General features: G+C 35.9%; 54 protein-coding genes, 1 tRNA gene and 1 pseudogene (1 of these 56 running past the window's edge). 11 read left to right on the top strand and 45 right to left on the bottom strand.

Annotated elements, in window-relative coordinates; translation table 11 throughout:
• The 8 genes and pseudogenes from HMPREF9013_RS07715 to HMPREF9013_RS07290 all read left to right on the top strand — a co-directional run.
• Positions 1-117 (top strand): annotated as a pseudogene (locus tag HMPREF9013_RS07715) (hypothetical protein); the annotation flags it as partial.
• 109 nt (positions 118-226) lie between these two features.
• Positions 227-904 (top strand): B3/B4 domain-containing protein, encoded by a 678-nt coding sequence (locus HMPREF9013_RS06075; RefSeq protein WP_040333725.1) that lies wholly within the window; start codon positions 227-229, stop codon positions 902-904.
• A gap of 56 nt (positions 905-960) precedes the next feature.
• Complete coding sequence (locus tag HMPREF9013_RS06080; RefSeq protein WP_006627506.1) at positions 961-1,797, top strand: DegV family protein; 837 nt, start codon at positions 961-963, stop codon at positions 1,795-1,797.
• 37 nt (positions 1,798-1,834) lie between these two features.
• Positions 1,835-2,560 (top strand): B3/B4 domain-containing protein, encoded by a 726-nt coding sequence (locus HMPREF9013_RS06085; protein ID WP_006627507.1) that lies wholly within the window; start codon positions 1,835-1,837, stop codon positions 2,558-2,560.
• A 31-nt stretch (positions 2,561-2,591) separates the two neighbouring features.
• Positions 2,592-4,304 carry a phosphoenolpyruvate carboxykinase (ATP) gene (locus tag HMPREF9013_RS06090; protein WP_006627508.1) on the top strand — a complete coding sequence of 571 codons (1,713 nt, stop codon included), beginning with the start codon at positions 2,592-2,594 and terminating at the stop codon, positions 4,302-4,304.
• A 51-nt stretch (positions 4,305-4,355) separates the two neighbouring features.
• On the top strand, positions 4,356-5,291 hold the full coding sequence (locus HMPREF9013_RS06095) for a D-alanyl-D-alanine carboxypeptidase family protein (RefSeq protein ID WP_006627509.1): 936 nt from the start codon (positions 4,356-4,358) through the stop codon (positions 5,289-5,291).
• A gap of 673 nt (positions 5,292-5,964) precedes the next feature.
• Positions 5,965-6,186, top strand: coding sequence for a hypothetical protein (locus HMPREF9013_RS06100; RefSeq protein WP_006627510.1), 222 nt, complete (start codon positions 5,965-5,967; stop codon positions 6,184-6,186).
• Complete coding sequence (locus HMPREF9013_RS07290) at positions 6,183-6,836, top strand: hypothetical protein (protein ID WP_006627511.1); 654 nt, start codon at positions 6,183-6,185, stop codon at positions 6,834-6,836. The genes HMPREF9013_RS06100 and HMPREF9013_RS07290 overlap by 4 nt, the downstream gene beginning before the upstream one ends.
• Positions 6,837-6,989: 153 nt before the next feature.
• Here the strand turns inward: HMPREF9013_RS07290 and HMPREF9013_RS06110 are convergent, their stop codons facing one another.
• The 12 genes from HMPREF9013_RS06110 to HMPREF9013_RS06165 all read right to left on the bottom strand — a co-directional run bounded on the left by HMPREF9013_RS06110 (position 6,990) and on the right by HMPREF9013_RS06165 (position 18,293).
• A complete protein-coding gene (locus HMPREF9013_RS06110; RefSeq protein WP_006627512.1) occupies positions 6,990-7,766 on the bottom strand; it encodes a DUF4261 domain-containing protein in 777 nt (258 codons plus the stop codon).
• A 57-nt stretch (positions 7,767-7,823) separates the two neighbouring features.
• Positions 7,824-8,717 (bottom strand): tyrosine-type recombinase/integrase, encoded by an 894-nt coding sequence (locus HMPREF9013_RS06115; RefSeq protein WP_006627513.1) that lies wholly within the window; start codon positions 8,715-8,717, stop codon positions 7,824-7,826.
• Positions 8,707-9,894, bottom strand: coding sequence for a DNA polymerase IV (gene dinB / locus HMPREF9013_RS06120; RefSeq protein ID WP_006627514.1), 1,188 nt, complete (start codon positions 9,892-9,894; stop codon positions 8,707-8,709). Before dinB ends, HMPREF9013_RS06115 begins: the two co-directional genes overlap by 11 nt.
• Positions 9,887-10,777, bottom strand: a complete 891-nt coding sequence (locus HMPREF9013_RS06125; protein ID WP_006627515.1) for a DNA repair protein RecN — start codon at positions 10,775-10,777, stop codon at positions 9,887-9,889. Before HMPREF9013_RS06125 ends, dinB begins: the two co-directional genes overlap by 8 nt.
• 37 nt (positions 10,778-10,814) lie before the next feature.
• A complete protein-coding gene (locus tag HMPREF9013_RS06130) occupies positions 10,815-11,510 on the bottom strand; it encodes an AAA family ATPase (RefSeq protein WP_006627516.1) in 696 nt (231 codons plus the stop codon).
• Between the two features lie 2 nt (positions 11,511-11,512).
• Entirely contained in the window at positions 11,513-13,372 is a 1,860-nt protein-coding gene (gene dxs / locus HMPREF9013_RS06135) for a 1-deoxy-D-xylulose-5-phosphate synthase (RefSeq protein ID WP_006627517.1), read from the bottom strand.
• 10 nt (positions 13,373-13,382) lie between these two features.
• Positions 13,383-14,216, bottom strand: a complete 834-nt coding sequence (locus HMPREF9013_RS06140; protein WP_050772094.1) for a polyprenyl synthetase family protein — start codon at positions 14,214-14,216, stop codon at positions 13,383-13,385.
• The gene (gene xseB, locus HMPREF9013_RS06145) at positions 14,206-14,415 is read right to left on the bottom strand and encodes an exodeoxyribonuclease VII small subunit (RefSeq protein ID WP_006627519.1); all 210 of its coding nucleotides are present in this window, start codon (positions 14,413-14,415) and stop codon (positions 14,206-14,208) included. The genes HMPREF9013_RS06140 and xseB overlap by 11 nt, the downstream gene beginning before the upstream one ends.
• Entirely contained in the window at positions 14,412-15,797 is a 1,386-nt protein-coding gene (gene xseA, locus HMPREF9013_RS06150) for an exodeoxyribonuclease VII large subunit (RefSeq protein WP_006627520.1), read from the bottom strand. Before xseA ends, xseB begins: the two co-directional genes overlap by 4 nt.
• Entirely contained in the window at positions 15,797-16,171 is a 375-nt protein-coding gene (gene nusB, locus HMPREF9013_RS06155) for a transcription antitermination factor NusB (protein ID WP_006627521.1), read from the bottom strand. Before nusB ends, xseA begins: the two co-directional genes overlap by 1 nt.
• A gap of 75 nt (positions 16,172-16,246) precedes the next feature.
• Positions 16,247-16,711 carry a hypothetical protein gene (locus HMPREF9013_RS06160; RefSeq protein ID WP_006627522.1) on the bottom strand — a complete coding sequence of 155 codons (465 nt, stop codon included), beginning with the start codon at positions 16,709-16,711 and terminating at the stop codon, positions 16,247-16,249.
• Between the two features lie 76 nt (positions 16,712-16,787).
• Positions 16,788-18,293 carry an IMP dehydrogenase gene (locus tag HMPREF9013_RS06165; protein ID WP_006627523.1) on the bottom strand — a complete coding sequence of 502 codons (1,506 nt, stop codon included), beginning with the start codon at positions 18,291-18,293 and terminating at the stop codon, positions 16,788-16,790.
• A gap of 94 nt (positions 18,294-18,387) precedes the next feature.
• On the opposite strand from HMPREF9013_RS06165, the gene HMPREF9013_RS06170 reads away from it, so the two are divergent.
• Positions 18,388-20,073 carry a proline--tRNA ligase gene (locus HMPREF9013_RS06170; RefSeq protein WP_006627524.1) on the top strand — a complete coding sequence of 562 codons (1,686 nt, stop codon included), beginning with the start codon at positions 18,388-18,390 and terminating at the stop codon, positions 20,071-20,073.
• A 27-nt stretch (positions 20,074-20,100) separates the two neighbouring features.
• Here HMPREF9013_RS06170 and HMPREF9013_RS06175 read toward each other — a convergent pair whose 3' ends face one another.
• From HMPREF9013_RS06175 to HMPREF9013_RS06260, 18 genes are all read right to left on the bottom strand, one after another.
• Positions 20,101-20,580, bottom strand: a complete 480-nt coding sequence (locus HMPREF9013_RS06175; RefSeq protein WP_006627525.1) for a hypothetical protein — start codon at positions 20,578-20,580, stop codon at positions 20,101-20,103.
• Between the two features lie 67 nt (positions 20,581-20,647).
• On the bottom strand, positions 20,648-22,402 hold the full coding sequence (gene thrS, locus HMPREF9013_RS06180; RefSeq protein ID WP_006627526.1) for a threonine--tRNA ligase: 1,755 nt from the start codon (positions 22,400-22,402) through the stop codon (positions 20,648-20,650).
• A 254-nt stretch (positions 22,403-22,656) separates the two neighbouring features.
• Complete coding sequence (locus HMPREF9013_RS06185) at positions 22,657-26,985, bottom strand: PolC-type DNA polymerase III (protein ID WP_006627527.1); 4,329 nt, start codon at positions 26,983-26,985, stop codon at positions 22,657-22,659.
• A gap of 109 nt (positions 26,986-27,094) precedes the next feature.
• Entirely contained in the window at positions 27,095-27,775 is a 681-nt protein-coding gene (gene rnc, locus HMPREF9013_RS06190) for a ribonuclease III (RefSeq protein WP_006627528.1), read from the bottom strand.
• A complete protein-coding gene (locus tag HMPREF9013_RS06195) occupies positions 27,762-29,765 on the bottom strand; it encodes an ATP-dependent DNA helicase RecG (protein ID WP_006627529.1) in 2,004 nt (667 codons plus the stop codon). Before HMPREF9013_RS06195 ends, rnc begins: the two co-directional genes overlap by 14 nt.
• Positions 29,766-29,807: 42 nt before the next feature.
• Positions 29,808-31,418, bottom strand: a complete 1,611-nt coding sequence (locus HMPREF9013_RS06200; RefSeq protein WP_006627530.1) for a DAK2 domain-containing protein — start codon at positions 31,416-31,418, stop codon at positions 29,808-29,810.
• A gap of 9 nt (positions 31,419-31,427) precedes the next feature.
• Positions 31,428-31,787, bottom strand: a complete 360-nt coding sequence (locus HMPREF9013_RS06205) for an Asp23/Gls24 family envelope stress response protein (RefSeq protein ID WP_006627531.1) — start codon at positions 31,785-31,787, stop codon at positions 31,428-31,430.
• Between the two features lie 49 nt (positions 31,788-31,836).
• Positions 31,837-32,436, bottom strand: a complete 600-nt coding sequence (locus HMPREF9013_RS06210) for a hypothetical protein (protein WP_040333729.1) — start codon at positions 32,434-32,436, stop codon at positions 31,837-31,839.
• Positions 32,385-32,852, bottom strand: coding sequence for a cell division protein FtsQ/DivIB (locus HMPREF9013_RS06215; protein WP_006627533.1), 468 nt, complete (start codon positions 32,850-32,852; stop codon positions 32,385-32,387). Before HMPREF9013_RS06215 ends, HMPREF9013_RS06210 begins: the two co-directional genes overlap by 52 nt.
• Positions 32,831-33,739 (bottom strand): UDP-N-acetylmuramate dehydrogenase, encoded by a 909-nt coding sequence (gene murB, locus HMPREF9013_RS06220; RefSeq protein ID WP_006627534.1) that lies wholly within the window; start codon positions 33,737-33,739, stop codon positions 32,831-32,833. The genes HMPREF9013_RS06215 and murB overlap by 22 nt, the downstream gene beginning before the upstream one ends.
• Positions 33,729-34,805 (bottom strand): UDP-N-acetylglucosamine--N-acetylmuramyl-(pentapeptide) pyrophosphoryl-undecaprenol N-acetylglucosamine transferase, encoded by a 1,077-nt coding sequence (locus tag HMPREF9013_RS06225; protein WP_006627535.1) that lies wholly within the window; start codon positions 34,803-34,805, stop codon positions 33,729-33,731. Before HMPREF9013_RS06225 ends, murB begins: the two co-directional genes overlap by 11 nt.
• Before the next feature lie 51 nt (positions 34,806-34,856).
• Positions 34,857-35,444 carry a ribosome biogenesis GTP-binding protein YihA/YsxC gene (gene yihA, locus HMPREF9013_RS06230; RefSeq protein WP_006627536.1) on the bottom strand — a complete coding sequence of 196 codons (588 nt, stop codon included), beginning with the start codon at positions 35,442-35,444 and terminating at the stop codon, positions 34,857-34,859.
• A 1-nt stretch (position 35,445) separates the two neighbouring features.
• Positions 35,446-37,755 carry an endopeptidase La gene (gene lon / locus HMPREF9013_RS06235; RefSeq protein WP_006627537.1) on the bottom strand — a complete coding sequence of 770 codons (2,310 nt, stop codon included), beginning with the start codon at positions 37,753-37,755 and terminating at the stop codon, positions 35,446-35,448.
• Between the two features lie 50 nt (positions 37,756-37,805).
• Positions 37,806-39,143 (bottom strand): trigger factor, encoded by a 1,338-nt coding sequence (gene tig / locus HMPREF9013_RS06240; protein WP_006627538.1) that lies wholly within the window; start codon positions 39,141-39,143, stop codon positions 37,806-37,808.
• A 115-nt stretch (positions 39,144-39,258) separates the two neighbouring features.
• The gene (locus HMPREF9013_RS06245) at positions 39,259-39,948 is read right to left on the bottom strand and encodes a DUF3196 family protein (protein ID WP_006627539.1); all 690 of its coding nucleotides are present in this window, start codon (positions 39,946-39,948) and stop codon (positions 39,259-39,261) included.
• 47 nt (positions 39,949-39,995) lie between these two features.
• Positions 39,996-40,070 (bottom strand) — tRNA-Arg (locus HMPREF9013_RS06250).
• Positions 40,071-40,305: 235 nt separating this feature from the next.
• Positions 40,306-40,722 (bottom strand): hypothetical protein, encoded by a 417-nt coding sequence (locus HMPREF9013_RS06255; RefSeq protein ID WP_006627540.1) that lies wholly within the window; start codon positions 40,720-40,722, stop codon positions 40,306-40,308.
• A gap of 55 nt (positions 40,723-40,777) precedes the next feature.
• Positions 40,778-41,245 (bottom strand): metallophosphoesterase family protein, encoded by a 468-nt coding sequence (locus HMPREF9013_RS06260; protein WP_006627541.1) that lies wholly within the window; start codon positions 41,243-41,245, stop codon positions 40,778-40,780.
• Positions 41,246-41,302: 57 nt separating this feature from the next.
• Here HMPREF9013_RS06260 and HMPREF9013_RS06265 point away from each other — a divergent pair, with 57 nt between their 5' ends.
• Positions 41,303-41,530 (top strand): hypothetical protein, encoded by a 228-nt coding sequence (locus HMPREF9013_RS06265; RefSeq protein WP_006627542.1) that lies wholly within the window; start codon positions 41,303-41,305, stop codon positions 41,528-41,530.
• Positions 41,531-41,715: 185 nt separating this feature from the next.
• Here HMPREF9013_RS06265 and uvrC read toward each other — a convergent pair whose 3' ends face one another.
• From uvrC to HMPREF9013_RS06280, 3 genes are read right to left on the bottom strand one after another with little or no spacing between them, the layout of a single operon-like run.
• Positions 41,716-43,491 (bottom strand): excinuclease ABC subunit UvrC, encoded by a 1,776-nt coding sequence (gene uvrC / locus HMPREF9013_RS06270; RefSeq protein WP_006627543.1) that lies wholly within the window; start codon positions 43,489-43,491, stop codon positions 41,716-41,718.
• Positions 43,488-45,794: an endonuclease MutS2 gene (locus HMPREF9013_RS06275; protein ID WP_006627544.1), complete on the bottom strand. Its 2,307-nt coding sequence runs from the start codon at positions 45,792-45,794 to the stop codon at positions 43,488-43,490. Before HMPREF9013_RS06275 ends, uvrC begins: the two co-directional genes overlap by 4 nt.
• Complete coding sequence (locus HMPREF9013_RS06280) at positions 45,791-46,390, bottom strand: CvpA family protein (protein ID WP_006627545.1); 600 nt, start codon at positions 46,388-46,390, stop codon at positions 45,791-45,793. Before HMPREF9013_RS06280 ends, HMPREF9013_RS06275 begins: the two co-directional genes overlap by 4 nt.
• A 42-nt stretch (positions 46,391-46,432) precedes the next feature.
• On the opposite strand from HMPREF9013_RS06280, the gene rnhC reads away from it, so the two are divergent.
• Positions 46,433-47,299, top strand: coding sequence for a ribonuclease HIII (gene rnhC, locus HMPREF9013_RS06285; RefSeq protein ID WP_040333730.1), 867 nt, complete (start codon positions 46,433-46,435; stop codon positions 47,297-47,299).
• Between the two features lie 3 nt (positions 47,300-47,302).
• On the opposite strand, the gene HMPREF9013_RS06290 is transcribed toward rnhC, so the two are convergent.
• The 12 genes from HMPREF9013_RS06290 to scpB all read right to left on the bottom strand — a co-directional run.
• Entirely contained in the window at positions 47,303-47,776 is a 474-nt protein-coding gene (locus HMPREF9013_RS06290) for a deoxycytidylate deaminase (protein ID WP_006627547.1), read from the bottom strand.
• Between the two features lie 2 nt (positions 47,777-47,778).
• Positions 47,779-48,690, bottom strand: coding sequence for an RluA family pseudouridine synthase (locus HMPREF9013_RS06295; RefSeq protein WP_006627548.1), 912 nt, complete (start codon positions 48,688-48,690; stop codon positions 47,779-47,781).
• Positions 48,665-49,114 carry a signal peptidase II gene (lspA, locus tag HMPREF9013_RS06300; RefSeq protein WP_006627549.1) on the bottom strand — a complete coding sequence of 150 codons (450 nt, stop codon included), beginning with the start codon at positions 49,112-49,114 and terminating at the stop codon, positions 48,665-48,667. Before lspA ends, HMPREF9013_RS06295 begins: the two co-directional genes overlap by 26 nt.
• Positions 49,096-49,596, bottom strand: a complete 501-nt coding sequence (locus tag HMPREF9013_RS06305; RefSeq protein ID WP_156780654.1) for a hypothetical protein — start codon at positions 49,594-49,596, stop codon at positions 49,096-49,098. The genes lspA and HMPREF9013_RS06305 overlap by 19 nt, the downstream gene beginning before the upstream one ends.
• A gap of 123 nt (positions 49,597-49,719) precedes the next feature.
• Positions 49,720-51,315, bottom strand: a complete 1,596-nt coding sequence (locus HMPREF9013_RS06310) for a hypothetical protein (protein WP_006627551.1) — start codon at positions 51,313-51,315, stop codon at positions 49,720-49,722.
• Entirely contained in the window at positions 51,308-52,024 is a 717-nt protein-coding gene (locus HMPREF9013_RS06315) for an ABC transporter ATP-binding protein (RefSeq protein ID WP_006627552.1), read from the bottom strand. The genes HMPREF9013_RS06310 and HMPREF9013_RS06315 overlap by 8 nt, the downstream gene beginning before the upstream one ends.
• A gap of 126 nt (positions 52,025-52,150) precedes the next feature.
• Positions 52,151-53,845 (bottom strand): phospho-sugar mutase, encoded by a 1,695-nt coding sequence (locus HMPREF9013_RS06320; RefSeq protein WP_006627553.1) that lies wholly within the window; start codon positions 53,843-53,845, stop codon positions 52,151-52,153.
• Between the two features lie 59 nt (positions 53,846-53,904).
• Positions 53,905-55,287 (bottom strand): sensor histidine kinase, encoded by a 1,383-nt coding sequence (locus HMPREF9013_RS06325; RefSeq protein WP_050772095.1) that lies wholly within the window; start codon positions 55,285-55,287, stop codon positions 53,905-53,907.
• A complete protein-coding gene (locus HMPREF9013_RS06330) occupies positions 55,274-55,942 on the bottom strand; it encodes a response regulator transcription factor (protein ID WP_006627555.1) in 669 nt (222 codons plus the stop codon). The genes HMPREF9013_RS06325 and HMPREF9013_RS06330 overlap by 14 nt, the downstream gene beginning before the upstream one ends.
• Positions 55,943-55,983: 41 nt before the next feature.
• The gene (locus HMPREF9013_RS06335) at positions 55,984-56,811 is read right to left on the bottom strand and encodes an Mrp/NBP35 family ATP-binding protein (protein WP_006627556.1); all 828 of its coding nucleotides are present in this window, start codon (positions 56,809-56,811) and stop codon (positions 55,984-55,986) included.
• On the bottom strand, positions 56,792-57,283 hold the full coding sequence (locus HMPREF9013_RS06340; protein ID WP_006627557.1) for a DUF4358 domain-containing protein: 492 nt from the start codon (positions 57,281-57,283) through the stop codon (positions 56,792-56,794). The genes HMPREF9013_RS06335 and HMPREF9013_RS06340 overlap by 20 nt, the downstream gene beginning before the upstream one ends.
• Positions 57,273-57,671 carry the 3' portion of an SMC-Scp complex subunit ScpB gene (scpB, locus tag HMPREF9013_RS06345; RefSeq protein WP_006627558.1) on the bottom strand. It continues 165 nt past the right edge of the window, so the window shows 399 of its 564 coding nt (coding positions 166-564); its start codon lies off the right edge, out of view; its stop codon occupies positions 57,273-57,275. The genes HMPREF9013_RS06340 and scpB overlap by 11 nt, the downstream gene beginning before the upstream one ends.

A 57,671-nucleotide genomic window follows, 5' to 3' on the forward strand; every position in this document is an offset into this window, starting at 1 on the left:
AAGATTGATGGTAGTAAGTACTGGTTTAATCCGGATGGTCATGCCGAAACTGGTTGGGCGCGTATTGGCGGTAAGCTGTATCATTTTGCTCCAGATGGAAAAATGGATATGGGTTGATTTTAGGGCTATGAGAAGAGGAATGATTGTTTAAAAATCTTATGTGAATTGATTGAAAATGCAACATAGATTTAGATGATTGAAATTGAAAGGATTTCAGGTAAAAAAGATGAATATTATTGTGGATCAAAGTATGAAAGAATTAGGAGTTTCCTCTGTGGTGGTAGCGTATGCCAAGAATGTGGATCCGAAAGCTCAATTTTCTGACTCTTTTCTTCAGAAACAAGCCGAAATTGAAAAATGGGCTTTAGAAGTAGATATAAATGAGGTGATTCAGCATCCAAATGTACAAGGTTATATTTCTCTCATGCAAAAAGTAGGGCGTAGTATCAAAAAGAATCCGCCTACTATTCCCAGTTTTGTACGCAATATTCAACATCGCGGCGGGATGCCTCATATTAATACGATTGTGGATATTTATAATGTAGAAAGTCTACGCTCTTTAATTGCCATTGGTGGTCATGATTTTGATAAAATTCAAGAACCGCTCATCTTTACAGTCAGTCAAAAAGAAGATGAGTTCTATCCTATCTTATCAACTCCTAAGCATGTCGCTAAGACAGATTATGTGTATAAAGATGCCAAAGGAATTTTAGCTTGGATGGGTGTTCGTGATGGAGAAAATTATAAATTTGATGATCATACTAAAAATGCGATTTTTATTGTTCAAGGAAATGGTGTTTTAGATGTCCATTCCAGGATTCAAGCTTTGAAGAACCTAGAAGAAGATCTTCGTTCTTGCATGCCGAATTTAGAATTTTCAATTGAAGTGATTGAAGCGAACTAAGCTTTTGAAAATAAATAAAATATGAGTATAATTGTCATACATTGGAGGAAGTCATCATGAATTATAGGATTGTTTCGGATTCATCTTCGAATTTATTTCATTTAGAGGGAGTGGACTATCAGAGTGTTCCTTTGAAAGTGATTACAACAGAAGGGGAATTTTATGATACTGAAAAAACGAATTTGAGCCGTTTTCGTGAAGTCCTCAAAAATACAAAAGGGAAAACGAGTACTTCTTGTCCCAATACATTTGAATGGATTTCTTGTTTTGATGGTGCAGATTGTATTTTTGCGATTACTTTAACAAGTGCTTTATCAGGTAGTTATAACGCTTGTGTACAAGCTAAAGAAATGTATTTAGAGGAGCATCCGGAAGCGAATATTTTAGTTATTGATTCTCTATCGGCAGGGCCTGAGTTACCCTTAATTGCTGAAAAATTAAGAGAGCTTATTTTGAAAAAATTATCTTTTGCTGAAATTTGTACAGAAATTAATAACTATATGAAACACACTCATTTATTGTTTTATATCCAAGATCTAAACAACCTAGCAAGAAATGGTCGTGTCTCTTCAACGATTGCTAAATTGGCTGGTTTATTAGGTGTTCGCATTGTAGGAAGAGCCTCTAATGAGGGAACCTTGGAATTATTGTATAAACTAAGAGGCGTCAAGCGATCTGTCCTTAAAATTGTTGAGGAAATGGTTAATAGCGGCTTTGCAGGGGGGAAAGTGTATATCGCTCATGCCAATCATGAAGAAGCGGCTTTGGAATTAAAAGAATTGATTGAAAAAGTTAGTGATAAAGCAGAAGTTGTGATTCATCCAACTAGTATACTTTGTTCATATTATATTTCCGATCAAGGACTGATGGTTGGTTATGAAGATAAAAATTAAATAATTCACCAAAATAAGATAAAAGGAAAGAAATATCATGAGAAAATTTATTGTGGATGAAAATTTTTGGAAAATTTTCCCAACTGCTAAAATAGCCGTATTGACGGTTAAGAATGTGAAAGAATTCGTTCAATTGGATGAAAAAAGTGCTGCTGAAATCAAACAATTATTAGATGATGCCAATAAGAAATCGAAAAAATATTTACCAAGTGATGTGATTTCAGAAAATCCGGTGATTCGTGTATGGCGTGAAGCTTATGCAAAATTTCCTACTAAAAAGGGAGCTCGTTGTTCGATAGAGTCTTTATTGAAACGAGTTTTGCATGATCACCCGGTAAAAACGATTGCCCCTACGGTAGATATCACAAATGCGATTTCCTTAAAATATGCTTTTCCTATCGGAGCTGAAAATATGGATGCTTTTGTAGGAGATATTCATGTGGGCATTATGAAAGGGGGAGAAGATTTCTGGCCAATTGGTTCGGATAAGCCTGAACCTCCTTTAGCTGGTGAAATTGCTTATTATGATGAAGCGGGTGTTATTTGTCGATGCTGGAATTGGCGTGATGGGAAAAGAACAGAAGTGACAGATGAAACAACTACTGAATTTATGGCTATGGAATGTATTGAACCAGAACGATATTCTCAATTAGAAGAAGCGATAGATGAATTGGAAGATCTTCTGAGATGTTATGTTGGTGCAGAAACGATGTATAAAGCCATTTTGGATAAGGAACATTCTGAAATGAACATCCAAGACTAGGGTTCTAGTCTTTTTACGATAGGAGGTATATGTGAAAGAATCTTATTATTATCATGGAGATATGGTTATTCTTAATTATTCTAAAAAATACATTACAAATAAACACGAGGTAGTGGAAACGGAAGCGTTTGATTGTTTTTTAAGTCATTATCTATCTTATATCCAGAAACATCACATTGATTTGTATCATTACCTTTGTGTTTATGATTCTTCAGAAATGAAGTCTCATATCAAGATGGTTTTAAAACAACTATTAATTTGTGAAGTGAATGAAATTCAAGATGAATACGTTAAAGATCCTAAAATTTTACTAGACTTAATTGAGGAAGGCTATCATTTTTGGCGTTCTTTAGAACGGTATTCTATTTTGTATACACATCATGAAGAAGGTTTTCAAATTCAAAATTTTATTGAAGCTGATGAAAGAGAAAGCAAGATTGTTTTAAATTTTTATCGGGAAATTCAACAAAAAGTGCAAGGTTCTAAAAATAAAGTTTATCGTCAATTGCAAGCCGGGACCAACGCTTCCATGCTATTAAGCTATTATAAATGGAAAACAATTCCGGGATATGAGACTTTACAAGACATTCCTTTTATTTCTCAAATTTTACTTCGTACTCCTTTGATTCTTCATCCAAAGCACAATAAAAGGACGAATATTTTTAAAGAAACAGCCTTAAATCCAATAAAGGATTTTATCAAGGGAGAAAAAGAATGGATTTGTTATCCAGCTAAGATTGGTACTATTCTATTGTATGCTTATTTTCATCGTAACTTTCTGGGTTCAGCAGTGGCTTGTGCGAATTTATTCGAATTAGCGAATGCTCAAGAGTCGATTGATCAACAACCGGATGCCATCCTTTTATTTGGGAATCCGGATGGGAAAAAAGAAACAACATTTTATCATGACCTAAAAAATGATATTTGGGTTGGTAAATGTTCGGATGATCCGGTCATTGATTACTTTGGTTATACCAAAAAATCAATGTTAACACTCCATAATTTAGTCATGATTACACGTGGCTGGTTGCCAATCCATGGTGCAATGGTCAATCTTTATTTAAAAGATGGAACAAAAAAAGGACTTATGTTGATGGGAGATTCAGGAGCTGGTAAGTCTGAAACGTTAGAAGCTTTAAATACATTAGCTTCTGATTTAATTGATCATCAAGAAATCATCTTTGATGATATGGGTACGATTCATATTGGAAAAGATGGCCATCCTTATGGGAAAGGAACGGAAATAGGGGCTTTTGTTCGCTTGGACGACTTAGATAAGGGAACAGCGTACAGAGATATGGATCGCTCTATTTTCTTTAATCCGGAAAAAGCGAATGCTCGGGTGGTGATTCCTGCCTCTACTTATGAAGTGATTGTTAAAGATCATCCCATTGATGTTTTCTTATACGCTAATAATTACACAGATAAAAGAGGAATTCATATCTTCAATAATCGTGAAGAAGCTGAGCCTGTCTTTGTAGAAGGGAAAAGGTTGGCCTTAGGCACCACACAAGAAAAAGGGTTGTCCACCACTTTCTTTGCGAATCCTTTTGGTCCAATGCAAATGCAAGAAGCCACAAAGTTATTGATTGATCAAATTTTTGATAAATTATTTGAAGAAAAAATTCCAGTTGGTGAAATTTATACCTGTCTTGGTCTTTCAAACAAGGGCGATCGTGGTATTGATGAAGCAGCGAAAGCTTTAGTAGAATTTGTTCAAGATAAATCTTTAAGAAATTCTTAATTTCATTAAAAATCCTTGTCTTTTCAAGGATTTTTTTGATAAATTTGAATTATGAAAAAGAAAAGAAAAAAGAAGAGAAGAATCCGTAAATCATTAATTGTTTTATTGATAGTTCTCCTTGCTTTATTTATAAAAGATCCTTTTATTTATCATGGTCAAAGATTATTTCAAAAAGTTATTAATTCGTCAGAATCTCTCAAATTTGAGAAGGAATTTAGTGCAAAATCTTATGCCGTCATGGATTTGACCAATCATAAAATCCTTTTCAGTAAGAATAGCTATGAATCTTATGTTCCGGCTAGCTTGACAAAGCTATTTGTGGTGGATTATGCTCAACAGTTTTTTCAATTGGATGATTATATCCATGCTAATCGTGAAACATTAAAGATGGTTAAAAAAGGCTCTTCAACTGCCCATTTAAAATCAACGGATTATCGCTTTAAAAGCTTAGCAGCAGCGATGTTAATACCATCCGGTAATGATGCTGCTTATGTATTAGCCGATGCCATAGGAGCGAAAATAAACCCCAAGGCTGTGGATATTCAACAACGTATGGAAGCTTTTAAAAAAGGATTTCAAGAGTATCTGAATAAACATCAATTTTTAGGAACTTCCATAGCGGATTCTAGTGGATATGATTTTAAAGCTAAAACCAATATTCAAGATTTAATAAAAGTTAGTGAAAGATTATTACAAAAGGATTGGATAAGGGACATTATTTCTAGTCAATCATATACAATCACTTATATTTATCCAAAGAAACAAACACAAACTTGGTATAATACTAACGATTTCTTAAATCCAAATTCAGAATTTTATGATAAAAGAGTCAAGGGAATGAAGACCGGATCTTTAGGAAACCATTTTAATTTAATCACTTTATTAGAGAAAAATAAAAAAGAATATCTGATCATTGTTTTAGACTCTGAATCAGATAAAATCAGATACTCATATACTAAGCAACTGATAGATGAGATTCCTGACTAATGGATTGTAGTTATCTTTCTTTGATACCTATTATAAATTTAATACTTGTTATAATTTAGCTTTAACATGGAAATCAAATTTAAATAATGATATCATTTGTACATTGAAGAGGAGAGGAACTCTAAGAAAGTTGATGTGTTTAATGGTTCTAAGGAGCACCATAATTTCAAAAGATGCAAAGACTGTAACCATTCGGTTTTAAGCACAAGGGTGATCCTTCAAGAAGTTTCGGTAATAAATTCAAGATCAGGAACATGAATGTTATACGTAAAAATTTTAATATACTGAATTTTTTATACAAAAGTGATAAAGAACACAGTAGGCTGAAGATTGGTGATATTTATACCCTTAAAGATGGTGGGTGTGTATAGGTATGTATATTCGTATATAACTATGGATAAATTTTCAAAGTACCGTCACTTTAATCTTTTTATATAGAATATTAATTATAATGGAGTGGTTTCCGGATGAAATCGCTCCATTTGATTAATGAAAAAGAGTATTGGATCATTGTTTTGGATTTTGTGAATGATTCACAAAATTGATAGAAAGATGTTACAATATATGTAGATGAAGGGAGAGGAAATATGCTGACTTATAATCCTTCAAGATATAAGAACGGCCTTTAGTTTCTGACGGAAGTCATTGAAATCAGTTTGCGATGGGAGGATTCATGAAAAAATCAACAATCTATTCAATTATTGGAATTATTTTGATATTGTTTTCACCTGTTTCAGTATTTTTAAATCATTTTCTTGATTTGAATTTTGCTGTTACTGTTGGTCAATTTTATCAAAATATTCCCTATACAGCTTTTGTTGTTCCAAATATTATTGTTGGCGTTTTGGTATTTGTTAAAGGATTATTATCATACTATTTAGAGGAGAAAAAATGAAGCGGGTAGTTTATAGTATATTTTCAGTGATTATTTCTATATCATGTATCTTTTCAGGTTTTTTGAAAGTCAATGCAACTGATTTTGAAACAAAAAGCGGAAATTCGGGGAAAGATTTTACAATTTCAATAAGTGAACCGATGACTAAAGAAGAAACAGCCAGAAAGTTCTCTAAAGAAAATGGAGTTAGTTATAAGAAAGCTTTTGTGACTTTATATCCGGATGAATATAAAATTAATCGATTAATCGCAAAGGGCATGTCTTCTGATACAACTAGAGAACTTGAAGTTGGATTACCGGTAAAACGTGGTCAATATTATCCACACATCTCCTTTTATTGCTATACAAGTGAATGGAAAAAATACTGGGGTATTAAATCGATTTATTATGTTACCTTAGTACGATCTTATAAAGGGATGTCAAAACAGTTTTCAGGAGAAATCAAAGCATGGCTTAGAAGTCCATATCAGATTGAATATGTGGTAAATGGAGACTTTTATCATCATTCAAGTCAAACTTCAGGAATAGCTGCTTCAGGGGAGTTTGGTCTAAATAAATTGATTCGTTTAAAGGGAGAAATTAGTGGAAGTAGTTCGACTAAACATTATGCTTATTTTTATGAGCACAGAACTGTTGCTTTCCAGTATTAAACCTTATTTTATATCTTAAAATACGATGAAAGATGTCCGATAGGGACATCTTTTTTTGGCATTAAACGCAAAAATGATCATTGATTATAATTTCGCATAATGTATGTTATGCGATTTTTTAATTTTGACGACTTCTTTTATCAATCACATTTCTTACAGATCCAATTTTAAGGAATTACCATCTACATATACAGCCTTCGATTCTATAATTTTAATTTTTTCATCTTCAGTAAAGCCAATGGTTTCACCATCATTTAATATGATATCCTCAGCCAATACATACTCAAGAATTGACAATAAGAAGTAGTATAATTCACTACCCTCCATATCGACATCAATAATTTCCATTTCAGATTTGTCGAATTCTTTCATACCATAAGTATATACACTGCTCTTATTACCGTTGTTTATAATACCAACATATACCCAAAGTTGAATGGGCAGTGTGTTTTCTTTCATCAATTCTGCAAGATTTATGTATAGTTCATTCGGTACTAACAGTGTGGATGTTCCATGATAAACTCCTATAGCATTTTCACAGGTTCTTAAAATAGAAGCATTTACCTTAGATAAGATAGAATATCTCTTAATTATATCTTTACTTCCAGACATAACAGAAACTATCGCATGCCTTGTATGAGCTTTTGTTTCTTCTTCTACCCCATCCCACAGATAAGAGTATTCATATAGTGGCTCAAGCTCTTGTGTAGGTATGGGAATTGGCATAAGTGCAATCGCTACAGTCTCATCCTCAATGGTCAATATAGCCACGGTATCATCACCTTCAATATCTTTGACATTCAATTTCCAATGTTGCTTTAAATCCTCTACTACTGCATCTAAAGAATAGGCTTTATCTCCTTGAAACATCGGCATTGACAATATAACCTTTTCTTTACTTTTTACCTTTTCCGTCTGATTTTTAAACATTTTCTTAAAAGCTCCTAACATCTTTAATATAAGCTACCAGAATTCTATCCGTTTATCTTATTTCTTTTTTGATAAAGGATGAAAATTTTGGTACGCTTCAAATAATTGTCGGTTTTGAACGTGTGTATATATCTCGGTGGTTTTGATATTAGAATGACCAAGAAGCTCTTGAATGATTCTAAGATCAGCCCCTGCTTGTAATAAGTGAGTCGCATAAGTATGTCTTAAACTATGAGGAGTGATGTCTTTTTGAAAGCCACATTCCATTGCTTTTTGTTTTAAAAGAAGTTGTATACTGCGAGCAGTAATTCGATTACCGAGATGATTAATAAAGAACGTATTAGTTTTATGTTGATTCCAAATAGGACGAATGAGATTTAAGTAATAATCTAAATCTTTGACTACTTGATTAGGAATGGGAACAATTCTTTCTTTATTCCCCTTTCCCAGTATTCTTAAAATTCCTGTTTCTAATTGAACTTGTGCAACGGTTAAGGAACATAGTTCTGAAATTCTCAAACCACAGGCATAAATCAGTTCTAAAATCGTCCGATTTAATTCTTGTTTTGGATCGTCACGAGTAAAACTATTTAATAATTGTTTCACCTCTTCTACACTTAAAAACGAAGGTAAATAGGTTTCATTTTTTCGTACTTGAATCAAAGAAACAGGATTTTCTTCTCCAGTTGAAAATTCAATGTCTTCATGGAAATTACGAATACTGGTGGCCATATGAACAACTGAATTAGATGATTTTATAGTTGATTGCTGTGATAAAAAATCTTGCACTACCTGTAGTGTTACTTTCTGACTATCCAAAATATGTTTTTCTTTTAAATATGCCAGATATTGTTTTAAATCATTTTCATAGGATCGAACAGTTCTAGGACTTTTTCCTTGATTGATTTCTAAATGAAGGTGGAATTGTTGAAAAGCTTGATCAAGTTTCATGTATTCTCCTCTTCCCTTTCGTTTTCGCTTGATTTCCCCTTTTTAATAAGGGAATTGATGTTAAACGGTTAATTTCATCAATAATCTGTTGTGTTGGATCTATTTTTTCTTCTTCAAACAGATTTAATTGCTGTATGGCTTGATGTTCATCCATAAAATCAGTGATGGTAATACCAAGAAGACGAACCGGTTCATCGTATTCCCAATACTGATCAAATAATTGTAAAGCCAAGTCAAAGATATCGGGTTCTAGATAAATACCTTGTTTGACCGATAATGATCTGGATACATTTCGAAAATTATAATAAGTAATGCGAATGGAAATAGCTCTTCCTATCCTTTTTTCTTTCTCTAACTGGTGATGCAACTTTTTAGATAAAGAACGCAATAAACCTCTTAATTCTTCATAATCGCTTATATCTTCCAGAAGCGTTTCGGATACTCCAAGTGATTTTCGTTGCCAATCTAATTCTAAGGGAGTACGATCGATGCCTCGACATTTTTCTAAAAGAGAATCGGTACTATTTTTGAAGATTTTTCCTAAATCTTGGATGGGTTGATAATTCGCTAAATCACCAATGGTTTTAATTCCTAAAGCTTCTACTTTCGGTAAAGTTTTCCGTCCGATGCCACGCATCTTATGAACAGGTAAAGGCCATAGTTTCGCTTCAACATCTCGAATTCGTAAGACAGTAATTCCCATTGGCTTTTTCATATCACTGGCCATTTTTGCAAGAAATAAATTGGGGCCGATACCAATAGAACAACCAAGACCCGTTTTTTGATAAATCGCTTTTTGTAAAAGAACGGCTAAATCTAATGGATGCTTATATTGTTGAATCACATCCGTTACATCCACATAACATTCATCAATTGAGGCTTTTTCCATATAAGGAGAAAATGAGCGAACAATGGTCATAAATTCATCTGATAAGCTACGATAATAAGAATAATGACCTTCAATTATTTCTAAGTCCGGGCAAAGTTTCTTAGCTAAAATAATAGACATTGCTGAATGGATACCATAAGCTCTAGCTTCATAGGAAGCCGTTGAAACAACCGAACGTTTTGTTTGACCAGATACAACGATAGGTTTTCCTTTTAAACTGGGATCACGAAGTATCTCTGCACTGGCAAAGAAAGCGTTGAGATCCACATGAAAGTATATTCTAGACATGTTCTAACAATTCCTTAGCCGCTTCAATAGCTTTCTCACTACGATTTCCAGAGAATAAATAAGCTAACTCACTAGCTCGTTCCTCTTGACTTAAAAGATGAACCTTTGTTTGCGTATGAGTGTGATCTACGGATTTAGAAACTAAGAATTGATGATTGGCTAAAGAAGCTACTTGAGCCAAATGTGTGACAGAAAAAACCTGACAATCTTTCGCTAATAAAGCCATTTTTTCACCAATGGCTGTTGCGACATGACCGGATACACCGGTATCAATTTCATCAAAAACAATGGTTTGAATTCCTTGTAATTTTGTAAAAATGACTTTTAGAGCCAACATAAAACGAGATAATTCACCACCACTCGCCACTTTTGTTAGAGGAGCTAATTTTTCACCCTTATTCATAGAGACAAAAAACTCCACATCATCTATACCACTGAGGTTTCCTTCTATGGAACGAAAAAGCACTCTAAATTGAGCAGCCGGTAATTCTAAGTCTTTCAGTTGTTGAAGAACTTCTTTTTCCAAAGATTTAGCGGCTAGTTGTCGTTTTTTACTTAGTTCTTGGGCTTTCTTAGAATAGATTTCAAAAGAAATAGCGATCTTTTCATTGATTTTCTTCAGATAAAATTCTTGTTCACCATAATGAGCTAGTTTCTTAGCTAGATCTTGCTGATAATGAATCACATCTTCTAATCTTGGACCATATTTTCTCTTTAAACGTTGGATTAAAAATAAGCGTTCTTCAACTTGATTGATTTCATCTTCGTTTAGAAAATCCGGGTTCAATTGATCACGAATGGATTCTAGACCATCCACCAAGTTTTCATAAGCTTCATGAATCTTTGTTAAGTTTTCCTCCACCCCTTTTAATCTATCCGTCATTTTGATGGTTTGATAAAGAGAATCTGAAACTTCTGTATCATAATAGGCAAATAAAGAAAGATAATCTTGAGCGGATTTTTTTAGCTTCTTTTGCTTGTTTTTCTAAATCCTTCAATTCTTCTTCTTCCCCTTTTTTCAAATGAGCTTCTTCTAATTCATGAAGTTGAAATTGATAGAAATCCAATTCTTCCTCTTTTAATTGAGTATTTAGAAAGTTTTCTTTTTCTTCTAGGACTTTCTTATAGTTTTCGTATGCTTCTTTTATTTCTTCTTTTTGGTGATAAAAATGTCCGTATTTGTCTAACAAATAAATATGGTTCATTTTTTGAAGAAGATAAGCTGAATCTTTTTGACCATGAATATCCAGTTGATTTTCCAAAAGGGTATGTAAAAAGGATAGAGGTACTATACGGCGATTCACTCTTGCGGTAGATTTACCACTAGATAAAATTTCTCGTGTAACAGTAAAAGAATCTTCTACATCAAAACCATTTTCTTTCAAAAAAGAAGAGACAGGACTATTTCCTTTTAGAGAAAAGCTCCCTTCAATAATCGCCTTCTCCTTAGAAACCATTGAACTGGACGCTTTTTGACCTTGTAATAAGGATAAAGCATCTAAAAAAATAGATTTACCAGCCCCCGTTTCACCCGTGATTGCCGAAAAGCCAACTGGAAAATCCAATTCCAATTGGTCGATTAAGATGAAATTTTGAATATAGAGATGTTCTAACATAGTTATTCAGTTCCTTTTAAAATAGCTTCAATAACGGTAGGAATATCTAAGCCTAAATCACGTTTGATTTGTTGAGGGTCTCCTTGTTCTATATATTCACTAGGAAGACCGAATCTCCTTAAAAATTGCTTGGAATTTTTAGCATTTAAGTAAGAAAGAATTGCAGAACTTAATCCCCCTTCTTTCACATCAGATTCATAGGTATAGATCGGTAATTGTTCTTGAATCAACTGATCCATCATGTTTGTATCAATTGGATTTAGAAAACGAGCATTTATCAAGCGATATGGCAAATGATTGGCTTCAATAGTTTCTTTAAAACGATAAACATCGTCTCCATAGGTGATGATGGTACCGATTATTTGGTCAGAATCATCCATCATCTGCCAAGATCCAATTTCAATGGCTTCCATTTCTTCCGTTTCATCTGATTGAATCGATTTTGGATAGCGAAGTGCGAAAGGATGATTTTGATGGAAAGCGGTATATAGTAAATTTCGTGTTTCTGAAGCATCTTTTCCGTGAGAAATGATGACGTTCGGAATGGTTCTTAAGAAAGACACATCATAAATACCTTGATGAGTTTCTCCATCTCCTCCTACTAAACCAGCATGATCAATACCAATCACAACAGCCGCATCTTGTCTTGCAATGTCATGAAGTACCTGATCATAGGCTCTTTGTAAAAAAGAAGAGTAAATACACAGAAATGGTTTTTTACCACTTAATGCCAAGCTTGCCGCAAAAGTAGCAGCATGCTCTTCGGCGATCCCTGTATCAAAAGATCGATCCGGATATTTGGCATAGAACGGTCCCAAAGCCGAACCATGAACCATTGCTGGAGAAATACAAATAATATCTTGATCTTTTTTTGCCAAGTCCATCAAAGCATGGGTAACTACTTGAGCATTTGAAACGGTTCCTTTCATAGAATGATTTAGAAAAGTACCGGTCATAGGATCAAAAGAGCCAACACCATGCCAAGAGCCGGACTGATCCCTTTCACATGGTTCATATCCTTTTCCCTTTTGAGTAAGCACGTGGATGACAATAGGACCATGATGATTTTTTGCCATTTCCAGCGCAGGTAGTAACTCTTTATAGCGATGACCATTTACAGGCCCTAAATAATCAATACCAAATTCCTCGAAAATGCCACCATGAGTTAATCCTTCCCTCACTTTATTTTTGATATCTGCTAAAGATTGATAGACAGATTTCCCAATTTTATTCTTCGGAATTGAATTTTTAATAGAAGTTTTTAAAAAACTATAGGCTTTTGAAGTTCTCATTTTTGATAAAGAAGCATTAATAGCTCCAACATTTTTTGAAATGGACATTTCATTATCATTCAAAACAATGATCATTTTTCGCTTTTCTTCCCCTATTTCATTCAAAGCTTCTAAAGCCATTCCAGAAGAAATAGCACCATCCCCAATAACTGCAATAACTTGGTAATTTTCTTGATTCATATCTCTTGCGACAGCCATTCCTAAGGCGGCACTTAGCGATGTGGAAGAATGACCTGATTCCCAAACATCATGAACAGATTCTTTTCTTTTTTGAAAGCCAGAGAGACCTTTGTACTGACGAAGGCTCGGAAAATCCTTAGCTCTTCCTGTTAATAGCTTATGAATATAAGATTGATGTCCTACATCAAAAATAATCTTATCTCTTGGACTATCGAAAACTTTATGAAGAGCAACAGTCAATTCAACCACTCCTAAATTACTGGCTAAATGACCACCAGTTTTTGAAATAGAATCAACCAGAAAATGACGAATATCTTTGGATAATTCGTTTAGTTCAGGTATGGATTTATTTTTTAAGAACGTCGGATCTTTAATATCCTCTAACTTCATAGCATTTCTCCTAATATTGACGATTTTGAATGGATTGAATATATTCCACTAAAATGGATGAATCCAAGTTAGGAATGGACTTCAAACGTTCTATCCCCCGACAGTAATACGTTTGTTCTAATTTTTTTGCTTGCTTTAGACCGACTAATTTCAGTAAGGTATATTTATTATTTTTTTCATCAGAATTGGATTTTCCTAATTCTTCAGTTGTTTTTTCAACCTCTAATAGATCATCTTGAATTTGGAAAGCCAGACCAATCCATTTTCCTGCTTCTTGAAAAGACATCAATTGTTCCAGTTGATTGGCCGCAATCGCTCCTAATTCAAAAGAGCTTTCCAATAAACGCCCTGTTTTCTTTTCGAGCATCGTTTCAATATCCTCTTGGGTGCTGAATTGATTGGTTCGCATATCCATGACTTGCCCTAAAACCATTCCATTGGCACCAGCATGGGAACTTAGCACTTCTAAGGCTTTTAAATTCTGCTTATCAGAAAGTGTATTTTTGGTCAATTGATAGAAGGATTCTGTCAATAATGCATCACCAGCTAAAATCGCCAGATCTTCTCCAAAAGAAACATGAACGGTAGGCTTTCCTCTTCTGAGAACATCGTCATCCATTGCCGGTAAATCATCATGAATGAGGGAATAAGTATGGATGTATTCCAAAGCACATGCATAAGCATAGCCAAGTTCCTCTTGTAATCCGAAGGCTTTCAATGTATGAAAGATGATCTGAGGACGAATGCGTTTTCCCTTCGTCATCAAAGCATACTCCATCGCTTTTTTTAAGACTCCGTCTTCATAAATGGATAGGCTCTGTTGAAGATAGGATTCAAACATCATTTTCATCCACCTTATTTTCCGTTACCAGTTCATTCACCTTGTTTTCGAATTGTTTTAATTGTTGATCGCATTGTTTCGCTAGAATTAATCCTTCTTCAAATAAAGAGATGGTTTCTTCCAAAGGAGCTTCATTGCTCTCTAATTGTTTTACAATATCTTCTAAGCGTTTCATTGCATCTTCAAATTTTAATTCTTTCATGATTTCTCCTTTGTTTGTATATTAGCTTTTATAAAACCATCGTTTAAGCGTATATCAATCATATCCCCTATCGCTAAATCGTCTACGGAATGAATTGCTTTTCCTTCTTTTAAGATAACGGAATAGCCTCGATTCAAAATTTTTAAAGGGGAATAGGCATCTAACAGTTGAATGAGGTGATGATAATCATTTCGCTTCAATTGACTATATTGCTGCAATGCTTTTGATAAGGTGTTTTTTTGTTGAGATAAGTGATATTTCTGATTTGAGCTTGTTTCTTGGAGCTTTTGTTTCATTTGTTTTTGATAATCTTGTAATTGATTTTGATAAAAACGAGACCTTTGAATAACAGAAGATTCAAACCGGTGGATCCATTGATTACATTGTTTCCGTAATTCCAATAACGTTTCTTTTTGTTTGGATAAACGCAATACATATTGATCCAATTGGTAACTTTTATCTCTTGTTAGCAGTTCAGGGTTTTGGAAATACGCACTCTTTTCTAAACGACTTAAATTCTGTTGAACAAGTGATAAACGTGTCAACATTTGTTGAATGAGATGTGAAAACATGTGACGTAAGGATTGACGAACTTCTATTTGGTTAGGTGTGACAGCTTCCGCTGCCCCCGTTGGAGTATTGGCTCGTAAATCAGAAACATAATCCACTAAAGTGGTATCCGTTTCATGCCCAATTCCAGTCACAATTGGAGTTTGACACGCATAGACACAACGGACGATTTTTTCACTATTAAAGATAAATAAATCTTCTAAAGATCCCCCACCCCTGGCCAAGATCAAAACGTCATGATGACCATGATCCGCTTCTTGAATCGCTTTTAAGATCAAAGGAATTGAACCGGATCCTTGCACGGGACATTCATAAAAAAATTGTTTTGCCATAGGCCATCTAAGGTTTATGGTTCGGATCATATCCGCTTTTCCAGCGGTATCTTTACCAGTGATAATACCAATTTCTTTAGGATAGGTCGGAAGCGGTTTTTTATGTTTGGCATCAAACAAACCTTCTGTCTTTAATTTTTTCTTTAATTCTTCTAACTGTTGCATCAAATCACCAATCCCTTGTTTACGCATAGCAGTGATGGTCAAGGTAATGGAAGTGTTTGGGACATAAACACCTAGAGAACATTTAACAATTACTTGATCGCCATTTTGCGGTTTGAAAGGAATATGGGATATGGTTGAATTCCAAATAGCACAATTAATAGAAGCTTGTTCATCTTTTAAACTAAAGTACCAGTGTTTGGAAGAACGAAAGTTGGAAATTTCCCCTTCCATTAAAAAGTTATGTAATGGTAAATCCCTTTCTAAAAGAGATTTAATGCGCTTGGAAACAACGCTGACAGAATGTATATTTTCCATCAGATAACATCCAGTACATTATTGATCAAACGATAACTATCCGCTTCACCATAGGTTTTCGCTAACTCTACCGCTTCATCAATAATAATAACCGCCGCCACTTCCTTTAAAGAAAACTCTGCACAGCCGATCAATAAAATAGCTTTTTCAATAGTACCTAAGCGATCAAAAGTCCAATTTTCAAGAACTTGATTAATATAATTCGTATATTCCTGAATATGTTCCTGAGCGTTTTCAACCACTCGAATGAAATAAGGATCGGCCTTATCTAAAGAACCGAATGAATCTTCCATAATGCTATGAATATCTCTTGGTAAACTCAAATAGGCGTATAACGATAAAACAGCTTTTTCTCTTTGCACACTACGACTCATATCTAAAACTCCTATTGTTATTTTACCATAAGAAACGAATTCACTCTAATAAAAAAGACTAGCCCAGCTAGCCTTTTAATGAGTTATTTTCTTTAATTCTTTTTCTAAAGACCAATTTATGATTAGTGAAATAATGATGAATAATGGGGTGACATCTATTATGGCAATTGGTAAGAGCTTAATACCGGTTAATAAAATAGTTCCGATGGCTGATCCCTGATTACGGTTAACGAGCATAAATACAGATTGAATCGTATTTATATACCATCTTGTAAAAACAGTTTGGTTTTGAACCGGGGTTGATATAATCGATGCAATTATAAACATAAAAGCAAACAAATAGATCATTCCAACACCAACAATTAATTGATAAGCTCTTTTGCTAGCCATTAAACAGATTTTTTTTATGTCTTCTTGTTGTAATTCATCCAAGTATTTATCATTTAAACGTTTTCTTCGAAAAAGATATTGGACATAATATTGGATACCTTTATAAAGATACTTTCTTTGTATACCTAATGCTTGTATACCTAGTTTCATAGAAAAATGGCTCCTTTCTTTTTGAAAAAATCATGTAGATGGACAGTATCCCTTTATCTCACTATAAAATCATTCATTATTTATAAGAATTATCTCTATTTTTAACTTGTACGTCATGGGCACCACCTTCGACGATAGAGGTTGATGAAACTAAAGTGAGTTTTGCTTTTTCTTGTAATTCCGGAATAGTTAATGCCCCGCAATTACACATTGTCGATTTTATTTTCAAGGTGGTCATCGTTACATTGTCTTTTAATAAACCGGCATACGGAACATATGAATCCACTCCTTCTTCAAAAGATAATTTCTTTCCTTGCCCTAAATCATAACGCCCCCAGTTACGAGCCCGAGCAGATCCTTCTCCCCAATATTCTTTAACAGTATTTCCATTCACCACTAATTTTTGACCTGGAGCTTCTTCAAAACGGGAGAAATAACGACCTAACATCACAAAATCAGCTCCCATGGCTAAAGCTAACGTCATATGGTAGTCGTAAACGATACCACCATCAGAACAAATAGGTACATAAATTCCCTTTTCTTCAAAGTAAGCATCACGGGCTTTTGCGACATCAATGACCGCTGTCGCTTGTCCACGACCAATTCCTTTGGTTTCACGAGTGATACAAATTGATCCTCCACCAATACCAATTTTTACAAAATCAGCGCCGGCATCCGCTAAAAACCGAAAGCCTTCTTCATCCACCACATTACCAGCTCCCACATAAACTTGGTTTCCATATTGTTTTTTAATCCAAGCAATGGTTTCACTTTGCCATATAGAATATCCTTCAGAAGAATCAATAACCAAGACATCAACACCGGCCTTAATTAAAGCCGGAACTCTTTCTGTATAATCACGGGAGTTAATACCGGCTCCTACAAGTAAACGTTTTTCTTCATCTAACAATTCATTTGGATTTTCTTTGTGGGAATCATAATCTTTTCTAAAGACCAAGTAACATAGGTTTTGATTTTCATCTATGATGGGCAATGTATTCAATTTATGATCCCAAATAATATCATTCGCTTCTGATAAACTTGTAGTCTTTGGTGCAGTAACTAATTCATCAAAAGGAGTCATAAAGGTTTTGACTAATGTTGTCGGTTCCATTCTAGATAAACGGTAATCACGACTGGTGACTAATCCTAACAATTTACCATGACTGGTACCATCCTCTGTAACAGGCATGGTATGATGGCCTGTTTCTTCAAAAATATGCAATAAATCTTGCAAAGTTGAGGTTGGCATTAAATTCGCATCCGATACCACAAAACCGGCCTTATAATTCTTAACTCGTTCTACCATATCCGCTTGAGAGGAAATGGATTGAGAACCAAAGATAAAAGAAATTCCTCCCTCTTTGGCAAGGGCAATCGCGAGACGATCATCACTCACCGATTGCATCACCGCTGAAACCATTGGAATGTTTAGTTTTAATGGGGCATTTTCTCCTTTTTTAAAGCGGACTAAAGGGGTCTTAAGACTGACATTAGTAGGAATATTTTCTTTTCCTGTATAACCTGGAATCAATAAATATTCACTAAAGGTATGAGATGGTTCTGTGTAATATTTAGCCATGATAGCCTCCTTAAATTAAAACGATTATATCCCATTCCAACACCTTTTTCAATGCCTGTTTTACTGATATAATAAGGTCTGTTAGAGGTGAAATATGCGCTTAAAAAACAGTTATTTTTTTACGTTAAGAGAAAATGCAAAAGATGAAGATTCCCAAAGCTCCAATTTATTAGTTCGAGCCGGTATGATTAAAAAAAGTTCCACAGGAGTTTACATGATTCTACCAATGGGATTGAAAGTTTTTAATAAAATTAAATCCATTATTCAAGAAGAAATGGAAGCGATTCATTGTCAAGAATTACTAATGCCTTCTTTGATTCCGGAAGAAGTTTATGTTGCCTCAGGAAGACGAGAGGGATTTGGTTCTGATATGTTTTCGCTGAAGGATCGCAAGAATCAAAATTATGTTTTAGGTCCAACTCATGAAGAATTATTCGCAACCGCAGCGAAATTGAAGATTCGTTCATATAAAGACATGCCCTTTTCTATTTATCAAATTCAAACAAAATTTCGAGATGAACCAAGACCTCGTTATGGTTTAATTCGTGTGCGTGAATTTCAAATGAAGGATGCGTACTCTTTTGATGCAAATGAAGCAGGAATGGATAGTAGTTATAATAAACAATTTCAAGCTTATAAAAATATTTTTGATCGCTTAGGCTTGAATTATGTGGTCGTAAAAGCTGATACGGGGGTCATGGGTGGCTTGTTATCGGAAGAATTCCAAGCACTTAGCCCTGTCGGAGAAGATACATTAGCTTTAAATGAAGATGGATCTTACGCGGCTAATTTAGAGGTGGCCACTTGTCTTCCGGAAGATTTTAACTCAACTGAAGAAAAGAAAACGATGATAAAAGTGGCGACCGTTGGTCAACACAGTATTGAAGATGTCGCTAATTTTTTCCATATTGATCCTAAAAGAACAGTTAAGACGCTTTGTTATGAAGCGGATGATCAATTGGTGGTTGTCTTAGTTCGTGGCGATCGAGAGGTTAATGAATCAAAAGTCCAAAAAGCTTTAAGATGTTTCTCGTTGGAGCTGGCTTCATCTGAAAAAGTAGAAGACTTATTCCATTGTCCATTCGGTTCTTTAGGCCCAATTGGCTTAAAGGCCACTATTTTAGCGGATGAAGAGATTAAATTGTTACGAAACTTTGTGGTGGGAGCTAACGAAGACGGTTATCATTATTGTGATGTCAATCCTAGTGATTTTGAAGTTTCTCAATATGGAGATTTTCGCCAAATTCAAGAAGGAGATCGTTGCCCTAGTGGTCAAGGATTTATCCACTTTGAAAAAGGAATCGAAGTTGGAAATACATTCAAACTTGGGACAAAGTATTCAAAAGCGATGGATCTTCAATATTCTAATGCCAACAATCAATTGGAATATGTCTGGATGGGTTGTTATGGAATTGGTCCGGCTAGAGCGATGGCAGCTCTTGTGGAACAAAATTATGACGAAAATGGTATCAACTGGCCAAAGAATTTAGCGCCTTACCGTTGTTCAATTACAATCATTTCAATGAAAGATGACCAACAGATTCAAGTAGCGAATGACCTTTATGATCAACTAAGAAAAGCAGGAATTGATGTTTTATTAGATGATCGAGACGAAAGACCCGGTGTAAAATTCAAGGATATGGATCTCATTGGTATCCCTACACAGATTACAGTGGGAAAAAATGTAGTGGATGGTCAAGTAGAAATCAAAGAACGTGGCCATATGAAACAATCCATTTCCATTGACTCTGTTTTAGATTATTTGACTCAAAAGTCATAAAAAAAGCGGATTTTCCGCTTTTTTAGTTTACTTAGCTTGATATGTCTTCGCCAGTTTATCTACCGATTCAATATCATCTTTAGAAAGTTCAAGAATTTGATTTTCTCCTGTCTTAAAGTTTTTATATGTGGCATAGCCTTCTTTATAGAAAGAGACATTGTAAGTAACCCCATTGACTACTATTTCAAAACTATCCACAACACTTGTTTGAGGTAAAACAGGCTTTTCATTGACTTTTTTGGTTTCTAAAGACTCTATGGCATTTGAAATACCAGAAATCAATTTCTTATCTTTGTTAGCCTCTAAGCTGACACGGACAGAATCTTTTGCGTTTTTTGGCCAATAAACCATCTTGATGGTTGCACCATCCACCTTCATATTTTTAGCGAATTCCTTCATGGCATTTTCCGTCTTAGGTGGTTCTTTCTTAGTGCTTTTACCGCCATTAGAACAAGCTGACAACACAGACAACAGGACGATTGCTAAAACTTTAGTAATGTTTTTCATTCTCCATCTCCTTTAATTTCAACCTCTTAAATTGTAATTTATATATAGAATGGTAGTCAATCATTTTTTAATTTCTAGACTTTTGGGCAATTTGTTCTACTAATTGATTTAAGTAATCTTTAAATGAATGAGTCACTTCTTCTTTAGATCCATATGTACGAACTGTCACCGTTTCATTTTCAATATCTCGATTGCCCACAACGATTTGTATAGGAACTTTATTCATTTGCGCTTCACGGATCCGATAGCCCAATTTTTCGTTGCGATCATCCAAATGAGAGCGAATCCCTTCCCTTTTCAATGCACGGTTGATTTTAGAAGCATAATCGCCATGAGCTTCCGAATTAACAGGTATCACTTCCACTTGCAATGGAGCTAACCATAAAGGAAGAACCCCTTTTGTTTCTTCTAACAAGAAAGCCACAAAACGATCTAAAGAACCTAAGATAGCACGATGAATCACAACCGGTCTTACTTTCTGATTATCTTTATTGACATATTCCAATTCAAAGCGTTCCGGTAACTGATAATCCAGTTGAATGGTACTCAACGTAACATCGTGTCCTAAAGCAGATTTTACTTGGACATCAATCTTAGGGCCATAGAAAGCCGCTTCTCCTTCGGCTTCATAATAAGGAACTTTCATTTCCTTTAAAACTTCTCTTAATTCATTTTCAGAGCGAGTCCATAAGTCATCATTTCCAAAGTATTTATCGGTATTATTCAAATCTCTTAACGATAAACGGAAAGAATAATCCTTAAATCCAAAGTCGTTATAAACATCTAAAATCAATTTGGTCACATTTTTAATTTCCTCTGCGATTTGATCAGGACGCAAGAAAATATGAGAATCATTTTGTGTAAAAGAACGGGAACGTTCAATTCCGGTTAAAGCACCAGAAGCTTCAAACCGAAAATCATGGGCAATCTCAGCAATTCGAACCGGCAAATCACGATAGGAGTGCAAACTGGCTTTATAAATGATCATATGCTCAGGACAATTCATGGGGCGAAGCACATAACTGTCTCCATCTCTTTCCATAATCGGAAACATATCTTCCTGATAGTGAGCTAAATGACCAGACACTTCATAAAGCTTAGTACTTGCAACGGAAGGAGTTAAAACATGTTCATACCCTAAAGCGATTTCTTTTTCCATAATGTAATCTGATAATAGACGTCTTACTGTGAAGCCGTTTGGTAACCACATCGGCAAGCCAGAACCCACCGTTTCCGAAAACAAGAACATTTTCAAATCTTTTCCTAATTTACGATGATCTCTTTCTTTAGCTTCTTCTAAAACTTGTAAGTAAGCCTCTAATTCTGTATCTGTTGGAAAACAAACACCATAAATACGTTGTAGAACTTTATTGTTTTTATCTCCTTTCCAATAAGCTCCTGAGTGTTTCAATAACTTGAAATTCTTTAAAAGTTTGGTGCTTTCAACATGGGGTCCACGACACAGGTCGGTAAAATCCCCTTGACTATACATAGAAATATTAGTATCTTCCGGCATGCGGTTGATTAAATCAACTTTGTAAGGATCATCTTGGAATTGCTGTAAAGCTTCCGCACGACTGATTTCATGACGGATAATTCGTTTATTATCTTTGGCGCACTTCTTCATTTCCTTTTCAATCTTAGGGATATCTTCATCACGAATGACTTCATCTCCTAGATCAATATCATAATAGAAACCTTCTTCCACCACCGGGCCAACCCAAAATTTGGCTTGTGGATATAAATGTTTGACTGCTTGTGCTAACAAATGTGCACAAGAATGATTGAGTACTTCCAATTCCGGATTTTCTTTAAAATTCATAATTTCTCCCTTTCAAAACAAAAAGGCCTCCTAATCAAAGGACGCCTAGCGTGGTACCACCTTTATGTCAGATTACTCTAACGCTCAAATGCTTTAACGCAGCAAACGATCTATTTTCATAGATTGCTCACAAGTAGTAATTTCATAAGATTTCTTATCCTTTTCAGCCACCAGGATACTCTCTACAAGCCTCGTTATCAAATCATGTCTTGATCATCGCAACTACTCTTATTGTAATAGCTTTCGGGTAGATGTCAATCAAATAGGGATAATTGATTAGTATCATTTAGATTTTGAACAATTCCCATTTCTTCAAAACGTTGTAATAATGTCTTAGATAAATGAGTCCTTGCTAAGAGATCTTCTTTTGATAAAAACTCCCCTGATTGTCTAGCTTCAACGATCGTTTCAGCTACGGATTCTCCCAAAGAATCCACCACGACAAAAGGCGGGATCACCGCTTTCGGATTAGTCGGTGATTTTTTAAAACGGGTGGATAAAGATTCATATAAATTGACATTCTCAATAGAATAACCTCGAGCATACATTTCTTCACAGATCTCTAAAGTATTAAACAAAGCCTTGTCTTTGTTAGATAGACTTGGATCTCGTGTATCCATTAGTTTTTTAATTCGATCCATTTCTAAGCGAATCGCATTCAGACCTTTGCTCATAATGGAAATATCGTACGCATCACAGCGTAAAGTCAAATACTGAATGTAGAAATTAATCGGTTCATGTACCTTATACCAAGCAATCCGAACAGCCATCATAACATAAGCTACCGCATGAGCCTTAGGAAACATGTATTTGATTTTCTTGCAAGAATCAATGTACCAATCCGGAACTTGATGTTCACGCATGGTTTTTTCTTGTTCTTCAGTAAGTCCTTTCCCTTTACGAACACTTTCCATGATTTTAAAGGAATCTAAAGGTTCTAATTTTTTATCCAATAAATAAGTCATGATATCATCGCGACAACCAATGACCTCATTTAAAGGATGACCTTGTTTGACTAATTCCTCAGCATTTCCCGCCCAAACATCGGTACCATGGGTTAATCCGGATAAAATGGTTAAATCAGAGAATGTGTGCGGATTGGTTTCTTGTAAAACACGTCTTGTATTAGCTGTTCCAAATTCAGGTAATCCGACCGCTCCTGTTTCTTGATGATAAAGTCTTGGATCGGCCTTTAAAGCTTTATCTTCATAGAACAAAGATAGAGTATCTCGATCATTCATCGGGATATCCATCGGTTTTACTGTCGCAATTTCTTGCAACAAACGCATAGAAGTTGGATCGACATGTCCTAAAATATCAAATTTTAAAATTTGATCGCCATAATCATGATATTCAAAGTGGGTTGTTTTCCATGGACCCGGCTGATTGGAAGGATATTGAATAGGAGTAAAATCTTCGACAACGTGATTACTTGGCACGATAACAATACCACCCGGATGTTGTCCGGTAGTTCTCTTTACATCTTGGCAATGCATAGCCAAATACTCTTTCATCGGATAGCTAAACTGTACTCCCATATCTTCCTCATAGCCTTTCACATATCCAAAAGCTGTTTTCTCAGCAACCGTTCCGATTGTACCGGCACGGAAAGCGTGTTCTTCACCAAAATAATCTTTGATGAAATTATGAGCTTTGGCTTGGTATAGATCTGAAAAATTCAAATCAATATCCGGTGTTTTATCAGCATTAAAACCTAAGAAAGTTTGGAATGGAATGTTATGACCGTTTCCTTTCATGATAGCTCCACAATGCGGACAGCTTTTATCTTCTAAATCAAAACCGGATAAAACTTCTCCGTTTAAGAAGAATTCAGAATAGTGGCATTGCGGGCATAAATAATGAGGAGGTAACGGATTGACTTCCGTGATATGTGACATAGTCGCCGCAAAAGAGGATCCAACCGAACCACGAGATCCAACTACATAACCATCTTCATTTGTTTTCATAACCAATAAAGATGCAATGTAATAATGGACTCCGAATCCATTTCGAATGATATTATCCAATTCGTTATCCAAACGTTTTTGCACCAGATCAGGCACTTTTCCCCTAAAACCGTATCGGTCCATGGCTGTTTTTTGACATAGTTCTCTTAATTGGTCATCAGAGCCTTCAATGATTGGTGGATACGTTCCCTTAGGAACCGGTTCAATTTCTTCAATTTCCTTGAATAGTTGATGAGGTGTATCCAGAACCAATTCTTCTACTAATTGAGAATTGTTCAACCAAGAAAACTCTTTGATCATTTCATCGGTTAAACGAAGATGTTGATCTGGATTCGGATGGCTTCGGCGAATTTGTTCATTACGGATGTATAGAGGATGCGCAATTCCACCAACCCCCTTAGCTGTGATATAAATGTCTCTAAAAATCTTTTCTTCTTGTTTACAATAATGGCAATCAGAAGTAGCGAGAATAGGAAGCTCCAGCTCATGAGCCATGGCGATCATTCTTTGTTGAACTTCTTTTAAACGAGCTAAATTGGGAAGCGAACCAAGTTCTAAAGAAGTGGAATAATTTCCCAAAGGTTGTAATTCAATATAGTCATAGAAAGCCATTGTTTTTTTAAGTCGATCATCATCACCATTACAGGCCATCTCAAATACTTCCCCATTTAAACAAGCAGATCCGACCAATAAATTTTGCCGGTATTTTTGCAATGTAGAACGCTTGATACGAGGTTCCCCAATCGCATTAGACCCTTCATTTTTAGTTTTAACAGCCAAAGTTTCAGTATTGGAAATACTAACCAAATCGTACAAGACTTTAAGACCGGCTTGATTTTTAGCAATGACGATAGCGTGTTTTGAAAACATGCGTTTAAAATCGCTATCGGTATGCACCTTGTCTTGCAAGTCACGAATGGTTTCTACTTGAAATTGACGTTTCGCATCTACTAGTAAATGTTCAAAAGCATCCGCTAAAATATTGGCATCATAATCCGCTCGGTGAGCATCACTTCGAGAATAATTTAACTTATAGTGATTAGATACATACTCCAAAGCGAAACGAGAGCGATCAGAAAGAATCGCACGAGCCATATCCAATGTATCAATAACAGGGTTTGTCAAAGGCTTGCGAGACAATCTGCGCAATTCCTCATTTAAGAAAGGGAAATCAAAGCTAGCATTATGGGCCACCAAAACCGCATCGCCAATATACGCTAACAATTCATCCACCACCTCTGAAAATGACTTGGCATTTCGAACCATTTCATTAGAAATGTTGGTTTTCTTCTCAATAAAAGCCGGTATGGAAATCGGTGGTTTGATAAAAAGTTGTTTAGAATCTAAGCGAAGTCCGTTCTTGATTTTGACAGCACCGAATTCAATCATGTAATCGTATTTAGCACTTAAACCGGTTGTTTCTAGGTCAAAAACGACATACGTAGCTTCATCTATTTTTTGATCATTTGGTTGCCGAACAATGCAAAGATCGTCTTCAACCAAATTTAGTTCACAACCAAAACCTACCTTAAAAGACCGATTCGGATCTTTCCGACGCAATCCTTCAACATAGTGCTTTGCTTTGACAAACGATTGAACATTCGCATGATCAGTTAATACAATTCCCTCATGTCCTAAATCCCAAGCGTATTGGATCACTTCCTGAGGTGAACAAACGCCGTCCATCTCCGAAAAGTTCGTATGGGAATGGAATTCAATTCTTTTTTTGATAGCGTTGTCCATGACTTTCTGAGGAGCCTCAATAATTTCAATGGAATTAGCCATACAGCTGCTTTCTTTCGCAAAAGTATCATAACTGATTCTTCCTTGAACCCGAACGTATAAACCGGTATGAATTTCCTGAAGATCTTCCATGGTCAATCGATCAGAGCTAAACCGCTTGACATGAATGGCACCATGGCCATCATAAACAGATAATGTTTGGAGTTTTTTCCCTCCTTTTAATTCTCTGATTTCATCCTGAAAAACTTCACCTTCAAAATAAATGGGACCCGTTTCTGAAAATACCTCATCTAATCGAATCAGTTCCACATTCGTTTTTCTTGGTTTATAGAGTGCTTTTTTAGCATTACCTGTTTTTTCTTCTTTGATAACCGGCCGTTCTAATACAACCGTTTGTTCGATAGGGACACTAGAGGTTTCATGTTGAACAATGGAAATCCCATAATCGTCTAAACCGATTTGGTCTAATAAAGATCGTAAAGAAGGTAGAGCCTCTTCCCCTTTTTGAATCAACTGGGGATTTAAAAAGGAAAACTGAATCGACTTTTGCTTCGAAAGAATCTGAATTTCAGCTAAATTAAACACAAATAAATCATTTTCCTTTTGAAAAAAAGGTCGAACATAACTTTCAAATTGAAGGACATTTATTTCATTGTTTTCCCAATGAAAAACAAATTTCATCTTCAGCCCAAGTTGATGAAAGAGCTCATTGTCTAATTCTTGGAAACAATCATAAGTACAAGGCTTTTGCCCATACAGATGAATTTCAATCTCTTGAGACTGTTTATAAAAGCGTACAGACAAAACCTCCATTTTTTCCAAAGTGGAGGTGGGTGTGCAATTTAATCTATCTAGTAATTCAATTAACTTCATGTAAGACCTCTTCCTATTTAGATTCCCCTTATAACCATAACATCATTATACAAATGGTTGACAAGAATATATTTTTTCTACCTAAATATGCATCTATTGGGAATGATTTCTACTTTGCCAGTTTTTCAAACGCATTTTTAGCCGCCGCTTGTTCAGCCGCTTTTTTAGAACCGCCACTGCCCGTTCCCAGAACCAGTCCATCCACGACCGCATTCATCATAAATGTCGGTGCATTGCTCGGCCCTTTTTCTGATACCAACTGATATACCAAAGAACGCCTTGAGTCCGCTTGAACCACTTCCTGCAATCGGGTCTTATAGTCTAGTTGTACTCCTTGAACAATCTCTTTAGCTTGTTGTAGATGAGGAGTAATCACCTGCCTTAAAATCAAATCCACTGCCAACATACCTTGATCTAAAAACAAGGCACCCAAAAAGGCCTCCAAAGCATCCGCAATAATCGCATCTTTTTCACGACCGCCAGAGTGTTCTTCTCCTTTTCCTAAACGAATGTATTGATTTAAACCCAACTGACGAGAATAATTCGCTAAAGCCGATTCACAAACCAATTGCGATCTTAAACGGGTCATTTGACCTTCACTTAAATTCAACGGGTAGATTTGAGCGGATGACCATAATTGCAAAACGGCATCCCCCATAAATTCCAATCGTTCATTATCCGCTTTAGATCCATGTTCATTGGCATAAGAACTGTGTGTTAACGCTTGTTCTATAAGCTCAAAATGATCTACTTTTATTCCTTGAGCTGTTAAAAAATTATGAATATCCATGATTTAACCTTTCTTTTAAAAGACTCTCTATAAAAATTTGGCACTCTTTTTTTTCTCGATGTTCTAATATTTCTTGTGCATCTAATTTCGCCTGATCAATAAAAGCTGTATCTTCAATCAAATTTCCTAAAACAAAACTGGGTAAACCAGATTGTCTTAGCCCTAGTATATCACCCGGTCCTCGCAATCGTAAATCTTGCTCTGAAATATAAAACCCATCATCACTTTTAACTAAAACTTCTAACCGTTCAATCGTTAATTCATCTTGACTGCGGCTTAACAACCAACAATATCCCTGGTCATTTCCACGCTGAATACGTCCTCTTAATTGATGTAAAGTACTCAAACCAAAACGATCACTGTCATAAATAATCATTCCAGTCGCATTGACACAATTCATTCCCACTTCTACCACTGTTGTAGAAACTAAGATTTGAATTTGATTGCTGTAAAATTGGTTCATAATAGCTTCTTTTTCTTGTGATTTCATTTGACCATGAATCAAAGCAACTGTATAGTTCGGGAAAACTTTGGCTAAATTTCTTTGTGTATCGTATACATTACGAACTTTCAAGCCACTTTCATTTGCGTTGACAGCGGCACAAATGACGTATAATTGATGTCCTTTATCCAATAAAGCTTGAACTTCTTTCAAAACAGAATGAAAACTATTTTCTTCAAGGCGCTTGGTCACTGGGGCTTTTCTTCCTTGAGGCATGCTATGAATGGTGGAAACGTCCATTCCGCCTAATAAACTGGAAGCTAAAGTTCTGGGAATAGGGGTAGCGGTCATGACTAAAAAATCCACATCATTGGATTGAGATTTTAAAAATTCTCTTTGTTGAACACCAAAGCGTTGTTGTTCATCAACCACGACCAACCCCAATTTTTGAAATTTGACACCGGACTGTAATAGAGAATGAGTCCCTATCACCATTTGAATCTTCCCCTTTTTCAAATCCGTAAGAATGGATTCTTTTTCAGAACCAGATAAACCACTATATAACAAAGCCATTCGTTGACTTTCTTTAGGGAACAAAGATTTCATAGTTTGAAAATGTTGACGAGCAAGGATTTCTGTTGGAGCTAACAAGGCACACTGATATCCAGAAGAAACACATGCCAATAAACTCATTCCCGCTATGACCGTTTTCCCCGATCCCACATCACCTTGTACCAAGCGATTCATTTTTTTCATAGAGCGCATATCTTGAACGATCTCAAAAAAAGTGTTTTTTTGATCTGTTGTCAATTCAAAAGGAATTTGTTGGATAAGAGCTTGAAGATAGGTATCTAAAATTTTCTTTTTCTTTTTCCCTTCATAGTGTTCATCTTCCTGTTTTAAATATAAATGAGTGAAAAAGCGCAGGAATTCCTCATATTTTAAGCGTCGAACAGCTTGTTTTAAAGAGGCTTGATGCAACGGAAGATGAATATAACGAAGAGCTTGTTGACGATGAAGTAAGTGATATTTTTCTATTAAAAACCGAGGTAGAACATCTTCTTGTTCACCAAGACATTCTTTTAAAATTTTTTCCATAAATCCCCGGATAGAACGTTGCTGAAAATCTGCTTTACTTCGATACACCGGTTCAAAAGGCCTATGATATTGCATAGGCTTTAAATCATAATTGATAGCTGTCAATTTATTGTGACCATTGTATTTGCCGAAAATAGTGATGACATGATTACTAGGAAGATTTTTAGCCCAAGGACGATTAAAAATAGTCACATCAACCACATGTCCTTCTACCAAAACATCAAAATGGACAACCATTTTCTTTCCATAACCAAAAGAACGGAATTTACCCAATATTCTGGCTTCAAAACGGAACGTCTCTCCAACTTTCCATTGTGTATATGGTAAAGATTCATATCGTTCATAGCGAATCGGATAGTTTGTCAAAACATCCTCAATTGTTTCAAACGAAAAGGCTTCTTTAATTTTTATTTGAGTGGTTGTTAATCGAATCTCATTTAAATTCTTCATCGTTATTATTATAAACGAAAAAAGTAAGAAGAACTTCGCTTCTTACTCAACACCAATTAAATAACTGTAGACAGGTTGATTGCCTTGTTGCACATCCAAATCTAATTCATAATTTTCATCTAAGAAAGTTTTGATTTGTTTGATTTCTTCTTCATTGGAATCTTCTCCACAAATGATAGTGACAATTTCACTGTCCTCATCAATCAAATTCTTCAATAATCCCAAAACACTTTCTAAGCGATCTTTGGAAATAGAAACGATTTCTTTATCAAAGATTCCCATGTAATCTCCGGCATGAATCTCTTTGCCATCCATCGTGGTATCTTTGACAGCATAAGTAATTGATCCGCTCTTGACATTCGCAATCGCTTCTTTCATCGCTTCGGTATTATGGCTTAAATTTTCATTTGGATTAAAGATCAAGCAAGCACTGATTCCTTGTAAAATAGACTTGCTTTCAATCACAACAACTTCCTTATCCTTCGTCACTTCTGCCGCTTGCTTAGCTGCTAAGATGATATTGGAATTATTTGGAAGAAGGAAAATTTTATGGGCATTAACCTTTGCGATGGCCTTTACAAAATCTTCTGTAGCCGGATTCATCGTTTGACCACCGGAAATCACATAATCTACTTGATAATCTTTGAACAGTTTTGCCAAACCGCTACCGGCTGCAACGGCAATAATCCCATATTCTTTTTCTTCTTGTGCTGTTTGATTAAATCCATCTACCAAAGAAGCCCTCAATCCTTCTTTCAAAGATTCTATTTGAACTTTCTTAAATTCTCCATAACGTTGAACCAAAGAAATCACTTCACCAGGAGCAATGGTTCTTAATGAAACACAAATTTCATCTCCACCATCAAAGACACCAATATCCGATCCGAATTGGGACAATTGCTTACGAAGCCGAATTTCATCATATTTGGCTTTTCCTTCTTCGTTGATTGGTAAAATCGCTTCCACACGATATCCCGATAAGACTTCTTCTTGATTTATCATACTTGGATGATCTTCACGAGAAACCGGTTCTCCCTTTAAAGCAGATACAAAACCATCCAGAATGATCGTATACCCAAAACCGCCTGAATCGATACAACCGGCCTCTTTTAAAACCGATAATAATTCCGGTGTTCTTTGCAAAGAAGCATGAGCCTCTTCATCTACATAGGCGAATAGCTCCTCTACACCAGCTTCCGGATGTTCCGCCATGTAAATTTGACCATATTCGGCACTTTCTCTTAAAACCGTTAAAATTGTGCCTTCTGTTGGCTTCATCACAGCCTTATAGGCTAAGCGAGCCCCCGCCATTAAAGCTTCTGTGAAGTCATTGGCTGATAATGTTGTCAATGCATTATCTTTAACATATTTAGATAAACCGCGAAAAATTTGGGAAAGAATAACCCCTGAATTACCACGAGCCCCCATCAACAAACCACGCGAGAATACTTTTGAAATTGTAAACAGATCAGTCGATCCACTCTTCTTGACCTCTTCAATTCCATTTTGAATGGTCAAAGACATATTCGTCCCCGTATCTCCATCCGGTACAGGAAATACATTCATCGAGTCAACTTCAGCCTTACGGTTATACAGTGCGTTGGCTCCAGATTCAAGTAACACTCGAAATTGTTCACCATTTAAGTTCTTCATAAAATCTCCTTAAGCAATTACACGTACTCCTTGTACAAAGACATTCACCGCAGCGATTTCTTCGTTCAGAGCTTTCTCCAATTCATATTTCACTTTCTTTTGAGCCTCTTGTACAACCGAAGCGATCCGAACGTTATAGCCAATAATCACGTATAAATCAACGACTACCCCACGTTCCTCTCTTTTTACAATAACACCCTTCGAGTAATTTTCTTTTTGTAACAATTCAGCCCAACCATCACGCAATTGTTTGCGAGAAGCCATGCCAACAATACCATAGGATTCCATAATGACTGATCCCGCCAAAGAACTAACTGCTTCAGCAGAAATGGAAATATTGCCATAATTTGTGTTTTTTTCAACAGACATCTTGTTCACCTCTTGCCTATTCTATCAAAATTTAATATGTCTTTCAAAACTATTTCTTCATGTTAAGTGTACCAGATTTATAATAACCGGCTGCATAATGCTGATTAAACTGTTTATCCGGCACCTCGTAACCATGTTCATTGACCGGGATTTTAATCAATTGACCATTTTCCGCTTTCGCTTGTTTCCCGCTAGATTCAGTATAATAGTGTACAATCACTTTATCACCACTAGCATTTATTAAAGTTTCTCCCTTATTATTTTTCCAATAGCGAAGAGATGAATTTTCTTTCTTCCATGGGCAAACGGAAGAATAAGCGGTATTTTCTTTTTCCGTGGCATAAATACAGAAGTCTTTATTTTTAGTCTGATGATAAATTGAATCAAATTCCTTAACTATGGAAGCGCTGGAGTAACTGGTGATCATATAACCACCGTTCCTCATGATAAATTTAACTCCTTCCGGATCATACGCCAAACTATATTGATGTATCTCTGAAATGCCGTCCAATTGATCATCACTCAACTTTTTTAAAGAACGAGCCAATAACTCTCTTTGTTCCTCTGTTTCAAAACCGGATAAATAAGGAATTGTTTTCAAAATAGATTCATCTTCTTTTTTAACTTTTTGACTTTTCCCATTCCCCAATAAAACATACGTATCTTTATTTTGTCTATAGTAAGCAATTTTTTCTTTTCTCGAACGGTTATCGTTACTGTTTGATTAGTTTGTAAGGATACCTTAGCTGATTCAATCCAAGGATCTGATTTTAAGCGATATTCCACCCACAAAGGAAAATGACTATAAAAGATATTTCCGCGTTGAACCCCCGCTTTATGTTGAATTTCTTCGCTGGTATAAGCATAATTTCCTTTTACTTCAACACCTTGAGTTCTTGAAATAGGTAAAGCCAAATAAATTAGGAAAAGAAAGAAAGACCCTAGAAAAATGGACCATCTGATCAATTTAGGTTGACTTTGACGATAGTTCTGACGATGGCTTGCTCTTCGCTTGCTGGATAAGATCCTTTCAACGACAGGATCTATTTTTTCTTTTCTGGCCAATTAAATATCTCCACTTCCGGAACAAAGTCTATTTGATAAGACTCTTTCACTTTTTCTTGAATTTCTTGAATCAAGTTCAAGTAATCATCCGCTTTCGCTCGACCCATATTAATAATAAAATTGGAATGTTTTTCAGAAACCATCGCATCCCCTTTTCTCTTCCCTCGATACCCAATATTATCGATTAACTGCCAAGAGTAATAGCCTTGTGGATTTTTAAAAATAGATCCACAACTTGGGTATTGTAAAGGCTGTGTTGATAAACGGCGTTGTTTTCGTTGGCTCATAAGGCTGGCAATTTCCTCTACCGGCTTTTTCTTTAAATCATAACGAGCCGCTAAGATAATCCAATCTCGATGTTCTTTAAAAATAGAATGACGGTAGGAAAAATCACACTTTTCCTTAGATAACCATCTAAATTCACCATCCAAATAGACTAACACTTCCTTTAAAATATCGGCCATATTTTCTTTATAGGCTCCAGCATTCATAAAAACATTTCCGCCTACCGTCCCCGGGATTCCTCCTGAAAATTCCAAACCGCTTAATCCTGCTTTCATGCAAGCATTACTCAATGCGATCGTTGAACAACCCGCTAAAGCAATCACTTCATTTCCTTCAATATAATAGTCATTAAAATGGCGATCAAATCGAATCACAGCCCCATCAAATTTCTCATCCGAAGCCAATAAATTAGACCCTTTTCCAACCATCTTATAGGGTATTTGGTTCTTTTTCAGAATACGAATAATACCATCCAAAGCAATTAAATTATCCGGATAGACCACATATCGAACTAAACCGCCGATATGGAGAGTGGTCAAGTCTGAAAAACTTTTCCCCTCTTCCACTTTTGCGTATGTTTCTAGATCTTCTTTAATGTTCATTTTGTATTATCTCCTCGATCCAAGCAATCATTTCTCTTGCCGGATCTTTTTCTTTTCCCAATAAAGCTTTTTCTTTCAAACTTTTATAAACCGCTGGATCTTCCATGCATTGGTTGATTTGTTTGGCCAGTATCTTGGAAGTCAACGTTGGTTCTTTTAATAAAATAGCCGCCTTCTTATTGACCAAACTCATCGCATTGATCTCTTGGTGATTATTAGGCACATAAGGACTTGGTATCAATATACTGGGAACCGCTAAAGCCTCCAATTCTGAAAGAGTCGTTGCACCAGCTCTAGTAATGGCTAAACGAGATAAAGATAAGTAAGTCTTACCATCGAAGTAAGGGACAATTTTAACTCTTTCTGTACTTGAATGTTTGTATTGATACTGATTGGATTGACCAGTGCTAATCAAAACTTGATAGCTATCATGAAAAGAATCAATTGCTTCATCAATCATTTTGGAAACGGAAGCAGAACCCAAACTGCCAAGCATAATGGTCACTAAAGGCAAGTCTTCTTGTAAGTTAAATGCCTCATAAGCTTTCTTTTTATCCACCTTAAAATCCTTTAATAGACTGGCTTGAGGATTCCCCACCAAGCGTGTTTTTTTCTTAGGAAATTGATTTTGATCAAAACAAGTCGCAATCGCTCTTGCTTGTTTTGCCAAAAATAAATTCGCTTTACCAGGAAAAGAATTTTGTTCATGAATAAAAGTTGGAATACCCAGTTGATGAGCTGCTTTTAAAACCGGTACAGAAATATAGTTACCAAAGCCCAAACAAATATCCGGTTTTTCTTTCTTTAAAATTTTTTTACAAGTTGGAATAGCCGATAAAACAGAAACCAAGCCTTTTACTTTATGAACAATATTCCCGGAAGGACTTGAAATAGGTAAGGATATAAAAGGAAAACCGGCTTCAGGAATCATCCTTGATTCCAAACGATCTTTACTTCCTATAAAGATAATCTCTAAATCAGGATTATTCTTTTTAGCCACTTTCGCCAAAGCTAAAGCAGGGTTAATATGACCAGCCGTTCCTCCGGCTACGATCACCCATTTCATAACAATCACCTCATTTATTATTTTACCATAAAAAAATAGGCAACTTTATGCCTATTTCAGAGATAATGTTTCGTGAATTTTATGCCAGACTTCATCTATACCTTGTTTCTTAACAGAATCCACCGCCAAAAAAGAAGAAGCGTTTAATTTCAACTCTTTGGCAATCATAAATTGTTGATTCTTTAATTTTCCATAAGATAGTTTATCTTTTTTTGTACAAACCACCAGGATAGCTAAATGATTTGCTTTTGCATAATCCACCATCGCTATATCCTCACGACTTGGCGTGCGACGACAATCCAGCACCAATACCATAGCCTTCAAATTAGATCGTTTTTCAAAATAAGGTTCCATCAAGTTTCCAAATTCAATCAAAGAATCACGATTCCCAACCGCATAACCATAACCCGGTGCATCTGTGAAAACGAATTGCGCATTCACAACAAAGAAATTTAATAAGCGGGTTTTTCCGGGTGTTTTACCAGTATAAGCCAATTGATTTCGGTTTACCAAAGCATTGATTAAAGAACTTTTACCGGCGTTTGACCTTCCTACAAATACAATTTCCGGTAAATGATGTCTTGGCCATTGATCCGGTCTAGCTGCCGTTGCCATCCATTTGGCTTCGTAATATTGCATGTTACACCAACGTTTCTTTCAAGACATCATTCACCCGTTTCACAGGAATAAATGTAATCTCTTTTTTCACCAATTCAGGAACTTCTTCTAAATCGCGTACATTTTTTTCCGGAATCAAGATGGTATGAATGCCCACACGATGAGCCGCTAAAGATTTTTCTCTTAAACCGCCAATTGGTAAGACATGACCACGTAGGGTCACTTCTCCCGTCATAGCGATATCTTTACGAACCGGTCGATTGGTAATAGCGGAAACTAACGCTGTTGTTAATGTCACTCCAGCACTTGGGCCATCTTTCGGCACAGCCCCTTCTGGCACATGAATATGAATATCATGTTGTTCAAAAAACTTTGGATCAATTTTGAAATCGTTAGCATGGGCTTTGACATAATCTAAAGCAATATGTGCTGATTCCTTCATAACGTCCCCTAATTGACCTGTGATAACAAGACCACCCTTACCAACAAAGAAATTCACTTCGATTTGTAAGACATCTCCGCCAAATTGAGTATAAGCCAGTCCCGTCACAACTCCAACCTCATTCTTTTTTTCTTTAGAGCCGTAATCAAATAGCGGTTTACCCAACCAAGTTTCAATTTTCGTTTTTGTCATCGTTAAGGATTTTTTATCTTCATTCAAGATTTCTAAAACCGTTTTACGACATAGACTACCGATCAAACGTTCTAATTGACGTACTCCCGCTTCCCTAGTGTAATGACGAATCAAATACAGAATCTCTTGTTTCTTCAATTTAAATTGAGAAGATTTTAGACCATTTGTTTTTATTTGCAAAGGAATTAAATGTTGACAAGCAATCTCAACTTTATCCACCTCTGTATAAGAAGGTAATTCAATAATTTCCAAACGATCTCTTAATGGAGCCGGTATGTTTTCTAAATAGTTAGCTGTCGCAATAAACATAACTTTCGATAAATCATAAGCTTCTTCCAAATAATGATCGGAGAATTGAGCATTTTGTTCAGGGTCTAAAACTTCCAATAAAGCATCACTTGGATCCCCTTTATAATCAGCTCCCAATTTATCAATTTCATCAATTAAAAATAATGGATTGATCACTTCCGCTTTACGCATACCTTGAATGATACGGCCAGGTAAAGCCCCTAAATACGTACGGCGATGACCACGAATCTCGGCTTCATCTTTCACACCGCCTACAGACATTTTCACAAATTTACGATGCATGGCATCTGCAATACTCTTAGCTAAAGAAGTCTTTCCAACTCCAGGAGGACCAACCAAACAAAGAATCGGTGCTTTTAAGGAATTGGTCATTTTCTTAACGGCCAAATACTCCATCACTCGATCTTTGACCTTTTCCAAGCCATAATGACGTTCGTCCAAGGAATGACGCACAACTTTCAAATCTTCCAAATCAGTGGTCTCTTGCCACCAAGGAACATTTAAAAGCCATTCAATGTAATTTCGTGAAACAGACGTTTCCCCACTTCCTGCCGGCATCATTTCATAACGACGTAACTCTTCCAAAGCCTTCTTCTTAACCGAGGCGGGATAAGGATGTTTATCAATCATATCTCTAAAATTATCCGAGTCATCTTCTGAATTGGGGATATCTCCTAATTCTTCACGAATGGCCTTTAATTTTTCACGAAGGTAGAATTCCCGTTGATTTTCATCAATGCGACTTTTCACCTTTTCATTGACCATCTGTTCCACTTCTCCATATTCTAAAGCTTTATTGACTTCTTCTAATAAGTAGTATAAACGATCATTGATATGACTTAATTCTAATAAATGCTGGCGACTTTCCGAATTAAATAAGAAGAACTGCCCACATAAATCCGTGAATTCATCTGCCGCAATTCCAGAATTCACCTGTTCAATAGCGGAAACAGGAAATAAGTCACTTAATTGAGGTAGCTTTCCAATGGTATCCATCAGTTTATGCACAAGGATCTCTTCTTCATCGTCCCCACTAGCCGATAAAGGTTGCATATGTATCGTAGCCATTTGATAACCATCAACCATTTCTATTTTTGTAAAAGAAGCTCTATCTAAACCGGAAAAACTAACTCTCAAAAAATTTTCTTTATGACGAATGGACGTTATCTTAGCTAAAGTTCCCATCGTGTACACTTCTTCTACACTTGGATGATCCACCATCATATCTTTTTGACAAACCAGAAAAACCAATCCATCGTATTTTTCACTAGCTATTTCCACAGCTTTTATAGATGCCTCGCGACCCACTTCAATATCAACTTTATTATGAGGGAACAAAACGATGCCACGGGTAAATACCGCCGGGACTTGAATCAAAGATTTTTTCATAAAACCTCCTTATTCTTAGAAAAATAAGGCGCTCAGTTGCACCTTATTCTTCATTTCTTTTCTTCGCTTTTCTTAGTTGTTTTCGGTTTGGAGCTTGTCTTCTTTACCTTAGGAGCAACTTTTTTAGCGTTATCTTTCACAAAATCGTAAGCTTTCTTATTCACAACATCTTTGCTTAACATATTCTTCGAAATCATCGATTTTACTCGATCTATCTCCATGTTGTATTGGCTAGCAATGTCTGAATATTCTTTTTCGATTTCTTCCTCATTCGCCGTCAGATTTTCAGCTTTCGCAACAGCTTCTAGTGCTAAACGCAAAGTCACCGTTTTAACAGCATTATCATGGTAGCCTTTCTTCAAGGTTTCTTGCGTTTGACCTATCATCTTTAAGTAAGCATCTAAAGACATACCATACTGTTGGATTTGTTGAGCCAATTGGTTCACTTGATTTTGAACTTCTTCTTCTACCATAACGTCTGGTAATTGTACCTCTGTATTGGCCACTAAAGCATCCATCAAGGCACTTTCCGCCGTTTCATTCGCCGTTTTCTTTTTCGAATTTAACAAACGATCTTCGATCATCTTATTCAATTGTTCCACATTTTCCACTCCAGGAGCATTAATGTCTTGTGCAAAATCATCATTCACTTCTGGTAGCTTCTTCACCTTTACTTCATTAACTTTCACCTTAAAGGTAACAGGAGCACCTGCCAAATCGACCGCATGGTAATCTTTTGGAAAACTTAATTCTATCTCTTTTTCCTCACCAGCTTTAGTACCAATTAACTGTTCCTCAAAACCCGGGATAAAAGAACCGGATCCTAGGACTAAATCATAGCCATCTGCTTTACCACCTTCAAAAGGAATTCCATCCTTAAATCCTTCGTAATCAATATTAACAGTATTACCTTTAACAGCTTTGCCCTTCTTGATTTCCATCTCAGCGTATTGCTCACGCATACGATCCAATTCGGATTTGATTTCCTTTTCAGAGACGCTCACTTCTTCTAAAGGATATTCTAAGCCTTTATATTCTTTTACATTCGCTTCCGGTTGAACAGCAAACGTATACACCACTTCAGCTTTATCAGCTTCGATTGTTTTAATATCTAACTTTGGTTGACTGATCGGGGTTAATTGAGTTTCTTCTAAAGCTTCTCTCAGCCATGTATTCGCATTATCTTGAACAGCTTCTAAATAACGTTCATTTTCTGAAATTCTCTTTTCCAGCATTGCCTTTGGAGCTTGCCCCTTACGAAAGCCAGGTAAAGTAATATTACTCACTAACTTATTAAAAGCTTTCTTAACAGCCTTTTTCCAAGTTTCCCCTTCGATAACAACGCTCAAATCTCCGGTGGATTTTTCTTTTAATGTCCAGTTTGCCATAATTTCTCCTTATTTCATTTTTGCTAGTTTAGTATAACAAATTTTTACACTCTTGAGTAGATTTAGCACTCTTACATGAAATCTGCTAATAGATTATTAAAAACCGAAGCATCTGTCAAGACATTCGACTCTTTTTTTCTTCTTTAGAAATAATTTCCTGATAAAGATTGCCATCATCCATATAGGAGGAGATTTTTTCTAATATAGATAACGCTAAAAATCTCCCTTCTGGTGCATCGTAATGCAATGGTAAAAACACATAACAATCATGAATCAATTGGTGCATACAAAGTTCTAAAAAATCAGGATGGTTATTCTCTAACCAAACTTTTAAATAGCGTTTTGCTTCTAAAAATCCGTCACTAGAAGAAACCGGAATAATCTCCTCAGGCCAAAAAACATATTCTACGCCATCCTTTCGATAATGAAATTCCTCACGAATTCCTTGCTCTGCCAATCCTTCTATCAAAAGTGAAGCAGCCTCTACATTGGGTTCCTTCTCTAAATAATCTTGCAATTCCGGTACGACGTCACGAAGATTTCGTCTTAATAATTGACTGACTGCTTGTATTTGAAAATCAGCTTTTTTTTGCAGCATCGTCAGTAAACAATCCAAACTAACTTCCCCTTTTTCCCGACGAAGGTACCCTTCTACTTCTTTTTTCAATACCATCAACTTTTGTTCAAAACCTTCAGGGATATAAGGCATGCTTAACTCTTTTTTTAATAAAAATTGAGCTTCTTCGTAGTTTTCTTCTGACATTGCTCGTTGAATCTGATCTAAAATTTCATCATAATAACTCATCTTTCCTCCAAAAAAGAAACCGTCGAAGTCCATCGACGGTTGATATACGTCCTCGAAGAGATTCGAACTCTTGACCGCACGCTTAGAAGGCGTGAGCTCTATTCCAGCTGAGCTACGAGGACAGCGTAGTTATTATACTAGAAGAAAAGATTTTTTTCAACAACTATTTTTAACCCCGTTAAATTTAAATTTAATCCCAGTATGAAGATATTTGCCCTTGCTTTTCGCCATTGTTTTGCTTTGTCTTGTTTGTTCCAATCTACTGTATCTATTTTCTTTTTTGATTTTGCTCTTCATTCTATAGGATTTACCCCATCGAATCTGTGACTTACCAGTACATTTTACTCTTCCGATAATTCATCGCAATGTCTCTTCAAGTTGTTTTGTGTCCAGTCGATACCAAATCTGATTGATACGCATAAGATTATCCCAAAGTTGAACATATAACTTGCTTTCATCACGGAATATAATCTTTATGGTACGCTCTGCAACTTTCATTTTAACCATTCGTCCATCATTCATATCATCATCATGTACAGCACGATTTAAAATATCTGTTAACCGCTTTATCCTTGCTTCATTGTCAATCTCTTGAATGATATTTCCCGTCTTATCTAAAATTTGGACGGACTGGATTTTGTTCGATTTTATAATGTATTTTTTCACACTCTTAACACTCTGCATTTTATTTTCACCGATACCGACAAACACTAAAATGACTATCAATACTCCGACAAGCACTATACCGATTCGCTTTGACTTACTGTTTATCATCTTTTTTCCCCACAACACATGTTAAGTTTTTATTTAACGACTATTTTCAAAAAGTTTACTTAAAGCGACGAATCTCTTTTCGAATGACTTTACCTTGATCTAAAACAAGATAAGCATAACTTGCTGGTGACATATCTCGATTTCCATGTGGTCTACTACTTCCTGGATTGACACAATTCACTCCCTTATGAATATGAATCAAAGGAATATGAGTATGTCCATAACAGACTAATGTACAACCTAAACGTCCAGCTTCTTCAGGTAAAGTTTTCTCTAGCGGAAAAGCTTTCTGATCTCCATGGCATATCATTACCTTAACACCCTCAATTTCCACAATCCTTTGTTTCGGAAGGTCTAAAAGCCAATCGTTATTTCCTTTGACCTGAATAAATCCGGGTGTTTCCTCTAATTTTAGCTGAGTATCTCCACAATGGATGTAAATAGCATCAGGATACATGTTTTGAACCGAAAGACAATGTTGGACTTCACCATGATTGTCGCTTACTACAATGACTTCTTGCATAAGTACCAATTCCTTTTCATTAATGATACTATAAATTTAACAGAAGGAGGCTTCTTCATGGAAAAAACAATTTTATTCATCGCCTATAGTGTCGTTCTAATAACATTATTGTTTCTATTCGCCCAGCTTTTTTCTCGTTTGATTCAATTTGTGAAAAGTGTTATGAAACTCCAACCCACATTTGATCATCTTCAAATGCTTCAAAATAGACTTCAAACCTTTCAAGAAGAACGAGAAAAAAAGAAAAAAGAACAATCAGAAAAAAGAAAACCTTCTTTAAAATAGGACTCCCTCTTCTATTAGCCATTCGAACTCGATATAAGAAAGAAGATGACTTGCATGGTTTAAAAGCCTATCAGTGTTATAAAAAAGAAAATCATCACAAAGGACGACTCACTAGTTTTTTTAAACTATAAAAGGATGAATCATGTATCAACCTCCAATCATTAGACTTTCAGGGGGCCGCCTCATCACTCATCCTCTTTTTTATGTAAGCTTTTGTATAAAAGATGTGCCGGTTCAGCAGGAATAATCCTGGCAATTTCTTCTTCACTGGCATTTTTTAAATGGCTGAAATTCCCAAAAGCTTTCCATAATAATTTCTTGCGTTTTAAACCAATTCCTGCAATTTCATCTAAAACAGATTTCGTTTGAGCCTTTGAGCGAAGTTGACGGTGGTATGAAATCGCTACCCGATGCACTTCATCCTGCATACGAGTCAAAAGAAAGAATAAGGCAGAATCTTTCGACACTTCTAATTCTCTTCCTTCACCATCCATCAAAGCTCTTGTGTTATGATGAGCGTCTTTCACCAGTCCCATGACTACGATTCTATCCAATAAGCCCAACTGTCCTAAGATTTCTTTAGCAGCTTCAATTTGAAGCCAACCACCATCCACTAAAATACCATCCGGAAATCGGCTTCCTTCTTTTAATAAACGAAAATAACGGCGATATAAGACTTCTTTCATGGAATCCACATCGGAATTTTGCGTATGTAATTTAAATTTTCGATACGATTTACGATCCTCTTGGCCATCTTCATAAACCACACAAGAAGCAACCGTGAAAGAGCCAGATGTATGAGAGTTATCAAATAATTCAATTCGATTCATGTCTTTACCGGCTAATTTTGACAAATCCTTGACAGCTTCTTGACGCATCGATTCTTGCCGATTCACAGACTTGAACTTAAGATCCAGTTGTTGTTGAGCATTATGAAGACACATGTCTATCAAGCGAACCTTATAACCTCTTTGGGGTTGAAATATCGGAATATCCAATACTTCTTTTAAAGCTTGAATATCCATTTCTTTGCTTAAAACCAATTCTCGAGCAGCGGGATGATCTTGGTAATATTGAATCAAAAAGGATTCAAAAGCTTCTTGAGCATCACCATATAAAGGTCTTAAACGAAATTCTTTATTTAAAATAATTCCTTGGCGAACCAAAAATCCGGCAATCGCAATATACCCTCGATCCACTACATACGCAAAGGCGTCTCGATCTCCTCGATTGTCTTTTTCGATGTTTTGTTGATGACGAACAATGGCGTGAATAGATTCTAACATGACTTTGTATTCTTGTGCCTGCTCATACAATCTATTTTCAGCTGCCACCATCATTTTTGTATATAAATTTTCTTCTACCTCTTTACTATCCCCTTTTAAAAATCGTTGTACTCCTTCACACATATCGTCATAAACCTTAGGATTAATTTCAAATTCACATGGTCCCAAACATTGTCCTAAATGATAATACAAACATAGTTTTTTAGGCATCGTCGTACACCGTCTAAAAGGATATAAACTTTGCAGAATTTTACACGTATTTTTAGCTGCCGTCACATCTGGAAAAGGTCCAAAATAACGAGCTTTTTTATCTTTTTTCGTATCACGAGCTATTAATAAACGAGGGTATTTTTCTTTTGTCAATTTAATATAAGGATAACTGGAATCATCAATGAATTGTATATTATATTTCGGACGATATTTCTTGATTAAATTAATTTCCAAAATCAACGCTTCTTTTTCACTGGCCGTTACAATAAAGTCAAAATCATCAATATTAGAAACTAATTTCGTTGTTTTAAAATCATGAGTTCCCACAAAATACTGATTCACCCGATTGTGCAAATCTTTTGCCTTACCCACATAAATGATTTCGCCATACTTATTTTTCATTTGATAAGATCCCGGTTCGTGAGGAAGTTCAGCTAATTTAGCTTCAATATATTCCCGATTCATTTAAGAATCACCACCGTTGCTCCACTACCGCCTTCATTAGGCATTGCCAACCGAAAAGAATCCACCATCTTCATTTTAGATAAATGCTGATGAACCGCTTGCCGCAACTTTCCTGAGCCATCCCCATGAATCACCCGAACTTGATGAAGGTGTCCCATTTTTACCCTATCTAAGAAATCATCCAAACGATGTAACCCCTCCTCCACCGTTAGACCAATAAGATTCACTTCACTGGGGATTGCCGTTTGAAATAAATGTGCCGTTTGAACAAAGACTCTCTCTTGACTCTTTTTAGGAATTTGTTTTAAAGAATGACGCAATTGATTCTCTTTGACTTGATATTCACGACCATTTAACTCAACCGTAATCCGCTTCTTTTCTATCTTCATGATCTGTCCAACTTGTTTGGAAGATAACAGTTCCACGGCATCTCCCACTTCAAAAGGTCGCTTTGAAATATCTTCAAATAGTTCATGGTGGATTGGTATGTCCATCTTCTTCTTAATGGACAAGGCTTCGTGATACTTCAAATCTTTTTCTTTTAATTGATGAAGAATTTTCCTGGCTTTTTCTTCATATTGATGTGCAACCTGATGAAGCACCTTATCTTTTTCTTCTTCAAAGCGCCTCTTTTCTGCTTGTAAAGCATTTTCCTTAAGATGAAGTTCTTTATAACGAGAAAGGAAAAGTTCTTTTTCTGCTTCCAATTTTTCTTTTTCTTTTTCTAAAGAGATCCTTTGTTGATCCAACGTTTCCATCAAACGATCTCCTTCACTCTTGGCTTGTTCTTTCAAAGATTTTGCATAATGAACAATGGATTTCGGAAGACCATAGCGCTGTGCTACCGCAAAGGCATTGCTGGTGCCGGTTAATCCTTGACGATATTGATAGGTCGGTAATAATGTTTCCATATCAAAAAGAACAGAAGCTACTAAAATATCCGGATGTCTTTTTCCATAGGATTTTAAACGATCATAGTGAGTTGTCGCAAAAGTCATACATCCCACTTGTCTTAAATGATTCAAAATAGCAATCGCAATGGCTTCTCCTTCTTTTGGATCAGTTCCATTTCCGATTTCATCCAATAGAACAAGAGAATTTTTTTGAACATGTTCAACGATATAGGCTTGTTTTGACATATGAGATGAAAACGATGAAAGCGATGAAATAACTGATTGGTCATCTCCAATATCCACATACACTTCATCGACCATAGGAAGGATTGCCTTTTCCGCTAAAACACCAATTCCACAAACGGATAATAAAATCGATAAGCCAATCACTTTTAACGAAACCGTTTTACCACCTGTATTTGGACCCGTTATCAGGATCATGTGGTGAGGTTCTTTTAATGTATAGGTATTTGCCACCACTTTTTTTGAATCAATCAAAGGATGACGTACTTTTTTTAAATAAAGTTCTTGTTTTTCATTCAAGCAAGGTACGCAAGCATCATGTTGAATTGACCAATCAGCTTTTGCGAAAATTTGATCTAAGATTTGTAAAGTAGAACAATTGGCTAAGCCTTGATGCGCTATGCCTTGAACTAAGTCAGAGCCCATCCTTAAAATACGGCCAACCTCTTCTTCTTGGGCTTCGTATAAAGCTAACCGTTGATTATTTAAAGAAACCAAAACAGCTGGTTCCACATAGGAAGCTAAGCCAGAAGAGGAATCCCCATAAACATAGCCACCAAAACTATTTTTATATCCCGATTTAACCAAAATTAAAGTTCGATTCGCTCGCATAGTAATGACTCCATCAACCACCTTATCAGAGTGCTTTGCTATAAACTCTTGTGCTGTACTGGCAATGGCCTGCTCATTTCGACGTATGGAAGAACGAATATTTCTTAACTCAACACTGGCAGAATCCAACACCTCTCCTTGCGAATCCACCATATTCTTTAATTGTTTTTCAACAGCTTCTTCTTTGACTAAACTTTCATATAAATCTTTCAATTCTATTGATTTAGTTTCCGCTTTTTGGAAATAACAGTAAATGGAAGTCACTAAACCAAGAAATTGGATAACATCATATAATTGCGAACCATGAAGAAGGCTTCCCTTGGAAGCCTGTTGAAAAGTAGAAACCATTTCTTTACGAAAGAAGAAAACAAGTGGACCCTTTTCTTGAATATATCGCATTGCCTCTTTCAAATAGCTGATATTTCTTTTCCAAGATAAAGGTGAAAAATCAGGTTCACTATTTTGAATACTTTGAGCACTTGAAGGATAGTTGGTTTGCATGGATACTTCTTTTAATATTTCCGGTAATTCTAAACTACAGTAACTTCCCTTCATTTTTTCCTCATTTCTCTAAACTTCTTTTGATACGTATTCCAATCAATCTTCAAGTCATCAAACCATTTCTTTTCCATCGTAGCCCGATACACTATTTCACTGGTGGATTGAATTGGTTTTAAAATCGTTTGGCGACTGATGTCTTTTCCGTTTTTAAATAAACCCGACTGTAGCACAAATAATAGAACAAAACAAACTCCCACACCTTCTACAATTCCAAACAACAGTCCTAATAACGATGAAAAAACATGATATACAGGAATTTCATGTATCTTTTTGAAAACATAATAAACGACTCCTGAAATAATTTTTAATAAAAGTAAAGCTATGACAAACCATAACACTTGATCCATATAGATATCAATTTTTAAAATTCTCAGATACAATTGGATTTCCTTTGGAAAGAAAGGATGAATTGGAAATAGCTTTGATAATCCGGGTGATAAAAGGTAAGCCAACACATAAACAACCACAAAGCTAATGAGACTGTAAATCGTTGCCAGGAAACCATTTTTATATCCAAAAAACATATTTCCCAATAGAATCATTACAACCATGACGTTGATCCATAGAACCCATTCTTGACTGATAATCATTGCAATACCTCCCCTTCTCTATTTTAATGGTATAATTCAAACATGAAAAATTCAATCACACTGATGTTAAATTCCGAACAAGCCGATCGCTTATACCATACTTTTCAAGATAAAGAAACCAAAAAACCGCCTTATGCCCATTGGCAGTTGAAACTTGAAAATTGTGTTATCACCTATTATCAATCCGGTAAATGTTTATTTCAAGGAAACGAAGCCGAAGTATACGCCTCTGCTTTTATCGAAAGGCCAAATCAGCCTTCCTACAAGTTATATCCACAAGCCGGAAGCGATGAGGTTGGAACAGGGGATTATTTTGGTCCTGTGGTTGTTTGTGCAAGCTATGTTTGTGAAAATCAATTAGATTTACTAAGAAGTTACGGAATCACCGACTCAAAAGCCATGAGTGATAAAGACATTCAAAAAGCCGCAAAAAGCCTACAAAATCAATTCACTCATGTTATTTTTTCCCTAAGCCCTAAAGCGTACAATGATCTTCACCGTCGTTACAATATGAACGCAACTAAGGCTTTACTACATAACCAAGCTTACTTAGCTCTTTCCAAACGCGTGGATTTGCCGGAAATCTGCATGGTTGATCAATTTACAGCAGAGAAAAATTATTTTTCATATCTTGCTTATGAACCGGAAATCTTTCATCGTTTGCAATTTGAAACCAAAGCCGAGAGCCGCTATGCTAGTGTTGCCTTAGCTTCTGTCTTTGCCAGAAATCGTTTTTTAGAAGAATGGTCTTATATGGAAGAAAAATATAATTTCCATTTTCAAAAAGGAGCCGGTGCACTTGTGGATCGTTGTGCAAAAGAATTTGTCAAACAATTTGGTTATGATTCGTTAGAACAAGTTGCGAAAATTCATTTTAAAAATACCGATAAGTTAAAAGAAGGAGAATAGCCATTACTCTCCTTCTTTTATTTCTACCTGTAAAGACATGGAATAGGGTAGTTTGATTAACTCTACTCCGGCAGATTCCAGCATTCTTTTAGAAGCAATATTCATTTCTGTTCCATTGTATTTATCGCTTTCATAAACAACTCGTCGAATGCCCGATTGAATAATCGCCTTCGCGCATTCATTACATGGAAACAAAGAAACATAAATCGTACAATCTTTCACTGGCCATTTAGAATTTAAAATCGCATTTAATTCTGCATGCACCACATAGGGATATTTCGTTTCTAAAACATTTCCCTCTCTTGACCAAGGATAGTCGCTATCTTCACAACCTCTTGGTAATCCATTGTAACCCACTGAAACCACACGATGATTTTCATCCACAATGGCCGCTCCTACTTGAGTGTTTGGATCTTTGGAACGCAATGCTGATAAATGAGCTAAACCCATAAAATAAGAATCCCAAGGTAAAATCATTTTTATCTCCTTTGTTTATCTAAATAATCTAAAACATCTGTGAAATACGTCGGTAAAGGAGCAATAAATTCCATTTCCTTCCCTGTTATCGGATGCTTAAATTTTAATGTATGAGCATGAAGAACTTGACCTTTGGTCTCATAAAATGAACAAGCACTACCATATTTTTCATCTCCTAAAACAGGATGTTGAATATATTTCATATGCACACGAATCTGATGCGTTCTTCCCGTTTCCAACAAACATGATAAATAAGTATATTGACCAAATCGCTTTAAAACATGGAAATGTGTTTTAGCTGGACGGGAATTTTCCGCTACAACAGCCATTCGTTGACGATCCTTCGGATCACGGCCGATAGGTGCATCAATCAAGCCATCTTCATGTTGAATATTCCCATGAACGATCAAACGATATTCACGATAAGCCTCTTTGGTTTCAATTTGTTTCGATAGAGCAATGTGGGCAACATCATTTTTGGCAATCACCAAACAACCACTGGTATCCTTGTCGATACGATGCACGATTCCCGGGCGAATTTTACCATTGATCCCACTCAAATCTTGACAATGAAATAATAAAGCATTAACTAAAGTGCCATCTTGATGACCGAGTGAGGGATGAACAACCATTCCCTTTTCTTTATTGACGACAATAACATCTTCATCTTCATACAAAACATTTAAAGGAATGTCTTGAGGAATGACCTCAATTTCTTCTAAATCAGGAACTGCAAATTCAATGATATCCTCCAAGTTTACTTTATAAGAACTCTTCACTGCTTTTCCATTGACCAAAACTTGCTGTTCTTTAATTAAGTCTTGTAAGAAGCTACGAGATAACTCACAATGATCACTGACATACTTATCTAAGCGAAGACCAGATTTCTCAACGACTAATCGTCTTTTTTCCACGTTGTTCCTCCTTCCACTCTGCATAAAGCCATAAAATAACTCCTATGGTTAAGGCACAATCCGCTATATTGAAAATAGGAAAATCATAGCCAAATATAAAAGTGTCCACAAAATCACGAACATAGCCTAAAAACAATCGATCCAGCAAATTACCAATCGCTCCGGCCAACATAAATTCAACAGCTATTTTTCTAGCACCGATCGGTTTCTTTTGAATCAAGTAATACCCCATGAAAACAATCGCTACCCCTGCTACCAAACTCAAAAAAGCCACTTGTCCATTTAAAAAAGACCAAGCCATCCCAAAGTTTTTCACAAAATTCAAATAAAGAAAACCGGGAATTAAAGGAATTGAATGGGTTATCAAAGAAGCGAAATGCTTAGAAATTAAGTCAATAGCGACGATTAAAATGACAAGCCACATAGCACCTCTCCTTTCTCATCTATTTGTTCAAAAAGAGCTTTTTCCTCCCACTCATAAGGTTCTTTTTCATTCGTTAAAAGATGATAGTTTTCCTCAAATTCTTTTTCACTCATCGAAAAATCCGGTAATTTCAAAGCGAAAGAGGAATCCAACGATCCACTACGAATGGCTATCACTCTTTTCAAACCATCAATAAACACAAAATGATAGAAAAAAAGGTTCTTTTTATCGTAATTAAAATCTTTTAAATAGACCGGAATATCGGAACATTCCAAAACATCTTCTATTTGCACTAAAAATAAAGGAACCTTTCTTTCTACTAAAAAATGGATCTTAGAAACTCGATTTCGAATCGCTTTTATTTCTTCCGGATACCATTTTTCATCCTGAATCATAAAATACCAATGATTGTCCTTTTCTTCTACCCAAATTCCCTCTGAAGTCGCTATATCCAACACTTGATTGATTTCATACATACTCATGGTTCAAGTTTAGCAGTATTTTCCGAAAGAAAAAAGAGATATTTGATTCAGAATATCATGGTTTGTTCATGTAAATAGAAAAGCACCCTCATCAAGAGTGCTTGAATAGATCCATCAGCTGTACTATCCCAATTTACGAATCTTCTTAGGACCATATACCCATAGGATAACCTCCAACACCAAAGCCATTATAGCAACGATCACAGCCAAGCATAGCATTAAAGTCACCTTATTTGAAATGGAATCCTCCATACTTTTCATAAAGGATACAAATAAAATGATGGAACCAAGATAAGGTACAACACCACCAAGAACGGATCCAATTCCTCCTTTCTTGATAGCTAATTCTGGTGAATCATAGATCATCTTCGGTAGTAATAAATTCATCAATAATGCAAAACTATTGATTGCCACAACAAGGCTAATCACTAGGATAAAACCGGTAAAAAACAAAGAAGCATCAAACTTAAAATGAATTGAACAAAGAATCAAACAAACCATTGGTCCAATAATAGACATGAAAAGACCCACAAAATGTTTGACCATTAAAAATTTTCTTTCCGAGATTGGCAGACTTCGAATGATCCAGAAACGAGTTCCTTCAATATTGATAGCGCTAGAACTATAAATAGGCATTCCGGAAAAGATGGTTAAAAAATAAATTATGGGTAATAAAATCGTTTCCCCATCAGAAATCAGAAAATTCACTAAAAATTGTGGTGTAAAATAGCAAATCGTTACCCCGGCTAAAATTCCCATAAGTGGCATCATGAAGATATTCAAAGAAGCAGCAAAGTTAGAAAATAATGTTTTAAATTCTCGCTTCACTAAAATGATGACTTGACTACCACCCTTAGCTTTTGTTAGTTTAAAATTCTTTACATGGTAAGTAACGGCTGAACGATGGTGAATACGATCAAATAGTTTTAAGTAAACGGTAACTACAATCCCCAAAGAAATAACAGCCACTAATAACAAATAGAATAATTGCATCGAATCTTTTAACACAGTTCCAAAAGCAAACCAGTTTGCTGGGGTAAAAAACCATTGATTAACTAACCCGGGACCTATTTTTCGAACCGTGGAAATGGATCCGCTGCTTCTTCCGCTCATACCGAAGTTTTGACTAAAATTGATGACAATAATAAAAATAACCAGTGCCACATTTAGGATATTCTTCAATAAATTTTCAAAACGTGTTCCGGCTGTTATCCAACGGAATGCTAAGGCAATCAAAATACCAAGAGAAACAGGAACAGCTGGTAATAATAGCATCCCCAAAAGATAAAAGACAGCAAACTGAAACGATCCGGAGTAATGAACAATACAAACTACAAAAACCGGAATCAACACCACCCAAGAAATGATCCATTGGTTGACCATAGCCGATAAAAACTTAGAAAAAGAAATCCATTTCTTATTAACCGGTAGACTGATCAACAGATCATAATCTTTAAATTCAAAAAACGTTGCTTGAGCTGTCGATAAGGTCGTAAAGAATGAAATGGCCATGACAATCGAAGCTGCCAAAAAAATTAAATAAGGATACACAAAGGCATTAGCCCCTTGAAACAACATAGCCGCATAAAAAGAAGCAATTCCTAATATAAACAAAGCAAGTGGGACAGATCTTAACAATTGAGAACGAATCGTCTTCGCATTTCCTTGTAGCCAATAGTTCATCATTTGAACTTTGAGTAATTGAAAAAATTTATTCATGGACATTCTCCAAAGATAAGAATAACTCTTCTAGGGATTCTCCTGATTCCAATAATTCCTTCGTACTTCCCATCTTAACAATATGGCCACCCGATAAGATAGCTACGTCATCACATAAATTTTGAACTGTTTCTAAGACATGAGAGGAAAAGAAAACAGAAGAGCCTTTAGCCGTTAATTCTTTCATCTTGTTTTTTAATATGAAAGTGGCTTTTGGATCCAAACCGACAAACGGTTCATCTAAAACAAGCAACTTAGGTTCCCGCATGAACGCTGAAATAATCGCAACTTTCTGTTTCATACCATGAGATAAAGACTTGATTTTATCTCCTAAAGCTTCGGAAATTTCAAGATCATTGGCTAAACTTTCAATACGTTTTAAACGAATATTTGGTTCTAAGCCTACCATATCTCCAATGAAATTTAAATATTGATAAGCGGAGATATTATCATATAAATCCGGATTGTCCGGTAAAAAAGCCGTTCTTTCTTTCACCTCAATTGGATATTTTTGAATATCCAAACCATCAATTTCAATCATTCCTGATTCATACTCCAAAATGCCCACGACAGAGCGAATGGTAGTACTCTTACCCGATCCATTATGGCCAATAAAGCCAAAAATATGTCCATCTTCCACTTCTAGTGAAATACCATGAAGAATTTCTTTGTTGGCATAACTTTTATGAAGATTTGTAATTTTTAACATATTCTCATTCTCCTAAATTTTTATTGTTTATATAGATCATTAAACCGCATTTTCCTAAATACTTCAATACCATGATTGATATAACTAAAAAGAAGCAAACGAAGTTAAGTTCACTTCTTAAACGAATTATTGAACCGCTTGAATTTGAGCTAAAATATCTTCTTTAATAGCTCGGTTCACTTCCAACGCTTTTTGTCGAGAATCTTGTTTTGTATAGAAATAGAACTTGATTTTAGGTTCTGTTCCACTAGGACGAATAGCAAACCAAGAATCATTTTTCAAATAGAATCGTAACATATTTTGAGCTGGAATATCTTCATAACCATGCATGTAATCAATCACCTTTTCCACCTCAAAGCCAGCCACTTTATTTGGCTGGTTTGCCCGAATCCAAACCATCATTCTTTGAATTCTTTCTGCTCCGGCCTTCCCATCCAAAACGATATTCGGTTCATCTTCTGCATAAAAACCATAAGTTTCATACAAACCTTGTAATACATCCCAAAGCGTTTTTCCCTGCTTGCGATAATAAGCGGCCGCTTCAGCCACCAACATACCGGCTGAAATACCATCTTTATCTCGAATTTGCTCACTAGCCGCATAACCAACGGATTCCTCATATCCAAATAAATAGGTGTAACCATGCTTATGAAGGTAAGGAACTTTACCGGAAATATTCTTAAATCCCGTTAAAGTCTCAAACATTTCAACTCCATACGCTTTCGCTATTTCTGTTGACATCGTTGAAGTAACGATAGACTTCACCATAGCTCCCTTTTTCGGTAAAGTACCTGCATCCTTATGTCCTTCTAAAATATAATTCACCAGGATATAACCTGTTTGATTTCCATTTAAAGGCACATAATTTCCTTCCCCGTCCCGAATTTCAATCGCAAAACGATCACCATCCGGATCCGTCGCCATTAATAATTCCGCATTTTGAATACGCCCCAATTCTTCAGCCATTTTGAAAGCAGCAGGCGATTCCGGATTCGGATAACCTACCGTTGTGAAATCAGGATCCGGATCTTTCTGTTCAGGAACAATCATCCAATTTGTGAAGCCACGATCTTTCATCATCGTTTGGAAAGGAATTGATCCGGCTCCATTTAAAGGTGTATAGATTAGTGGAATAGATAAGTCTAAATCATCTCCTTGATGTATTGCCAAAGATTCTACCAAATCCAAGTAATCTCGATCCACCTTCTTATCAAGAATGATGATTTTTCCCTCTTCCACTGATTTTTTGAAATCATAAGCTGGAATATCTTTAAAAATATCCACACTTTGAATCTTAGCCAACATGCCATCTGCTACAGTTGAAGACACTTGGCATCCATCACTCCAATAAGCCTTGTAGCCATTGTATTCTTTTGGATTATGAGATGCTGTAATATTGATGCCCGCTACACAGTTTAAATGACGAACGGAATATGCCAACTGAGGCGTCGGTCTTAAATCATCAAAAACGTAGGCTTTGATGCCGTTGGCCGCTAAAATAGCAGCGGTCAATTCTGAAAATTCTTCACTCTTATGACGAGGATCATGAGCAATCACCACACCCTTATCCTTTTCATCCGCAGCCACTTCCAGAATATATTCAGCAATTCCCTGCGTTGCTTTAGCCACCATAAAGTGATTCATTCGATTTGTCCCAGCTCCTAATTTTCCCCTGAGACCGGCTGTACCAAAGGTTAATTCTTGATAAAATCGTTCTTCGATTTCTGAATCATTATCTTGAATAGACTTTAAATCCGCATAAAGTTCATCCTCTTCAGAAACATTTTCCAACCATAACCGATATCTTTCTTGAGCATTCATGTCTAAAACCTCCAAACTTTCTCTCTACGTTCATTATACAAAAACCACGCTAAGAAATTCTATAAATCAATCCAAAAAGTACTGCCTTTCCCTAATTCAGAGTCAACACCATATCGCAATTCTAGTAAATCCAAATTTTGTTTAGCGATAGATAATCCAATCCCCGATCCATAAGCATATCGACGATGTTCTTGTTTCACCTTATAATACCGCTCAAAAATATCCTTCAGATCTTCTTTTGGAATTCCCACTCCGCTATCCCTTACTTGCAAACGATACGTCTTATCCTTTTGAATCATTTCTAAATAAATAGAATCACCGTCTGCCGTATAATGAAAAGCATTTGATAAGAAATTTTGAATGACTTGTAATAAAAGCTTATAGTCCGTTTGATAATGGTACTCTTCAACCAAACGAACTTCAAAATGACGATTTTCTTGTTTTGCATAAGCCTCGTATTGATGAATCAAAGGAGCTAACTCTTTAACTAGATCTTTCTGTTCAAACTGAGCTGAAACCCGATGGTCTTCTAACTTAGACAAATCTAATAGATCGTTCACAAATAGATTTAAATGATTCGCTTCATCTACAATGATTTGAAGATTTTCGTTTGTTTTCTCCTCCGGAATATCTTGCATCAGTTCTCCATAGCCTGAAATCATGGTCAACGGTGTCTTTAAATCATGTGAAACATTAGCCAATAAATCTCTTTTCGCTTGATCAGCCTTTTGAACATCCAAAGCCGCCTGAGTCAATGTTTGATTCAATTCCTGCACTTCTGTGTAATTTGGTTTGACCTTTTCACCGGAATATAAACCTCTCCCCAATTCCTTAGCCGCCTGATTCATTTCAATCAAAGGCTTTACTACTTTTTGACGAATCCATAGTGTGACCGCTAAAATCATCAAGAACAAGAATAAACCAATGATCCAAATCTGAGTAATCAACGTTTGGCGGGTTGCCGTAATTGGTGTAATCACATCATAAACCATGGCTGTCACAACATCTTTTCCATTGCTCACCACATGTACATCAATAACACCTTGAAAGGTTTGCGAAGAACCACCGACTTGTAATAACTGTTGATCAGCATAATGTCCATTATTTAATAAAGCATTCTTTTGAAGGGCCATGGTTTGTGAATTACTCAAGCTAGATAATAAGCAAGCCCTTGAACCATATACTTGATCACTGGTGGAACTGATTACCCGAATACAAGTTTCACCTTGTTTTCCTAGATCTTGAATGGTTTTTTCTAAATTTCCTGATAAGTAGGCATTTCCGATCATTTTAGATTGATCCGCCAATGAATTTAAACGATAACGTTCATACATAGGCTTTAATAATACAAATTGAAATAAAGCTAAAATCAATAATAAAGACACGGTGAAAAACAACAAGATTCTAAGAATCAAGGCATTCAAACTATTATTCTTCATCATAACGATATCCAACACCACGAATAGTCACAATATGTTTTGCGAAATCCTGCAAATTTTTTCTTAATAATTTTATATGGGTATCCAATGTACGGTCATCACCAAAGAAATCCATCCCCCACACTTGGCGTAGTAATTGTTCCCGACTTAAGGCAATCCCTTTATTCTTAATTAAATACACCAATAAATCATATTCTTTCGGAGATAAAGAAAGAACACAGTTATTTAACATGACCTTATGTGCTTGGTAATCAACTTTTAAACCCTCTTTTTCATAGCCCTCTAATTGATGACCATACACTCTTTGTAAAATAGCTCGCATACGAAGTAATAAAACCTTGGGACTGAATGGCTTTTCAACATAGTCATCCACCCCTAATTCAAAGCCATGCACTTTATCGTATTCTTGCCCTAAAGCAGTTAATAAAATAACAGGAAGATTTGGCTGTAAAGCCTTCATCTTTTCTAAAGCTGAAAATCCATCCAATTCCGGCATCATCACATCCATCACCACTAAATCAATGGAATGCATCTTCAACTTTTCTAAAGCTTCCAAACCATTACTGGCTAAAACCGTTAAATACCCTTCGTGTTTCGCATAAGTATCAATCAGAAAACGAATTTTTTCTTCATCGTCTACAATCAATATAGTTGCCATATTTTAATTTTCTCCTTTTCATTTTTTAGAAAAAGAAAGCCTTAAAGACTTTCTATCAATTTCAACAAAGATTCCAACTCCTGAATGGTCAGATCCTCTACTCTTCCTTGATCGCAAGCTTCCGGAATTGATGAATACATCGGGATTTCAGCCAAAACCGGCACATGATATTTAACCGCCGTCTCATGAACATGTGATTTTCCAAAAATATAGATTTTTTCATGACACTTAGGGCATGGCACATAAGACATATTTTCCACCAATCCCCATACATTTACATGCATCATACGAGCCATATTGATCGCTTTTTCCACCACCATGGAAACCAAGTCTTGCGGACTGGACACAATGATTACGCCATCCAAAGGTACTGATTGAAATAATGTCAACGGAACATCCGATGTTCCTGGAGGCATATCCACAAACATATAATCCACATCTTCCCAAAGTACTTCTGAATAAAACTGTTTCAAAACATTCGCTACCATCGGCCCTCGCCAAATCACCGGTTGCACATCCATATCCAATAACATATTGGTACTCATGATTTGGATACCTGTCTTCGTCACTGCCGGAAACATCATACCTTTTTGTCCTTCCGCTTTAGAAGTGATTCCAAAAATTCTACCTTGGCTAGGACCGGTAATATCCCCATCCAATACAGCGGTTCGATAACCTTTTTTCTGCATGCCGGAAGCTAACATAGCTGTCACAAACGATTTACCAACACCACCTTTTCCACTTAAAATACCAATGATTTTTTTAACTTTAGCTTGATCATGAAGTTGAAGACCAAAATTTTCTTTTTCCCGTTTACGGAAACCATAATCCTCCGGTTTTTTACCTTTATCATTTATTATTTCGCTCATTTTTCCCCTTATCTAATTGACTTAAATAGTTATTAACTTTCTGATTTGCAAGTTCAATATTATCATAAATCACCAACACCACATATTCGTCTGACTCAGCTAATATGGCATTACTTATCTTAAACACTTCACTTGGATAGGAATGTACCATCTGTCGTTTCAATTCCACTAAGTAATCTTTTAGATCTTGTTTGACTTTCTTCTTTTCTTTGCTGCGGATGATGGCAATCAGATTAGCCGATCCTTCTTTACGAGATCGATAGATAACCGCTTCACTATACGGCTGCTCATTTTGGAAAAATAACCCTTTCACCGTACGGTCTTTTACTCTTTCCAACTGGTCTTTCTGATTAAAGTCATTCAATAAACGAGAAGCCAATTGCTCACAAGAAGAAACAGACATCCCTTTTCCTGTTGAACAAGCACTTAAACTAATAGATAAAAAAAGACCCAATACAAACTTAAATTTCATGATCAGCTCCAAAAAGTTCATCATTTTCATGAGATTGATACTCCGGTAAAGCCGGCAATTCTTGCAAGCTTTCCAACTGAAAAGCATCTAGAAACGCTTCACTAACCCCATATAAGATTGGTCTGCCCGGAGCTTCTGAACGTCCTAGCTCTTCAACCAATCCTCTTGATTGCAGCTTTCTAAGCATAACATCCGCACTAACTCCTCGAATTTCTTCAATTTCCACCCGAGTAATCGGCTGTTTATAAGCAATAATAGCCAAGGTTTCCATAGCTGCGACAGATAATTTAGAACTGGTCTCTTCTTGAAATAAAATCTTTAGATAAGGTTCAACCGTCCCTTTGGACAATAGACGATAACGGCCTCCATAATGGCTCAATTCAACTCC

The organism is Bulleidia extructa W1219 (genome assembly GCF_000177375.1).
In the GTDB taxonomy this organism is placed as follows: domain Bacteria; phylum Bacillota_I; class Bacilli_A; order Erysipelotrichales; family Erysipelotrichaceae; genus Bulleidia; species Bulleidia extructa.

Bases quoted from the DNA above. Each gene is read 5' to 3' on its own strand.
- dxs (WP_006627517.1), bottom strand. From the start codon at position 13,372: ATGAAGTTAGAGGATATTAAAGATCCGACGTTCTTAAAAAATAAATCC.
- HMPREF9013_RS06080 (WP_006627506.1), top strand. From the start codon at position 961: ATGAATTATAGGATTGTTTCGGATTCATCTTCGAATTTATTTCATTTA.
- HMPREF9013_RS06175 (WP_006627525.1), bottom strand. From the start codon at position 20,580: ATGAAAAACATTACTAAAGTTTTAGCAATCGTCCTGTTGTCTGTGTTG.
- HMPREF9013_RS06185 (WP_006627527.1), bottom strand. From the start codon at position 26,985: ATGAAGTTAATTGAATTACTAGATAGATTAAATTGCACACCCACCTCC.
- HMPREF9013_RS06165 (WP_006627523.1), bottom strand. From the start codon at position 18,293: ATGGCTAAATATTACACAGAACCATCTCATACCTTTAGTGAATATTTA.
- HMPREF9013_RS06125 (WP_006627515.1), bottom strand. From the start codon at position 10,777: ATGACGGATAGATTAAAAGGGGTGGAGGAAAACTTAACAAAGATTCAT.
- uvrC (WP_006627543.1), bottom strand. From the start codon at position 43,491: ATGAATCGGGAATATATTGAAGCTAAATTAGCTGAACTTCCTCACGAA.
- HMPREF9013_RS06315 (WP_006627552.1), bottom strand. From the start codon at position 52,024: ATGTTAAAAATTACAAATCTTCATAAAAGTTATGCCAACAAAGAAATT.
- lon (WP_006627537.1), bottom strand. From the start codon at position 37,755: ATGAAAAAATCTTTGATTCAAGTCCCGGCGGTATTTACCCGTGGCATC.
- xseA (WP_006627520.1), bottom strand. From the start codon at position 15,797: ATGGAAAATATACATTCTGTCAGCGTTGTTTCCAAGCGCATTAAATCT.
- HMPREF9013_RS06255 (WP_006627540.1), bottom strand. From the start codon at position 40,722: ATGATAAACAGTAAGTCAAAGCGAATCGGTATAGTGCTTGTCGGAGTA.
- HMPREF9013_RS06340 (WP_006627557.1), bottom strand. From the start codon at position 57,283: ATGAAATTTAAGTTTGTATTGGGTCTTTTTTTATCTATTAGTTTAAGT.
- HMPREF9013_RS06115 (WP_006627513.1), bottom strand. From the start codon at position 8,717: ATGAAACTTGATCAAGCTTTTCAACAATTCCACCTTCATTTAGAAATC.
- rnhC (WP_040333730.1), top strand. From the start codon at position 46,433: ATGAAAAATTCAATCACACTGATGTTAAATTCCGAACAAGCCGATCGC.
- HMPREF9013_RS07290 (WP_006627511.1), top strand. From the start codon at position 6,183: ATGAAGCGGGTAGTTTATAGTATATTTTCAGTGATTATTTCTATATCA.
- HMPREF9013_RS06195 (WP_006627529.1), bottom strand. From the start codon at position 29,765: ATGAAGAATTTAAATGAGATTCGATTAACAACCACTCAAATAAAAATT.
- tig (WP_006627538.1), bottom strand. From the start codon at position 39,143: ATGGCAAACTGGACATTAAAAGAAAAATCCACCGGAGATTTGAGCGTT.
- murB (WP_006627534.1), bottom strand. From the start codon at position 33,739: ATGAACATTAAAGAAGATCTAGAAACATACGCAAAAGTGGAAGAGGGG.
- HMPREF9013_RS06305 (WP_156780654.1), bottom strand. From the start codon at position 49,596: ATGAGTATGTATGAAATCAATCAAGTGTTGGATATAGCGACTTCAGAG.
- HMPREF9013_RS06130 (WP_006627516.1), bottom strand. From the start codon at position 11,510: ATGTTAGAACATCTCTATATTCAAAATTTCATCTTAATCGACCAATTG.
- HMPREF9013_RS06140 (WP_050772094.1), bottom strand. From the start codon at position 14,216: ATGATGTTTGAATCCTATCTTCAACAGAGCCTATCCATTTATGAAGAC.
- HMPREF9013_RS06085 (WP_006627507.1), top strand. From the start codon at position 1,835: ATGAGAAAATTTATTGTGGATGAAAATTTTTGGAAAATTTTCCCAACT.
- HMPREF9013_RS06110 (WP_006627512.1), bottom strand. From the start codon at position 7,766: ATGTTTAAAAATCAGACGGAAAAGGTAAAAAGTAAAGAAAAGGTTATA.
- HMPREF9013_RS06265 (WP_006627542.1), top strand. From the start codon at position 41,303: ATGGAAAAAACAATTTTATTCATCGCCTATAGTGTCGTTCTAATAACA.
- thrS (WP_006627526.1), bottom strand. From the start codon at position 22,402: ATGAATTTTAAAGAAAATCCGGAATTGGAAGTACTCAATCATTCTTGT.
- rnc (WP_006627528.1), bottom strand. From the start codon at position 27,775: ATGGATATTCATAATTTTTTAACAGCTCAAGGAATAAAAGTAGATCAT.
- HMPREF9013_RS06280 (WP_006627545.1), bottom strand. From the start codon at position 46,390: ATGATTATCAGTCAAGAATGGGTTCTATGGATCAACGTCATGGTTGTA.
- lspA (WP_006627549.1), bottom strand. From the start codon at position 49,114: ATGTGGCTTGTCATTTTAATCGTCGCTATTGACTTAATTTCTAAGCAT.
- HMPREF9013_RS06310 (WP_006627551.1), bottom strand. From the start codon at position 51,315: ATGAATAAATTTTTTCAATTACTCAAAGTTCAAATGATGAACTATTGG.
- yihA (WP_006627536.1), bottom strand. From the start codon at position 35,444: ATGCAATATTACGAAGCCAAATGGATGGCAACGGCAGCTAGACCGGAT.
- HMPREF9013_RS06095 (WP_006627509.1), top strand. From the start codon at position 4,356: ATGAAAAAGAAAAGAAAAAAGAAGAGAAGAATCCGTAAATCATTAATT.
- HMPREF9013_RS06320 (WP_006627553.1), bottom strand. From the start codon at position 53,845: ATGAATGCTCAAGAAAGATATCGGTTATGGTTGGAAAATGTTTCTGAA.
- HMPREF9013_RS06335 (WP_006627556.1), bottom strand. From the start codon at position 56,811: ATGAGCGAAATAATAAATGATAAAGGTAAAAAACCGGAGGATTATGGT.
- dinB (WP_006627514.1), bottom strand. From the start codon at position 9,894: ATGTCTAGAATATACTTTCATGTGGATCTCAACGCTTTCTTTGCCAGT.
- HMPREF9013_RS06260 (WP_006627541.1), bottom strand. From the start codon at position 41,245: ATGCAAGAAGTCATTGTAGTAAGCGACAATCATGGTGAAGTCCAACAT.
- HMPREF9013_RS06075 (WP_040333725.1), top strand. From the start codon at position 227: ATGAATATTATTGTGGATCAAAGTATGAAAGAATTAGGAGTTTCCTCT.
- HMPREF9013_RS06200 (WP_006627530.1), bottom strand. From the start codon at position 31,418: ATGAAGAACTTAAATGGTGAACAATTTCGAGTGTTACTTGAATCTGGA.
- HMPREF9013_RS06275 (WP_006627544.1), bottom strand. From the start codon at position 45,794: ATGAAGGGAAGTTACTGTAGTTTAGAATTACCGGAAATATTAAAAGAA.
- HMPREF9013_RS06100 (WP_006627510.1), top strand. From the start codon at position 5,965: ATGAAAAAATCAACAATCTATTCAATTATTGGAATTATTTTGATATTG.
- HMPREF9013_RS06170 (WP_006627524.1), top strand. From the start codon at position 18,388: ATGCGCTTAAAAAACAGTTATTTTTTTACGTTAAGAGAAAATGCAAAA.
- nusB (WP_006627521.1), bottom strand. From the start codon at position 16,171: ATGAGTCGTAGTGTGCAAAGAGAAAAAGCTGTTTTATCGTTATACGCC.
- HMPREF9013_RS06325 (WP_050772095.1), bottom strand. From the start codon at position 55,287: ATGATGAAGAATAATAGTTTGAATGCCTTGATTCTTAGAATCTTGTTG.
- xseB (WP_006627519.1), bottom strand. From the start codon at position 14,415: ATGAAAGAATTAAAATTTGAAGATGCAATGAAACGCTTAGAAGATATT.
- HMPREF9013_RS06205 (WP_006627531.1), bottom strand. From the start codon at position 31,787: ATGTCTGTTGAAAAAAACACAAATTATGGCAATATTTCCATTTCTGCT.
- HMPREF9013_RS06160 (WP_006627522.1), bottom strand. From the start codon at position 16,711: ATGAAACTAGGTATACAAGCATTAGGTATACAAAGAAAGTATCTTTAT.
- HMPREF9013_RS06245 (WP_006627539.1), bottom strand. From the start codon at position 39,948: ATGAGTTATTATGATGAAATTTTAGATCAGATTCAACGAGCAATGTCA.
- HMPREF9013_RS06225 (WP_006627535.1), bottom strand. From the start codon at position 34,805: ATGAAATGGGTGATCGTAGCCGGAGGAACGGCTGGTCATATTAACCCT.
- HMPREF9013_RS06290 (WP_006627547.1), bottom strand. From the start codon at position 47,776: ATGATTTTACCTTGGGATTCTTATTTTATGGGTTTAGCTCATTTATCA.
- HMPREF9013_RS06330 (WP_006627555.1), bottom strand. From the start codon at position 55,942: ATGGCAACTATATTGATTGTAGACGATGAAGAAAAAATTCGTTTTCTG.